This window comes from Picosynechococcus sp. NKBG042902, assembly GCF_963864045.1.
GTDB lineage: Bacteria > Cyanobacteriota > Cyanobacteriia > Cyanobacteriales > MRBY01 > MRBY01.
The window spans coordinates 115,343-171,781 of the sequence record NZ_CAWLTV010000076.1 but is presented as its reverse complement, the minus strand read 5'-3'; the positions used below and the strand labels follow the sequence as shown (position 1 = coordinate 171,781).

The following is a 56,439-nucleotide window of genomic DNA, read 5'->3' as shown; positions in this document are numbered from 1 at the left end:
AAGCTTAGAATGAGGGCCAATTCCCACCGTCGCAGCAGAAAAAAACCAAGGCCCACCACCACAGGCAGCCCCCAAAAGGTGATCTGATCGTGGGTACGTCCAGAAGGCATTACAGGGTTTGGGAAGAACGAATCAACCAGCGATCGCCTTGGCGCACCAAGCTATAGCGGACACGCAGGTCAGAATCATAGGACTGGCCGGGATCGCGTTCCCCATTCGCCCGATAATAATCTGCCTTTTCCTGCACCTGGGCCTCCACGGTCGCCACATTGGGTTGGTCTGGGTTGAAGCTCACCGTTTCAATGGTCAAACTGTGGTCATAGGTGCGGTAGGTACCAGCGCTGCGGACGGCCTGGGCACTACTGCGCCAGCGGGACAGGGACGGTTCTGCCAAAATATTTTCTAGGGCCGCCAAATCACGGTCTTGGCCAAAGGCTCTAGCTTTACTCTCAAACCAAGTTTGGATCACCTCAGCGGCGATCGCCGCATTGAGCGCAGGCGTTGTCGTCGTTGGATCGGTTGTCCCATTCTCCGGATTATTATTTGCCTCGGCGGTGTCTAAGCTGGGGATCGTTAGGGGTGGCTCACCGTTGAGGGTGACCTGTAAGGGTTCCTGGGTAGTTAGGCCAGACAAAATTCGCACCAGGCCCACGACCAGCAAAACACTCCCCACGATAGCGGCGATCGCCCCCGAAGGCCCGATAGACTTTTTTGACGAAACTGGTTTTGACGAAGCGGAAGACGCTTCCGGGTCTGGGTTTAATGCCGCAGTTACAGGTGCTACACCAGGAGAAGGCGGTGCCGGGGGAACTGTAGCGGGAGTTTGAGTGACGAGATCCTCAAAGGAATCAACCTTGGCGGGACGACTGGGATGCGGCGAAACACCAGTTTCTGACTGTAATGTTTCCGGTGGCTTTTCCGACGGGGCCGCTGTACTTTCTGTGTCTGAAGGAGGTGTGGGTGTGGGGACAGCCTCCGTGAGGAGATCGTCAAGATATTGCTGCACTTCAGGATCGGCGAAGTAAGCCGTCAACGAAACAGAGCCATCTTCACGCCGTTGCCGGAGATCGCGGAAATGGGAAAAAACCTCTGTCTTCAGCCACTGTTCCCCATAGAGACATAAGCCTGGGAGTAGATCCGGTGCCCCCTCAGACTGCTCTTGAATGTAGGCGATCGCCTCCTGTTCCTGACTTTGCTCTAACAGTTGATTGGCTTCCGTTGGCTGACCTAAAAGTAAGGCGCAGATTGATTGCTCTAAAAAAACATCCTGGCGTTTGCCGAGGCGTTTCAATAGGGTCTGGGCTTGCACGACCAGGTCTGGTTTCCGTTGCGAAAACCCAGCAGCCAAAAGAGCATACACCGCTAGATAGGCCGCTGCCGCCGAAGGCCGCTTTGATTCTGCCACAAAGAGATCCAACTGTTCTTGCACCGTTAGATAACTGCGTAACTGCTGGATAAAGCGCAAAAAATCATCAATACTTAGACCCGACTGATCGTCCCCCTGGCCATCAATTCCTGCACGGGCGCTCAACATTTCCTGGAGCAGTTGTAAGCCCCGTTGTCGCTCTTGGGTTTCTGATTCGGGTAGGGCTAGAAGTTCTAGAACTTGATAAGGTCTGAGGCGATTGAGATCCCCTTGAATTTCCCGTTGGAGGTCTGCAAATTGTGCCACATCTACCAGTAGCTCTTGACTCTTCTGACCGGAGAGAGCCGCCTGTTCATAATGTTGTTGGAGCCACTGTTCCCGGCTCAATTCCCAGTGGGCCAGGGCCAAACAAAGCCGTAGTTCTTGCTCGACAATTTCGACGGCCCCAAATTTTCCTTCCTTGACCAACTTACCTTTGCCCTTGAGATAGGGGGCAGCCCACTTCAACACTAATTCATACTCCCCCAGGTCGAGGAGTAATAGCAGTCCCCCCAGTAAATCTTTTTCCGCGATGTCAATGGTTGGTTGGTGGGCCGTCAGGACTTCTAACTCTGTGTCACTGGAGGGGCGATCGGGAAAAGGCAGTTTCGGACGGCTGGGGACGAGGGAACGAAACATATTGCCCGACAGCTCATGGTCATAGACGGCGCGGGTTTCTGTTTGGGATAACACCTCGAAGGCTTGCTCGATAATCCGGTTGCGGGCCTCAATGGCCAAGACATTATGTTCGCGACGGGGAAATTGGGAAAGGCGATCGCGATAGGCTTGGGTAATTTGGGCAGTGGTTGCCTTGGCAGGGACGCATAGGATGCGGTAATAGTCGAGCGGAATGCGCACAGTTTACTTTCCTATCAGCAAAAGTCAGGTCAATTAAGGTTATATTAACCAAAGAATTTTAAACACCATAGGTTGCACGCTGTAGCGTTACCGAGCCCCGCAATCCTTAGAACATAGACTTCAGACCCTCTGGTTTGTTGATTGCTAAGCGATTGAACCGACGATGCTTTGCTTCTATGGAAGTCAATTTGATTCTAAACTGTTACTGCAGATTTCACACAGCCCTCGCGCCGCGTGATCGACTCATAAGACTAACCGAAAAATCCTGAATGTTAATGATGCATAAAGAACGGACAGCCCCAGAATTTGATAGTTCTTCGGTAGAGATCACCAAAGAAGAAGCCCTCATGCTCTACGAAGATATGACCTTAGGACGCTTGTTCGAGGATAAGTGTGCTGAGATGTATTACCGTGGCAAAATGTTTGGCTTTGTTCACCTCTACAACGGTCAGGAAGCGGTTTCCACTGGGGTGATTCGCTCAATGCGGCAGGGGGAAGATTTTGTTTGTAGTACCTACCGTGACCACGTCCATGCCCTCAGCGCTGGGGTTCCTGCGCGGGAAGTAATGGCGGAACTTTTTGGGAAAGAGACAGGCTGCAGCAAGGGTCGGGGCGGCTCAATGCACATGTTTTCCAAGGAACATGGTCTCCTGGGGGGCTATGCGTTTATCGGGGAAGGCATTCCGGTGGCGGCGGGTGCGGCTCTCCAAAGTAAATACCGCCAGGAAGTGATGGGCAATAAAAATGCTGATAATGTGACGGCTTGTTTCTTCGGGGATGGGACGTCCAATAATGGTCAGTTTTTTGAAACTTTGAATATGGCGGCCCTCTGGAAATTGCCGATTTTATTTGTCGTAGAGAACAATAAGTGGGCAATTGGTATGGCCCATGAACGGGCAACGTCCCAGCCGGAGATTTATAAGAAAGCAAGTGTGTTTGGGATGCCTGGCTATGAAGTGGACGGGATGGATGTCCTCGCGATGCGGGATGTGGCCCAAAAAGCCGTGGCCAGAGCCAGAGCCGGAGAAGGGCCAACTTTGATCGAAGCACTAACTTACCGCTTCCGGGGTCACTCCCTCGCCGATCCCGACGAATTGCGGTCTGCGGAAGAAAAAGAATTCTGGGCCCAGCGGGATCCACTCAAACGCTTTGAAAAATTTGTCACCAATCGGGGCCTAGCCACCGCCGAGGAATTAAAAGCGATTGAGAAGAAAGTCCAAGCGGTTGTGAATGAGTCTGTGACCTTCGCTGAAAGTAGCCCTGAACCCAATCCGGCGGATCTGCGTAAGTACATTTTTGCCGAAAGCTAAAACAGATCTTTAATTTCTAAAGTTAGGGTTGGCGATCGCCTTTTGGGTGAAGTCGCCAACCTTTTTTCATGGGTCAATTTCCGGGGCTAAATTCGAGGGCAGAAAAGTTTGCTACCATTTTATTCACTCAAAACAAGCGCAAATCGATAAAAATCAATGGGCATTACACCGCAGGAATACCAACAGCGTCGCCAAGCATTCATGGCCGAAATTGGCCAGGGAACCGCCATCCTACGCAGTGCGCCCCACGCGGTGATGCATAACGATGTGGAATATAATTTCCGCCAAGATAGCGATTTTTATTATTTAACGGGTTTCAATGAGCCCAATGCGGTGGCTGTGTTCGCTCCCCACCACCCAGAACATCAATTTATTCTGTTTGTACAACCAAAGGATTTGGCCCAGGAAATTTGGGTCGGCTACCGGGCCGGAGTCGAAGGGGCCAAGGAAAAATTTGGCGCGGACATCACCTACTCAATTCAAGAATTAGACGAAAAACTGCCGGAATACCTCAAGGGCGGCGATCGCCTTTTTTATCATCTGGGCCGGGACGAAAAATTCAACCAAACCATCCTGCAACACTACCAACGCCTCCTGGCAACCCGCTCAAAGCGCGGTACAGGCCCCACGGCCCTTGAAGATCCGGGGCAAATTTTACATCAGATGCGCATGGTCAAAAGCCCAGCGGAACTAGACCTAATGCGTCGGGCCACAGCCATTTCTGCCAAAGCTCACCTCTGGGCACTGGAATATGCGAGACCTGGACTCTACGAATACCAAGTTCAAGCCGAAATCGAACACCTTTTCCGCCTCGAAGGGGCTGCCGGCTTTGCCTATCCTTCCATTGTTGCTGGGGGCGCCAATGCCTGTATTTTGCACTACGTTGAAAATAGCGCCCAACTCCAGGACAACGAATTACTTTTGATCGATGCGGGCGCTTGCTATGACTACTACAACGGCGACATTACTCGCACCTTCCCCATTGGTGGCCGATTTACCCCGGAACAAAAAACCCTCTACGAAATTGTCCTCGAAGCACAAAAACAAGCCATTGCAGCCGTCCAACCCGGACATTCCTACCAAAGCTCCCATGCCGCTGCCGTGCGGGTCATCACCCAGGGGTTATTGGATTTGGGATTACTCCGGGGCGATCTCGAAGAATTGATCGAAGGGGAGAAATATAAGCCTTTCTTTATGCATGGCACGGGCCACTGGTTGGGGTTAGATGTCCATGACGCAGGGATCTACAAAATTGGCCCGGAAAAGGATGCTTGGACGAATTTTGCGGCGGGCAATATTGTCACCGTTGAACCGGGTATTTACATTTCCCCCTACATTGAACCGGCCGAAGGTCAGCCAGAAATTCCCGACCACTGGAAGGGCATTGGCATTCGTATCGAGGACGATGTGCTGGTTACAGAAACGGGCCATGAGGTTTTGACAGCGGCTGTCCCCAAGGAAATTAAAGATCTAGAGCGCTAGGGAGGCATTTTTGAGATGCAGCGTGATTTACTCAGCTTTGGGCTATTTTTTCTGGGTCTAACGGTCTATCTATTTTGGTCGGCGAAAACGGAAATGGGCACTAAAATCGGTCAGAAAATAAAAGGCGATCGCCGCTAATGGGCCTTGAGGCGTTACGGCCATGGTTGCCACGACCCAGGAATCGTAACAAATTTCTGGTTAAGCCTTGATCTTGCCAAAATTCCAGAATAAAGTAGCCCAAGGGTTGTACAGACTTGACACATCCATGGCGATTTTCTGTCTGTGCCCTGCAACCTTCCAGCCTAGAGAAATTGACTATGGAACTCGAATATCCAGATGACCTCCGCTATTTAGATAGCCACGAATATATTCGCCTCGATGGGGAAATTGCCACCATTGGCTTGAGTGCCCATGCCATCGATGAATTGGGGGATATTGTGTTCCTAGAGTTACCAGAGGAAGGGGATGCAATTGTTGTGGGCGAAACCTTTGGCAGCATTGAATCAGTCAAAGCCGTCGAGGATCTTTACGCGCCGATTTCTGGCACTGTCATTGACCGTAATGAGACGTTAATCCAATCCCCAGAGATGGTTTCCGAAGACCCCTACGAAGAAGGGTGGTTTATCAAAGTGCGGGTCGATAACCTCGACGATGAAATGCTCGCCGAAACGATGACCGCCGAAGAATACCGGCTTCAGGTGGCAGGCGAAGAATAGGATTGGGTGGCAGCTTGGGTTTGGGGCTTTTGGGTCTGGGCCGATTTCGCCAGATAAATTCCCCCAAGCACCCCGCAAAAGGCGATCGCATTGGTCGGCGTTAACGTCTCACCCAAGAGGCCCCAGGCAAACACCGCCGTAATAATTGGCTCCAAAAGGAGAAAAATCGCCACAAAGCCAGACGAAAAGGTTTTGAGACTATAGACTACTAGCCCCTGGCCAAAACACTGACACAGAATTGCTAAACCAATGGCGGCTCCCCATACCGATAGCGATTGAGGAAACAGGTGGTCTTCGGTGAGCCACACAAAAGGCAACAGCAACAGACAACCGAAACCGCAGCGCCAGAGCAAAATTTGGCTTGCCCCCAGGCGATCGCGCAGGTTTTCTACCAAAAGCAAATTCACGCCATAACAAAGGGCTGACAGCAGAGCCAGCAGATCCCCGGTCAAATGCTGCCAGGCCAACTGGAAATCCGTCACCCCAATGGCGATCGCCCCCCCCATAGCGACCACCAGACCCCAGAGAAAGCGTCGGTCAAAACTTTGGCGTAACCATAACCAAGCCCCCAGGGTCGTGAACAGTGGCGTCAAATTGCGTAAAACCGTTGAATTCGCCACACTCGTCTCGGCGAGGGAGAGCGCCCACAGCACCACAGAACTCGAAGAAACCGCCCCCACCAAAAGCAACAAAGCATAATCTTTGCCGGTGATCCGTGGGGCGATCGCCGTAACATTGCGATCATCTGCCCTGGGTTTCAACAGCTCCCACAAGCCCAAAACCACTGTCGCCAACCACAACCGATTAAAAACCGTGGCCCCGGCCCCTAGCTCCGTACCACACCAACGGATAAAAATCGCCGCAAATGATACTGCCAGCAACGCCAAAATGAGCAAAAATAAAGTCCATTGCAAGGGCGACTGGGTTGATGAATCAGGGGAAACTGGGTCATGGGGAGTCGCCGCATCGGTGGTCAGAGAGTCTTGGGGAACAGGGGAAGGAGAGATCACAGCAAAATCACGTTGAAAATCTAAAAAATTGAATTAAATATTTAACCTTAACCAAATCTACAGTAGAAAACGATCAGTCCTCCCTTTGTCTGGGAAATGCAGCCAATCATCGGCAGACCCCTCACCCAGCGAAAAGCAGCGATTCGCCCTAAGAAAATCCCAGAAAGTTGCTATCAAAATGAGAATTAAGTTAAATTTAGTTAAGACATCGTCATAAAAATGCCAATTTATAGGCAAAGCCCCTAAGCAACGCTTTCTTTTTATATTGCTAACAAGCGCGGAAACCTTTGCTTCGTGGTGCGCCCCTAGGGATTGCAAAGATGAGTGGCCTAGCGCTACTTCTTGCCGCATCCATTTATTGAATCAAACATAACAAAGATTAACCCATGAAACCATCTTGGAAAACCGTTGTCCTCTGGGCACTTCCCCTACTCGTGATCGGCTTTTTTGTCTGGCAGGGAGCCTTTTCGGCAAATCCCTCCAACCTCGTTGGTAATAGCGCCAACATCCGCATGAGCTATGGCCGCTTCCTTGAGTATTTAGATGCTGGCCGGGTAACAAGTGTTGATCTCTACGAAGGGGGCCGCACAGCGATCATCGAAGCGGTTGACCCAGAACTCGATAACCGTGTGCAACAAATCCGGGTTGATTTACCGGGCAATTCTCCTGAGCTGATTAGTAAGCTCCGGGACGCCAAGGTAGATTTCGATTCTCACCCTGTCAGCAACAATGGCGCTGTATGGGGCATTCTCGGCAATCTGATCTTCCCAATCCTGTTGATCTCGGCGCTATTCTTCCTCTTCCGTCGCTCCAGTAATATGCCCGGTGGCCCTGGCCAAGCGATGAACTTCGGCAAGTCTAAAGCTAAGTTCATGATGGAAGCCCAAACAGGCATCATGTTCGATGACGTTGCTGGCATCGAAGAAGCAAAAGAAGAACTTCAAGAAGTTGTCACCTTCCTGAAACAGCCGGAAAAATTTACGGCAGTGGGGGCGCGAATTCCCAAAGGGGTACTGCTTGTGGGGCCTCCTGGAACGGGTAAAACTCTCCTCGCCAAGGCGATCGCCGGTGAAGCGGGCGTACCTTTCTTCAGTATTTCTGGTTCTGAGTTTGTGGAAATGTTCGTTGGGGTCGGTGCATCCCGTGTCCGTGACCTCTTCAAAAAAGCCAAAGAAAACGCGCCTTGCTTAATCTTTATCGATGAAATTGACGCTGTAGGTCGCCAACGGGGTGCAGGTATCGGTGGCGGTAACGACGAGCGGGAACAAACCCTGAACCAGCTTTTAACGGAAATGGATGGTTTCGAGGGTAATACTGGCATCATCATCATTGCCGCAACCAACCGTCCCGACGTGCTAGATTCCGCGTTAATGCGTCCGGGCCGCTTTGACCGTCAGGTGACTGTAGATACCCCCGACATCAAAGGTCGTCTGAGCATCCTCGAAGTCCATGCTCGCAACAAAAAACTCGCCGATGAAATCTCTCTCGATGTCATCGCCCGCCGGACGCCTGGTTTTAGTGGCGCTGATCTCGCTAACCTTTTGAACGAAGCGGCAATTCTCACAGCCCGTCGCCGCAAAGAAGCAATCACCATGGCGGAAATTGATGACGCTGTAGACCGAGTGATCGCTGGGATGGAAGGGACACCCCTCGTTGACAGCAAGAGTAAGCGTCTGATTGCCTACCATGAAGTGGGCCATGCGATTGTCGGCACCCTACTCAAGGATCACGATCCGGTGCAGAAAGTAACATTGATTCCCCGTGGTCAAGCCCAAGGTTTAACCTGGTTCACCCCTAACGAGGAACAGGGTTTAACGACGAAAGCACAACTGATGGCCCGCATTGCTGGTGCCCTTGGGGGCCGGGCCGCCGAAGAAGAAATCTTTGGCCATGATGAAGTGACTACCGGCGCTGGGGGTGATCTCCAACAGGTCAGCGGTATGGCGCGCCAAATGGTGACCCGCTTTGGGATGAGTGATCTTGGCCCGTTGTCTCTAGAAAGCCAACAGGGTGAAGTTTTCCTCGGTGGTGGCTTTATGAACCGCTCGGAATATTCTGAAGAAGTTGCTTCGCGCATTGATGAGCAAATTCGGATTATCGCCGAAGAAGCCCACCGCCTCGCCCGCAAACTGGTGCGTGATAACCGGGAAGTCATTGATCGTCTCGTAGATCTGCTGATCGAACGAGAAACTATCGATGGAGAAGAGTTCCGACAGATTGTGGCCGAATACACAACCGTTCCCGAAAAGGAGCAGTTTGTTCCACAACTCTAAACTCATAATTTGAGATTAATCTAAGGATCAGGGGGAGCCAGTCACTGACTTGTTCCTTCTTTTCTTGGGGCAACTTTTTGGGGCGATCGCCCTTTCCTTTATAATGAGTGGCAATGTTTTTATTAGGACTACATCAGATGGCTGCCATTATTCCTTTTGCGGGTTATATCGTCGTTTTCACTGGTATTGCCCTTGCTGGCTTCCTTGGTCTACGGGCCGCAAACATTATCTAGGGAATTGATTTTTAGCGCGATATTTCGTTAGAAACTCATTCTAAAAAACTGCCCCAGGAGAAATCATTGACATGAAAAATCCGAGGCAGTTTTTTGTTGCTTATTCAGTTAAAAACGAATGCTATGGTTAAGCAGAAAAAATTCAAAAATGAGTCCCTTTGATTACGATAAAACCTAGTTAAGATGGTGCTTTGCTTCGTCGGCCACTGCCACTTGTTCATCCTGGGCTAGGGTTTCTAAGAAGGGCTTAACTTCTTCACCCCCCAGCCGTCCTAGGGATTGGGCCAAACGGTAGCGCACTTGCCAATCGGGATCGGTAATAAAGGGAGTTAATAGCTCAATGGCACGGCGATCGCCTAGATCTCCGAGGGCACTGATCGCGCTGGTGCGTACTAACTCTGTTTCTGATTTGAGGGCTTCTTTGAGTAAATCGAAGGCATTAGGATTGCCCAATTCACCGAGGGCTGCCACGATGCTGAATTGCAACAACCACTCCGAGGTGGAATGGTACACCTGGGCCAAATCATCATAGGCTTCGGCAATTTTTAAGCCGGCGATCGCATCGGCTGCTGCTGCCTTGACATCCAATTCCGAATCGTTAAAAAGGGCATGGCGGAGTAGTGCTAAAGCCTCTGTTTCAAAGCCTTGGCCCACCGCATCCATTTGACTGACCGCCGCATAACGTACCCGTGCTTCGGGATCACTCAGGAGGGGCTGAATCAGGGGAAACGCATCCTGGGACGAAAAAGCCCGGAGCTGATTTAAGCCGGAAATGCGATCGCCAAAGCTATCGGAAGAAAGCAATTGTCGGACGGATTCGAGGGAAGCCATGAAGATGTTTTACCAAATGAAATAATGGAATTTAAGAGGCCTGGGCCATTGCTCGAATAATATCACCTTGGGTAATGATCCCAATGACTTTTTCGCTGTCTGGGGCAATGACGGGTAAACGACCCACGTGTTTCTCGTGCATTAAGTGGGCCGCTTCCCGGACAATTTTTTCGGGGTGGATCGTGTAAACTTTTTTGCTCATGACTTCCCCCACCGTTTGGCCGAGGGCCTTGTGAATCTCAGCGTCGTGCTTAGCGGGATTTTGCAAATAAATCACACTATCCAACAACATGATGTAGGGGGGCGTATCTACCCCTGTTTCTTGCCAGGTGAGGTCACTGTCCGAGATGATCCCCACCAATTTACCCTGACCATCAACAACGGGAAGGGCGCTAATTTTTTTCTCCACAAGGAGGGCGATCGCCGTTTGGAGCGAATCATCTGCTTTGACCACGGCGGGATCGGGGGTCATGACTTCAGCCACGGTTTTGGTAATCATGATGCCAGCTTAGGGGATTTTTAGGATTTTCTGTCTTTATTTTAGGAAAATCTCGCTTTATTGTGGGGTTCTCGTAGTAGATCGTTACTTCGAGGCCGATTCAAGCTGGATAGATTCAGCCATGGCCGCTTCTAAATCGGCAATCAACTGATCCAGGTCGGGGCCATGGGTTTGCCAACAGGTTTCAGGGCTGGGGTCAGCTTGGTAATACACCAGTTTCACCTGCCCGTCACCAATGCAGAGGATAATTACTTCCTGCTCAAAGTCTGCCCCGGCAATGATCCCCAGGATTTCCTGGAGACGCCCCCCCACCCGTCGATTCAAGGTCTGGAGGGTTTCTGGGGAGCAGGGCACAAAATGGGGCTGGGGTTTGAGGTCAATGCCGAGGATCGTGCCGTCGTGGTGCCATTCCTGCTGGAGCCTCCAGGCGAGGGCCGTCAGTTGGGAGCGGTAGTCTTGGACGAACCAATCCACGTGCGATCGCCATTTTTCCCTGGGTTGCGGGCCTTGATTGTCGAAGGAGGAAAACATGAACTCAAACCCAATATCAGTAACTATTAATCGTTGGCAAGGATGACCGTAGCTATTGTAGCCCGAGGACTTCCCCTTGACCTGCGACCACCGTACCCACTTGCCAAGCCGCGATCCCCTGGGCCTTAAACCAAGCAACATTTTCCGCCGCTTTGGGGGCCGGCACAATCACCACATAGCCCACCCCCATGTTGAAGGTGTCCCACATGGCCGCTTGGGGGACATCACCCATGGTTTGCAGCCACTGGAAAAGGGTGGGGATTTCCCAGGTGCTCGGATCAATGGCCATGGACTGATTGGCTTGGAGGCACCGGGGCAGATTTTCGGGGAGACCGCCCCCCGTGATGTGGGCCATACCGTGGATCTCCATGTTGACCTTGAGGGCAGCTTGGATCGCCTGGACATAGACTTGGGTGGGCGTGAGGAAGACTTCACCGAGGGTTTTACCCTGAAATTCTGCGGGCTTGTCGTCCCAGGACAATTGATTCATTTCAATGATTTTCCGCACTAGGGAAAAACCATTGCTGTGGACACCGCTACTGGGTAAGGCGATCGCCACATCGCCGACCTGCACTTGGGAGCCGTCTAAAATTTCGCTCTTTTCAACGATCCCCACACAGAAGCCCGCAAGATCATATTCCCCTGCTTGGTAAAACCCAGGCATCTCCGCTGTTTCGCCCCCCAGAAGCGCACAACCACTCTGCTTACACCCTTCAACAATTCCGGCGACCACCTGGGCCAGTTGTTCAGGTTCGAGCTTGCCCGTTGCTAAATAGTCGAGGAAAAAGAGCGGTTCGGCCCCAGAGGTGAGGATATCGTTGACACACATTGCCACCAAATCAATGCCGACGGTGTGGTGCTGATCGGTCTGGTGGGCGATTTTGAGCTTTGTTCCCACCCCATCCGTACCGGAAATTAGCACCGGTTGACGATAGCCAGCGGGAATTTCAAAGCAGCCACCAAACCCACCGAGGCCACCCAGTACCCCCGGTCGGTATGTGCTTTCGACGTTATCCTTGATGGTTTTGACGAAGGAACGCCCTGCTTCGATATCTACTCCTGCTTGTTGGTAGTCCATGCGATAAAAATTCTTTATGAATTGGTCAAGGGAAATTGTCGAGTCTGACAAAACTCGAAAAGCAGATTTTACCGTGCTTTAACTTTATTCGTTGCCATTTATTTTGACCTGAAACCCCATTTTCGACTCTGTGTATACGGATGTGAAGCCGAAAAAGCCTGTGTTACTGTATGTCGGCTTAAGAAATGTAACGTGATCACAACGTTCTGACTTAGGTGTGGGTAAGCGCATTTTTTGGATGCAACGGCCCCTTTGACCAAAGGAAACCCTCTACTGTCAATTGTTTTTGGTGAGGCATGGTTTTCGGCGGTAGTTGAATTCAATTTTTTTTCATGACCTTAAAACGTAAACATTTGCTCGCTTTGTCTGCTGTTTTTACGACCTTTGCTCCCTTGAGCTTGACCGCAGCACCAACCCTAGCAAATACGGATACGTCTCCTCGTGTTCTGGCCCGTACTCAAGTGACCGCTGCGGCAGAACGTTTAGAACCAATTGCGACGTTGTTTTCCTATCCCCACGAAGAACGGACTGCTACCACCCTCTACGTCAACCAACTCCCCGTTCTCACGTTTCTCAATTCTGGTGATGCCGCTGATGATGAGGCCCAGGCGATCGCCCAAAAAGTTTCCCAAGAATTAAATACCCTCGTTGCCCAAGCGGACTTTGATGCCACGAAATTTTCTGCAAGTTGGCAGGCCGCAGGCAAATATGACTTGCTCTATGACAATGCACCCTTGATCACCCTAGATGATTCGGTTTTCCTCGCGGATCGGACAGGCAATGAGACCCAGGATGCTCTGATTGCGGTGAATCGCTTCCGGCGGATCCTCGGTGGTGCTGAACCCATGGCGGCGATCGCCAATGCCCCTAAAGCGAAAAATGTGGCGGGTGCTGGCCTGAAGGTACAACGCACCATGCAAGGCCGGGCCTCTTGGTATGGGCCGGGATTCCATGGCCGACGCACGGCGAGCGGTGAACCGTTTAATCAATATGCGATGACTGCCGCCCACAAAAGCCTACCCTTTGGCACAAAGGTGCGGGTGACGAATGTCCGCAATGGTCGCTCTGTGGTGGTGCGCATCAATGACCGTGGCCCCTTCACCCCTGGTCGCATTATCGATTTGTCCAAGGGTTCGGCCCAGCAGATTGGGTTAGTCAGTGCTGGCGTGGCTACGGTAAAGTTAGAGGTTCTGAACTAACGTCTCCATCCCCTAGCCGATGAAAGTTGTACGCACCCTTGCTGGATTACAAACGGCGATCGCCCAGGTTGCCCCGAGGCAAAAAATTGGTTTTGTCCCCACGATGGGGGCGCTCCACCGAGGCCATGGCAGTTTAATCCAACGGGCAAGGGTAGAAACAGACTTTGTGGTGGTGAGTATCTTCGTTAATCCTCTGCAGTTTGGGGCCAACGAAGATCTTGACCACTATCCCCGGCAATGGGAAGGCGATCGCCAATTTTGTGACGACTTGGGGGTAGACCTCATCTTTGCCCCCACAGTAGCCGAAATGTATCCGGGGCCAGAGCCAGTGCAGATCTTGCCTCCCCAATCAATGACGACTGGGCTTTGTGGTCGCTTTCGTCCAGGCCATTTTACGGGGATGGCGACGGTGGTGGTGAAACTGTTGCAATTGGTACGGCCAGCGATCGCCTATTTCGGTGAAAAGGACGCCCAACAACTGGCGATTATTAAACGACTGGTGCAAGATTTGCATCTACCCGTCACTGTCCGGGGTTGTCCCATTGTCCGGGAGCCATCGGGGTTAGCGCTCAGTTCCCGCAATCAATATTTATCTACTGCCGAAAAAGCCGAAGCGATCGCCCTTTCCCAAGCCCTCCAAACTGCCCAATCGCTATTTCAAACGGGGGAACGGCATGCAGGTCGGCTCATTGCAGCAGCCAAAGAAACCCTGGCTAAATTTCCGGGGGTACAACTGCAATATTTAGAATTAGTCGATCCAGAAACCCTGATGCCCCTGCCCCAGGTGCAAAAATCTGGTTTACTGGCGATCGCCGCCTATGTCGGTCAAACCCGTTTGATTGATAACACCATGCTAAAAACCCGTCAGCCGATTATTGCCATTGATGGCCCCGCCGGAGCCGGTAAATCTACCGTTACCCGCCAAGTGGCCGAGCAGCTCAAGCTTCTCTTTCTAGATACCGGGGCAATGTACCGGGCGATCACCTATCTCGTTTTAGAAAATAATATTGATCCCCAGGATGAAGTTGCCGTTGCTGAACTCGTCAGTACCGCCACCATTGAACTGATTCCCCCCAAAGAGCCCCACGAGCCGATCACCGTCCTCGCCAACAATCTGGAGGTGACCGAGGCAATCCGCACGCCTGCCGTGACTAAACAGGTATCTGTCATTGCTGCCCAAGCCGCCGTCCGCCAAGCCCTAGTGAAGCAGCAGCAACGCCTCGGTGAAAATGGGGGCCTCGTGGCAGAGGGGCGCGATATTGGTACCCATGTGTTTCCCGATGCCGAACTCAAGATTTTCTTAACTGCTACCCCCGCCGAACGGGCCAGACGCCGCGCCAAGGATCTCGTTGCCCAGGGAGAAACCAACATTGACCTAGGACAACTAGAGGCAGAAATCACCGAGCGCGATCGCCTTGATAGTACCCGCGCCATTGCTCCTTTGACCAAGGCTCCCGACGCGGTGGAATTAATTACCGATAACCTCAGCATTGAGGCGGTGGTCGCTAAAATTATTCATTTATATAAAGGTATAAATCAGGCCTAAATATTATTCGGGTGAAGCGGCGTTGGCGATCGCCCATTCCACCTGTCGTAAAATCCCCCGTAACATCGCCACCTCGCGGCTACTGGGGCTGGCACGGTGGTACAAATCACGAAACGTTTCCATCCGTGAGGCACTGGTGTGGGGATACAAAAAACCCACCTGCAACAACACCCGCTCTAGGTGCTGGTAATAGCCCTCTAATTCACTGAGATCGGCTAAATCCGGGGCTGCTGTGGTTATTTTTCTTGGGACAAAAGTGGGTTTTTCGGTGGCTAAACTGCGCAATTCGTAGCCACAAACAGCGACCGCCTGGGCCAAATTCAAGGATGCATATGCATCCCCCGTGGGAATGCAGACCAGCCTTTGAGCTTGGTTTAATTCGCTATTACTCAAGCCATGGTCTTCCCGGCCAAAAATTAGCGCACTGGGTTGATCGTCTTCTAAAAACCAGGGCAAAGCTGCCTTGGGGGTTTCCACAGGCATCGGTAAACTGCGCTGGAGTCCAGTGGTGGCGATCGCCTTTTTGCAACCCGTTAATGCCGTTGTTAAATCAGGAACAACCACCGCCTGTTCTAAAAATTCCCGCCCATGGACGGCCATCAGGTAGGCATCCTGGCCCAAATGGTTACAATGGGGATTCACTAAGAACAATTGCCCTAGGCCCATATTTTTCATCACCCGGGCAATGGAGCCAAGATTTAGCGCTCCTGCGGGTTCTACAACCACAATCCGAATATGTGTCAAACTCGCCAAGGTATTTTCTCCATCGCCGTGCAACTTCCCATTGTGCCGTGGGTGCGACCCCAAAAAAACCCTGGCGATCGCCAAATCTCATTCTGATTCCATCGGCTCAATATTTGGGTCATGGTTACCTCACCCATTGGCGATCGCCCCCCAAGATCCTTTTAAGTTGACCGCAAGATAATTTACAATCTGTAATGTTGCCATCGTGCCCCGCAAGGATTTTAATATTCTTTGCTGTAGCAAAATATTCAGTTTTCCCAAGACTGGAGCGGCAGCTTATACGAACCAAGCGCGTGACACTTACAATACAAATTAGTCCCTTAACGACTCACCATAAACCACATCGGTTTTAGATTGGCTCAAACAAGACCGAGACGTTTTCAGTTGTACGTCTAATTGCACCGAGTGATCACCCTAGTAAAAATAGTAGTACTTAAATTTTATCGAGCGAACATAAACCTATGAAAGACCTGACCAAATATCGTAATATCGGTATCTTCGCTCACGTCGATGCGGGTAAAACCACCACCACCGAACGTATCCTGAAGTTAACCGGAAAAATCCACAAATTAGGTGAAGTGCACGACGGTGCAGCCACCACTGACTTCATGGAGCAGGAGCAGGAGCGCGGGATTACCATTCAATCCGCTGCCACAAGCTGTTTCTGGAAAGATCACCAGCTCAATATTATCGATACTCCCGGTCACGTCGATTTCACCATTGAAGTTTATCGCTCCCTAAAAGTACTTGACGGTGGTGTCGGTGTATTTTGTGGTTCCGGTGGTGTAGAACCCCAATCCGAAACTAACTGGCGTTATGCCAACGACTCCAAAGTTGCGCGGTTGATCTACGTCAACAAATTAGACCGGATCGGTGCTAACTTCTACAACGTTGTGAAGCAGGTAGAAAATATCCTGGCGGCAACCCCCCTGGTAATGACCCTGCCGATCGGTACAGAGAGTGAATTTAAGGGCGTTGTTGATCTGCTTACCGAAAAAGCTTGGATTTGGGACGAATCTGGCGATCCGATGAACTACGAGATCACCGATGTCCCCGAAGACATGAAAGATCAAGTAGCAGAATACCGCGAAGCCCTCGTCGAACTCGCTGTCGAACAAGACGACGAGATCATGGAAAAATACCTCGAAGGCGAAGAAGTCAGCATTGACGAAATCAAGGCTTGTATCCGGAAAGGAACCCGTGAACTGGCTTTCTTCCCCACCTACTGTGGTTCTTCCTTCAAGAACAAAGGGGTACAACTGGTTCTCGATGCGGTTGTGGACTATCTCCCCAACCCGATGGAAGTCAATCCCCAGCCGGAAACGGATATCGAGGGTAACGAAACAGGCAACTTTGCCATTGTTGACCCCGAAAAGCCCCTCCGTGCTTTGGCCTTCAAGATTATGGATGACCGTTTTGGGGCCTTGACCTTTACCCGGATTTACTCTGGGATGCTCAAAAAGGGTGACACTGTTCTCAACACGGCCACGGGCAAAACCGAGCGCATCGGGCGGATGGTAGAAATGCACGCCAACTCCCGTGAGGAAATCGATGAAGCCCAAGCGGGTGACATCATCGCCATCGTCGGGATGAAGAACGTCCAAACGGGTCACACCCTTTGCGATAAGGACAATCCGGCAACCCTCGAACCGATGGTCTTCCCCGACCCGGTAATCTCCATTGCGATCGCCCCCAAAACTAAAGGCGGGAACGAGAAAATGGGGGTTGCCCTCAGCAAGATGGTGCAAGAGGATCCCTCTTTCCAAGTGGAAACCGACCAAGAGAGCGGTGAAACCATTATTAAAGGGATGGGCGAACTTCACCTCGATATTAAAGTAGACATCCTCAAGCGTACCTACGGCGTGGAAGTAGAAGTGGGTAAACCCCAGGTTGCCTACCGTGAATCGATCACCAAGGTCATCAACGACAGCTATACCCACAAGAAACAGTCTGGTGGTTCTGGTCAGTTCGGAAAAATCGACTACACCATCGAACCCGGTGAATCCGGTAGCGGCTTCCAGTTCGAGTCCAAGGTCACTGGTGGTAATGTGCCCCGTGAATTTTGGCCCGCTGTTCAAAAAGGTTTCGAGCAATCCATCGAGAAGGGTGTACTGGCTGGCTTCCCCTGTGTTGACCTGAAGGTAACTTTGACGGATGGTGGTTTCCACCCGGTTGACTCTTCGGCGATCGCCTTTGAAATCGCCGCCAAGAGTGGCTACCGTCAAACCCTACCCAAGGCTGGCCCCCAAATCCTCGAACCGATCATGAAGGTGGATGTCTTTACCCCCGATGATTACGTTGGGGATGTGATCGGTGACCTCAACCGTCGTCGCGGCATGATCGAAGGTCAAGAGTCCGGTGCCACTGGGATCCGCATCAAAGCCAAAGTGCCCCTCAGTGAAATGTTCGGTTACATCGGCGATCTGCGTACCATGACCTCTGGCCGTGGTCAGTTCTCCATGGAGTTCTCTCACTATGATCCTTGTCCGAAGAATGTTGCGGATGAAGTGATCAAAGAAGCTAAAGAACGGGCGGAAGCAAATAGCTAACCCTTAAACGACGCTCTCCCACCGGGCGAGATTAGAACCAAAAAGCCGATTGGTGAAAATGCCAGTCGGTTTTTTCTTTGGTCGCCATCAACCCATTAAAAAACTCTCCACTGAAACCCGGAGAGTTCTTTGATCAAACCTGTCAGTATCGCTGCTTAAATGCTTTGGGCCAAGACCGCCACACCAGCGACCACCATCATCACCCCGGCAATGCGGAAAAATTGAATCTGTTGACGACGCAAGGCCAGAAAAGCCGTTCCCATGCCGATGAGGTGTAGGCTCGCAGTCCCCGCCAGGAAACCGAGGGCATATTGAAGACCTTGGGCATTGGCAGGCATTTCAGCGCCGTGGGCATAGCCATGAAAAACGGCCAGCGCCCCAATAATGAGACTACTCCACAGCAACGGCAGACGGGTGCCAAAGAAAACAAAACAACCTAACAGTAGATCGGAAAAGATAATGCCAACCTCGATCCCTGGTACGGTCATGCCGACCATGCCGAGCAAACCGCCCACCAACATCAGTCCCAGAAAACTCAGGGGGAGTAAAAAACGCCCTTGCTTTTCTTCGACTTGAACGGCCCAAATTCCCACCGCTAACATGGCAACGAGGTGATCGAGGCCCCCAAGGGGATGTTGAAAGCCATGCCAAAAGCCAGCGGTTTCGTGGCCGCCAACGTGGGCGATCGCCACCGATGGCAGAAAAACGCAAAGCATCGCCCCAAGAAATAACAAACCGTGCCGAATGTGACGCTGACCCATGGTGTCGCTCCTTTGAAACATTCCAATTTTAGTGAACAATCCCATGGGTAATATCGCTTTGGTGATGAGTCTTAAAGATTCGCTTTATTCGGTAAAACTGCAAAATATAAAATATTAAGCCTTTGGGCGATCGCCCCAGAAAAGGGCTACAACTACGAAAAGAGATGAGGCCCAAGCTGCTTGTGTTGCTGCGTGACTGGCTCCTGAAAATTTGGCGACGATCGCCCCTCCCCCTAAAAATGATCGCTGTCCTGGGGGCGATCGCCTTGGTGGTGCGTTTAACGCCCTTCCTGATGCCCTTGCAAGCAGCGGATATTGCCCAAACCGACCAAGCCTTTCGCTTTTATGACCGCAATGGTTTGTTCTTGGGGACAGTCCTCAGCGCCGACCAAGAAAATACCTCTGTTGTTAGCCTCGATGAAATTTCGCCCTATTTTCAGCAGGCGATTATTGCGGCGGAGGATGGTGATTTTTACCACCATGGCCCCCTGGATCTCCAGGCGATCGCCAGGGCCACTTACCAAGCCATCAAACATCAAAAAATTGTCAGCGGGGCCTCGACGATTACGATGCAGCTTGCCCGGATGTTAGGCGATCGTCCCCGGACTTTGAACGCGAAACTCCAGGAAATTTGGGTCGCCTGGCGTTTAGGGGCGGGCATGAATCGCCAAGAAATTCTCACCGCTTATATCAACCGTTTACCCATGGGGGGCAATATCTACGGCGTTGAAGCGGCAGCCCAGATTTATTTTGGCGTGGCGGCGGCAGATCTTAATTTGGCCCAGGCGACCCTCCTCGCAGCCATTCCCAACAGTCCCACCTATCTCAACCCCTACCACTATTGGGACAATCTCAAACAACGGCAACGGTACGTGTTGGAGCGCCTCGTCGCTGAGGGTGAACTTTCTCCAGAACAGGCGGATCGGATTTTTCAGGAAGCCGTTACCCTGCAACCGCGTCACCAGGGCATTCTCAGTGCGCCCCATTTTGTTTTTTGGTTAACAGACCAGTTGGACACCAGCCAAAACCCCGTGATTCGCACCACCTTAGATAAAAATCTCCAGGATTTTGTTGCGGCACAGGTGCGCCAGAGCGTTTTAAATTTAAACCAACATCATGTCCACCAAGGGGCGGCGATCGCCATTGAGAATCAAACCGGCGAAATCTTGGCCTATGTGGGTTCTACGGATTACTTTACGCCCCAAGGCGAAACCGATGGGGTACAAGCCCTCCGGCAACCAGGCTCCACCCTCAAGCCTTTCCTCTATCAATTGGCCCTAGAAAACCGCACCATTCGCCCCAATACGATTTTGGCGGATATTCCCACCTACTATGCCATTCCCGACGCCAAACTCTATGAACCCACGGACTACGATGAAAAATTTTTAGGCCCGGTGCGGGTGCGTCTCGCTTTGGGAAATTCCCTCAATATTCCGGCGGTGCGGGTTTTAGAAAAAGTGGGCGTTGAGGCATTTTTACAACGTTTGCACCAATTGGGTTTTCAGCATTTAACCGAAGACCCCGACTACTATGGCTTAGGTCTCACCCTGGGGAGCGGCGAAGTAACCCTGATGGAGTTGGCCAATGCCTACCGTACCCTGGCTAATGACGGCAAAAAAAGTGATTTGGTGAGTCATTTTGTTCATCCGGAATCAGCCACAACATTTCTCAGTGACTCCTCAACTTGGCAACTGATTACCCAGATGTTGAGCGATAAACAGGCCAGGGCGATCGCCTTTGGGGTCGATTCGGCGTTAAATTTACCATTTCCAGCAGCGGTCAAAACAGGGACATCCTCAAATTATCGTGATACCTGGGCGGTGGGGTTTAGCGAAAAATACACTGTTGCTACCTGGATTGGTAACTTCGATGGCACACCCATGCAGCAAGTTTCAGGGGTGGCAGGGGCTGCACCGCTCTGGCGCGAAATTATGTTGCACTTGCACCACCAGCGGGAACCATTGCCATTCCCGGAGCCAGCGGCCATGGTAAAACGTCCTATTTGTGCCCTGTCTGGCAAAAAATCCACGGGCCTTTGTCCAGTCATCGTCCAGGAATATTTTTTCCCAGAAGATCTAGCCGAGTACGAAATGGATTTAGATGATTTTTACCAGGAAATTAACGGCGAGATTCGTCTCGTGTTGCCCCCCGAATATGACCGCTGGCTGGCGACCCAAACGACCTTGGCGATGCCCCAAAGCGGCTTAAAAATTCTGTTTCCCCAAGATGGCGATCGCCTCCTGAGCGACCCCAACAATCCCGGCCAACTGGTAATCCAATTTCAAACCAAGAACCAAGAGCCTGTGCAATGGCGGCTCAATGGCAATCCCTGGCAACCGGACGATCCCCAGAACCCGAAGTTACGCCTGACCCCTGGCCCCCAGACCTTAGAAATTCGTCAAGGCGATCGCCAGGATCAAGTCAACTTTTCCGTAGAAGTAGCCCCGTCCCAAACCACGAAGCGGGGATTTTCAGTGAATTAAATGCTGATGTTCTGTCCCCAAAAAGATTCTAAATCTCTTGTAAGTTGGATGATTTGCTGCAAGTAAGCCCAAAACAAACTAATTTTACTGACTGTGTTGTTTTTTGAAATTGCTTTCAAAGAAAATTAAACAATGATGTCAGTACCTATTTTTTGATCTCTAGCATTTCCCATTGCTGAAAATCAGCGCATATCACCTGAGAAATGCAGCATATCGTTGCCCCAGAGATGGCGTTCAATCATTTTTAAATATAAAAAAGGCTCCAGAAAATAAATCTGTAAGCCTTTGCAGTACCCAAGTTTTGGTGATCTCAACAACCAGCTTGAGCATTTAATGATGTGTGGGAAGAAACATTAGCTTTATTGTAAACAAGCCAGGGGAGGTAAAGGCCATCGTTACAGAATATGCAACTGCTGTCGTCAATCTACAGGCGAGAAAATCAGGTTTTAAACAGAGATTGATTTTACGAAGTGCTTCACTTCTGTCTAAAAATCAGCTCACCAATAGAATATTGCCAGTGACTACAATGGCACTGTCGTTATTTGAATAATCTTAGGAATGGTTAATGTAAAAAAGTAGGTGATTTTTTTCAATCAGGAAACTTGGACAGAAGGGCCTACAAATTCTTGGCTTAATTGGCTTATCCATCTTGGCCGAAGCACAGATCCAAGTCGGATTGGCCCAAAGTCCTGATAATTTGCCAGACGATGAAGCGGCAGAAATTCTCCAGGTTGGCATTGGCGGCACCCCTCCTTTTTTAGTGGAGTCGGTCAACGGTGACTTTCAGGGAATTGTGCCGGATATCTGGGAAACCATTGCCTTTGTAAATGGCTGGGAATATGAGTTGATTTTGCAAACGGAAACACAAGCCGCCCTGGATGCCGTGGCCACCGGGGAATTAGACCTCCTCGTGGGGCCGTTTAGTATTACCGCCGAGCGTTTAGAAGCAGTTGATTTCACCCAGCCTTTTTTCATTTCTGGATTAGGGGTTTTGCTGCCCGAAGAGTCACCCCCCATTTGGGAACGGGTGCGGCCTTTTTTCACGCGCACGGCCCTCTCATCGGTGGGGGTTTTGCTAGTTTGTTTATTTCTAGTGGGTAATGGCATGTGGCTCGTGGAGAGACGCCATAATCCAGAGGAGTTTCCCAACCATTATCTGCGCGGCGTGGGCAATGGGATGTGGTTTGCCCTGGTGACTCTGACGACGGTCGGCTATGGCGATCGCTCGCCCAAAACCCCTTGGGGACGGTTTATCGCCGGAGTTTGGATGTTGATCTCTTTGATTGCGGTTTCTTCTCTAATTGGGGGATTGGCCTCGGCTTTTACCCTTGCCCTCGCTAAATTGCCAGAGGATGCAATCCGTGATCCTGGGGATTTACGCGGCACCCGCATGGCCGTTGTCCAAGGCACACAGGGGAAGCTTTGGCTGCCGAATATCGCGCCAAAGTTGTGCAACGCCCTAGCTTAGAAGCGGCGATCGCCTTAATGGAAGCCGATAAAGCAGACGGTGTAATTTTTGATCGGCCAACCCTAGAGTATTACCTCAGTCAGAATCCTGACGTACCCTTGCGGGTTGCTGACTTTAACCTAAATACCGAAAATCTGGGTTTTGTCCTACCTTACGACAGTCCCCTAGCCCTGCCCCTCGATGTGAGTATCGTGGCCCTCGAAGAAGACGGTACCCTCGTCCGCACTGCCCAAGACTGGCTCCAAGGGGAACTCAATTTAGAATAGACACTAGAGATAATTTGTTACCAACGGAGAAAAACAGCCCCTATGAAAATGCTTCACACCATGATTCGGGTTGGCAATTTAGAAGAATCCCTCAAATTTTATTGTGATGTTCTGGGGATGAAACTCCTGCGCCAAAAGGATTACCCCGGCGGCAAATTCACCCTAGCCTTTGTCGGTTATGGCGACGAGAAAGACAATACCGTGATCGAACTAACCCACAACTGGGACACCGATCGCTATGATCTCGGCAATGGTTTTGGTCACATTGCTCTGGGTGTGGATGATATCTATGGCACCTGCGAAAAAATTCGCGAGCTGGGCGGTAAAATTTCCCGGGAACCCGGCCCCATGAAGCACGGCACCACAGTAATTGCCTTTGTCGAAGATCCCAATGGCTACAAGATCGAATTGATCGAAATGAAAAAGGCCGCCGCTTAGAGCTGATTGATAAAGCCCCCCGGCCCCCAGTCCGGGGGAGATTTTAGGAGGCAGATCAAGAGACTTCTTCGCCTTCAAGAAAACCTTCGTTTATTGGATCTTGCCAATCTGGCGGCCCACAGCTTCGATTTCAGCGTAGTTTTCGTTGCTGGTCTGAATAAACTGGGTCGCCCCAAACAAATCAAGAATTTCTTTGTGGTCAGGATTGTTGGGATCGAGTTGGAGCAAAGCCTGTTGAACTTTATCCCGGAAGCCTTCCCCATAGCGCTCGTCCACGTCGGGGGAAATGACCCAGTGATAGTCGTAGTAGGCGGGCGATCGCCAAATCACGTTCACTCTATTGGTATCTACTTCCCCAGCTTCGACGCGACTGTTCCACACCTGTTCGTTAAGCATTCCCAGGTCATAGGTACCCGCTTCGACCAGTTGAATGGTGGCATCGTGGGAGGCCGAAAAACCCACTTCCCCTTGGAAATCTTCAAGAGAGACTCCGGCTTGTTCTAGGTAGTATTGGGGCATCAGGCGGCCAGAGGTGGAAGATTCACTGCCAAAGGTGAGGGTTTTGCCTTTTACTTGGGTTAAATCGGCGTCATTGGCTAATTCCCCTAGGCCGCTATTCACATTGGCAATCAGTACCGAATGAAATTCGGCGTCAATATCCCGTTGGGCGATCGCCTCGGCCCCAGGGACTTGCAATCTCGCTTGGACACCCGTTAATCCACCAAACCAGACTAAATCTAAATCACCCACCTTAAAGGCTGTGACCGCGGCGAGGTAATCGGTGACGGGTTTATATTCTACGGGGACTCCCAGTTCAGCACTCAGATAATCCGCCAGCAGGCCATAGAGTCGCTGCAATTTTTCAGGATCTTGGTCGGGAATCGCCCCAGTCACCAAGGGTTGCACTGCCGTTGTCGGCGTCTCATTTTCAACGGGACTAACATCCGTAGTCGATGGCGCAGTACAGCCAAAAACACTGAGGGAAAGCAGACAGAGGGCAGACAGGAGCCGTTTTTTCATGGGTAATTTCTCAAGGGAAAGAAAAAGATTTATTCCCAACTTAAGATAGCAATTAATGTTTTCTCCCCCCAATGGCTTTCGTAATGGCATCTGCTTTGTGGCCCCTAATTTGGTTTTACGCTGTTTCTTTTTCCTGCGGGGTTTTGATGCTCCGTATTTGGCGATCGCCGCGCCCCCGTCCTCTGGGATGGTTCTGGGTGGCGGGGTTTGTCCTCGTCCTCACCTGGGGAATGAACCTGATTTCGATGGCTTGGGCTGCTTGGTGGGGCGGTATCGCTTGGTTGCTGTTGATCCTCGTACCATCTTTGGGCTTGCGGCAGATCCAGAGTCTCTTGTCCCGCCAAGATTTTCAACGGGCTTACCAATGGGCTTTGTATTTGCGATATCTTCATCCCTTTGATGGTTGGTGGGAACAGCCGCAGATCATTCGCGCTTTAATCTTGAGTCAACGGGGCCAACTCACCCCAGGCTTAAATCTTTTAGAAAAATACCAGGATCACCCCAGTTTTTTAGCCCGTCAGGCGATCGCCATGGATTATGCGATGCGGTTTGATTGGCCTGGACTGCTGACTTGGCTCCGGGGAATGGCGCAAACCCCCCAAGAACCTTTGCTTTTGGTTTACTATTGCCGCGCCCTGGGGGAAACGGGTCAACTGCCTGAACTCTTACAACTGGTGCTGAAACCAGAAACCAAAGCGCAACTATTGCGGGGGAGCGATCGCCGTCAGTGGCATTTGGTATTGCTATTTACGGCGGCTTTTTGTGGCGAAATCAAGACGGTGCAACGGTTATTGACAGGCCCTCTCCGGGATTATGCCAAAGAGATCAAGGGTTTTTGGCTGGCGATCGCCCACTACGGGGCCGGAAGTGTCTCCCAAGGAAATGCCATTTTACAGACTCTCCAGGAGGACTCAAATAAACGTTTCCGCAATGCCGTCCAGATGCGCCACCAACATCCTCCCCGACCAGCCCAATCGCTCCTCCCCATAGACGCTTATCCTGATTTAGCCCACCTCAGCCGCCTGGTACAACAGGAAACCCAAGAGCAGCTTTATCAATCCCTCGTAGGCCAACCACCTGCGGGGCAAAAGCAACTTTCGGTGAATTCTGTTTTAGTTGCCGTCAACTGTCTGGTATTCCTGGGGGCGATCGCCGCTAGTAATCCCGAAAATCCGGAAGCGATGCTCCAGGGTGGTGGTTTCATTCCCAACCAAGTGTTGCGGGGGGAATGGTGGCGCTTGTTTACGGCGAATTTTATCCATGTGGGGCTGGCCCATCTCTTAATGAATATGGCAACCTTGGCGTTGCTAGGCCCCTTTGCCGAAAAACATCTGGGGCGATCGCGTTATCTCCTTGTTTATTTAGGCAGTGGTTTCGGGGCGACGGTAACGCTGTTTGGGTTGGTGCTGTTGGCCCAGGGCTTTGACTATGAGGCATTTCCGGCGTGGTTGGCCTATCTCACTACAGAAATTCGCTATGGCTACCAGGTGTGGGTCGGGGCTTCTGGATCGATTATGGGCATGATCGGGGCGATCGCTGTGGTGTTGTGGCAGGGATGGCGACGGTTTCACCTCGAAGCCGCGGGCAGACAATTTCGCTTGATTTGCTTAATTATTGTGATCCAGTTTGCGGTGGATCTGAGTTCCCCCAATGTCAGTTTTTACAGCCATTTACTAGGCCTCTGTTGGGGAGTTACCCTAACCCTTTTGTTGAGGCGAATTTAAGGGGAATTGCTTTTGGCAATCGAAACAGTATGCTTTTCCGTCAAAGCGAATTTTATTATTAAAACAAAACATTGCGACTTTTTTAGAAATAGGTTGCTTACAGCAATAGCAATAGTATTTTGTTTTCTTTGTCTGTTCTATTGAAACGGGGTGCTGATTGTCTCTTTCTCTAGAAATAGAAAATTTTTTATAGTAATCAAACTGGGAAGGTCGATGATAACTGACTAGGTTTTTCGCTATTTGCTGCAATGATTCGGATGAAATTATTTTTGTGATTGAACCAAGGGTTGTCAATATACTTTCATTATTGAGATTGTCTCGTGTTTGTTTATAAAATTCGTCTGACTTAATGACAGCATCTGTTTTAAAATCTTTTGCCTTGGGACGAATCACGCGAGATTTTGGCGAAACTAAAACATAGGCAAGAAAATGGGGTTGTAATGGTATTCCCAGTCTTTTAGGTAGTATTTCTTCGCCCTGGAGAAAGTTCTTTAAAACTTTGATGTGTCTTTTATTTTGTTCAATGGGAGACTCTATTGCCCTGTAGCTTTTCTGGAATGAAACTAAAAATTCGCCATGTTCTGTGATTTTGATACCACGGGCATAATGTTTTGTTTCTAAGATATAAAAATCAAGAAATCTATTGATTAAGATATGGTCAATTTGAGCAACTAATCCATTATTCTCAATTCTAAGATCGTGAATAATCGCCCAGTTTGGTGAATTTTTATAATAAAAATCAATAAAATAAGCAGAATCCTTTTCTCCCTGATTACCAGAGGTGAGTCTCTTTAGCTCTGTTTTTGCCTGCAAAACTTTTGCTTCGGATAAATTAGGTAAATTGATAATCGTTTTTAACTGCTCTATGTTTGCATCAATAGGATCTTTTTCTTTGATGATCATGCTGATTAATTTATAAGGTAGTCCGAATAAAAAATATTATGACAACTAAATTTGTGATAAGAGTTTGTCATATTCTGCGTGGGAACCAATCCAAAACCAAATTATTGTGTCGCCATCTTGTTGGCCAACTGCTCTGTAGTTTTTACTGATGCGAGCTGAGTAGATTGGCAACTTGGGGTGAACCTGTTTAAACCGCAAACTGGGATGGGCTGGATCCTCTTGAAATTGACGATATGCGTGACGTGCTTGTTTTTGAACAGCATTAGGTAAGTTTGCGAGCGCCTTACGAAATTTAGCTGTTGTTCTTGACTTCACAATTCTTCAAATTTTAGTGCTTGAGTTTGGCCTGCCTTATATTCAGCGATCGCCTCAGCTGCTAAATCTGCTAGAAGTTCTTGGGATTGAGCAAAAGCAGTATCCCATTTGGCTTCATCCTCAAGCTCTTCCATAATCAAAGTGGCGATCGCATCTTGCTTTTCTGTATCCAAAGATTGCAGATGTTTAATTGCTTGTTCTAGAAGTTCAGTCATAAAAAAGCCGTTATTTTCTAATCAGATTATAGCGGAATTATAAAATTCTTAGACGGTTAGTGGGTTTCAGAGCGATCGCTTAGAATTTCGTTAGAAAAATCATGTAAAGTTCTAAATCTTTTCAGACCTTAATTAATGTTACTTGAAGTTCACAACCTACAGCCTGAGCATAACGGCGTAGGGTTGCCAAAGAAGGTGAATGCTTGCCATTACTAAGAGATGATTCTAACCGTGTGACAGCAGGGGCTTTAGTTCCCATGCGAGCAGCAACCTCCGCTTGAGAAAGACCAGCTTCTTGCCTTGCTTTGAGCATTTGTCTCAACAATGAAAATTCAGCTTCCATGTCATCGTACAGAATGCGCGTTTCAGGATTAGCTAATGCCTTTTTTTTCAGTTCAGCATGATTCATTTATTCTTGACCTCCGACATACGGCGTTTGGCAATTTTGAGTTCCTTCGCTGGTGTTTTCTGAGATTTTTTCACAAAGCCATGCAGCATAACGATCCGTTTCCCTACTAGCGTGCAGTAAAACACTCGTGCAATCCCTTCTCTACCTTTAATGCGAAGTTCAAATAAGCCGTCTGACATAGGTCGAGTATGGGGCATACCGAGATGGGAACCAAACTCTAGCATTAGATCCGTGAGACGAAAATACTTAGCCGACAAACTCGGTGGGAGTTCAAGGATGAACTTCTCAACATCAGAGTAAGGGTATTCAATGCTCCAGGACATAGCCTCAACATAACATAAATGTTACATTTTTTTGAATTTCTAGGAGGTTGCAGGGCGATCGCCACCTCCGATAATCTTCTGACTCCTTTCTTCGGGAGTATTAAAGGGGAAGTTCGTGACTTTTATGAAAAATATGACTTAATTGCACCAACTGCTGCACAGCTTCCGGTTGCCAATTTCCCTCAATATTGCGTTGGGTTAGGACTAACAAACGCAGGCTATACCGGGTTGGAAATCCTTCAATCTCTAGCCAGACCAAATCACTTTCTGCTTCGATGGCAATCCGTTCCTCTGGCATCAATTCCGAGGCAATACTTTCGACCGTATCGGCTAACTGCACCAACAAGCGACAAAAATCTTCAAATTCTGCTGCGGTTAATTCCACAGCCCAATCGTCGGCTCCAACCAAGCCTTGGAAAGTCCGGGTGGGGTCAGGATCCCAGCCTAACCGCCAACCCGTTCCTTTTTTGAGCGATCGCCCCATTTATTCGCCTCGATACTCTGGTTCACGCCCGTAAAGATAGACGAGGTAGCGCAATTTGCCAATGAGGTCATCACTCAGCATTTCCGGCTGGTAGCGCCAAGTCCAGTTGCCCGCGGCTACCCCAGGGGTATTCATCTTTGCCTCAGACCCTAAACCGAGAAGATCCTGGAGGGGGAAAACGGCAAGATTTGCCACGGAACCCAAGGCCAGACGAATCAAGCCCCAGTGAATCCCCTCATCGCAGAGACAACCAAGGTAATCCGTGACCCGTGCCTTTTCTTCGTCACTGCGCTTGTCAAACCAGCCCACAGTGGTGTCATTGTCATGGGTGCCCGTGTAGACAATGCAATTGCGATTAGTGTAGTTGAACGGTAGAAACGGATTGGCGCGATCGCTATCGAAGGCAAAGTGCAAAATTTTCATCCCCGGTAAGCGATATTTATCCCGTAGAGCCTCTACATCCGGCGTGATTACCCCCAGATCCTCAGCGACGATGGGCAATTCACCGAGTTTATCTTTGAGTAACGCAAAAAATTCGTCACCCTTAGCCTTAATCCAGCGGCCATTCATCGCCGTTTTTTCCCCTTGGGGCACCGCCCAAAACGCTTCAAAACCCCGGAAGTGATCGATACGAACAATATCGACATACTCCAGCATGGTTTTAATGCGCTCGATCCACCAGGAATAGTGACGGCGCGAAAGGTTACGCCAGTTGTAGACTGGGTTGCCCCAGAGTTGGCCCGTTTCGCTGAAATAATCCGGTGGGACTCCCGCCATCCACTTGGCAGCCCCGGTTTCATAATCGAGACGGAAAATTTTCGGATGGCCCCACACATCGGCGCTGTCGTGGGCCACATAGATCGGCAAATCCCCAAAGATTTGGATGCCCTTTTCATTGGCATAGCTTTTTAGGGTTGACCACTGGCGGAAAAATTCCGATTGGACGTATTTGTGGAAAAAGATTTGATCGGCGAGGATCTCTGTCTGCTCGGCGATCGCCTTTGGATCACGCCAAGCGAGGGCCGCATCCCAGTCATACCAGCTTTTACCATCGTGGGCTTCCTTGAGGGCCATAAAGAGCGCATAATCATTGAGCCAATAGGCCTGCTCTTCGCAAAAGGTTTGAAATTCTTGTTTTCTCTCTGGGGTCGCCACCGCCTGGAAGCGTTTACAGGCTTTTCTCAGGAGGGGCATCTTAAAGGCGATCGCCTGATCATAGTCCACCTGGTCTCCAGGACAACTCGGACAGGCCGCCAAATCAGCTTCTTCTAATAAATCTTCTGAAGCCAGCCATTCCAAATTTAACAGCATCGGATTGCCAGCAAAGGCCGAGTAACACAGATAAGGAGAATTCCCAAACCCCGTTGGCCCCAGGGGTAGAACTTGCCAAACCTGCTGTCCACTATCGGCAAGAAAATCAATAAATCGATAGGCTTCTGGCCCTAGATCGCCGATTCCAAATCGACCCGGCAAAGACGTAGGATGCAACAGAACACCACTAGCACGACGTTGAAACATACGCAGATTACAAGCTCACAATTTTTCTCTACTGGCCATCCTAGCAACCGTTTCCCGTACAGCCGGAGATTGTGACGATTTTTGACAGCTTAAGGTCAAGGTTTGCCTATATCCCGCCCATTCTGCCCAAATACTTTCCTTTTTTCCTTGCTTTTCCATTAAGTAATCCTTTAGCAAGAGCGCATCCCCCAAACACAGTCGTTACCATTAGGGCAGACCCACAAAGGAAAAAGCCTATGCCAGATCACAATAACGACATTACCCAAAGTCCCAGTCTTGACCGCGACTGCACCACCCTCTCCCGCCATGTTTTGCAACAGCTCCAGAGCTTCGACACGGCGGCCCAGGACATCAGCGCCATCATGAATCGCATTGCCCTCGCCGGAAAGCTTGTTGCCCGTCGCCTCAGTCGCGCTGGCTTGATGGAAGGGGTTCTCGGCTTCACAGGGGAAGAAAATGTCCAAGGAGAATCTGTCAAACGGATGGATCTCTATGCCAACGATGTCTTTATTTCCGTTTTCAAACAAAGTGGCCTCGTCTGTCGCCTCGCCTCCGAGGAAATGGAAAAACCCTACTACATTCCTGAAAACTGCCCCATCGGTCGCTATACACTGCTCTACGATCCGATTGATGGCTCCTCCAATGTCGATATTAATCTCAACGTGGGGTCTATCTTCTCCATTCGCCAACAAGAAGGCATGGACCTCGACGGAGACGCCGCCGACCTCCTCCAAAATGGCCATAAACAGCTTGCTGCTGGTTATATTCTCTATGGCCCTTCGACCATGTTGGTTTACTCCATTGGCACAGGGGTTCACTCGTTTATTCTCGATCCCAGTTTGGGGGAATTTATCCTCGCTGAAGAAAACATCACAATGCCCAACCATGGCTCGATCTACAGCGTCAATGAGGGGAATTTCTGGCAGTGGGAAGATTCGATTCGGGATTATATCCGCTATATGCACCGCCACGAAGGTTACACGGCCCGCTACAGCGGTGCCCTTGTGGGAGATTTACACCGCATCCTGATGCAGGGGGGCGTATTTCTCTATCCTGGTACGAAGAAAAAACCAGAGGGCAAACTGCGCCTCCTCTATGAAACAGCGCCATTAGCCTGGCTCATTGAACAGGCCGGGGGAAAAGCCAGTACAGGTACCATGCCGCTCCTGGATTTTGTGCCGACCTATCTTCACCAGCGCACCCCGACGATCCTCGGCAGTGTAGAAAATGTGGAATTGGTTGAATCGTTCATCCAAGAGGCAGAGCGAGAAACCGTCGGTGTTTAAGCATTGAGAGGATGTGGCAAAAATTCGGATCGACAACTGTGAGGTGAAGCTGAATGCAAGAGTTAACGGGGCGCATTGCCCATCAATCCTTGGGTGTTGGCGTATGGGTTCTCGAAACAGCAGCGGGGGTCAACTATGAACTGCGGGATTTGCCCCAGGTCTATCAGCAGCCAGGGCTGAAAGTTACTGTAACGGGAGAAGTCCTCGCCGATGCGGTTTCTGTTGCCATGGTGGGGCCAATTTTCGCCGTGGGTACTGTTACAAAACTTTAGCGCTACACTGAAGGCACTTGTACGCTTACCTGACATCAGTTTTGATGATGGTCGGCGATCGCCTTCTAAAAATCAGCCTTTTTAAAACCCTTTCATCATAAAACTCTTAAATACCATGCGTGTCCTCCTCATTTATCCGGTTTTTCCGCCCACCTTTTGGTCCTACGAAAAAATCCTTGAACTGGTCAACCGCAAGGTGCTGCTGCCCCCCTTGGGCTTAATTACTGTGGCGGCGATTCTACCCCAAGAATGGGAATTTAAGCTGGTTGACCGCAATATCCGTGCTGTCACCGAGGCGGAATGGGAATGGGCCGATCTGGTCTTGATGTCGGCGATGATCGTCCAAAAGGATGACCTGCTCGATCAAATCAAAGAAGCCAAAAAACGAGATAAATTAGTGGCCGTTGGTGGCCCCTACCCGACGTCGGTACCTGAAGAAGTCCAGGATGTGGGGGCGGACTTTTTGATCCTCGATGAAGGGGAAATCACCCTGCCGATGTTTGTGGAGGCCGTTAATAATGGCGCAACCTCAGGCACCTTTCGGGCTGAGGAAAAACCCGATGTCACCACCACCCCTGTCCCCCGTTATGATCTGCTGGAATTGGATCAGTATGATTCGATGTCAGTGCAATTTTCCCGGGGCTGTCCCTTCCAATGTGAATTTTGTGACATCATCGTTCTCTATGGGCGCAAACCCCGCACCAAAACCCCAGAGCAGCTTCTTAAGGAGTTAGATTGCCTCTACGAATTGGGTTGGCGACGGAGTATTTTCATGGTGGATGATAATTTCATCGGCAATAAACGCAATGTCAAACTCCTCCTCAAGGCCCTCAGGGAATGGCAACGGGAACATCAATATCCTTTCCGCTTTAATACCGAAGCTTCGGTGGATCTCGCTGACGATCCAGAACTGATGGATTTGATGGTGGAATGTTTCTTTGATGCGGTTTTCCTGGGTATTGAAACCCCTGACGAAGAGAGTTTACAACTGACGAAAAAATTTCAAAATACCCGCAGTTCCCTCGCTGAATCCATTGACAAAATTATTCAAGCGGGATTGCGACCCATGGCAGGCTTTATCATCGGTTTCGATGGGGAGAAAAAAGGGGCAGGCGATCGCATTATCAAATTTGCAGAACTGACGGCGATCCCCACCACCACCTTTGCGATGCTCCAGGCGCTACCGAATACGGCTCTCTGGCACCGCCTCGAAGCAGAAGGGCGACTCCGGGCGAAAAAGGACGGCAACATCAACCAAACGACCCTGATGAATTTCATCCCCACCCGTCCCCTCGAAGACATTGCCAATGAGTATGTCCACGCCTTTTGGCAACTCTACGATCCCCACCTTTATTTAGACCGCATTTACCGTTGTTTCCTGAAATTGGGCGCGCCCAAATGTCATCCCCCGGCCAAGTTGCCCAGCCTGGTCGATCTCAAGGCATTGGCGATCGTCATTTGGCGACAGGGCATTAAACGGGATACCCGCTGGCGCTTCTGGCACCATTTATTTGGTATTTTGCGCCACAATCCGGCAGTTTTTGAGCATTACCTCACCCTCTGCGCCCACAACGAGCATTTCCTGGAATATCGCCAGATCGTCAAAGACAGCATCGAAACCCAGTTAACGGAATTTTTAGAACAGGAAGAAACCTCTACTCCCACCCCCGTTACGGTGTAATTCCCACTAGGCCAATCATGTAAAAACAAAACTCCCCGATTTTCAATAGTTGGGGAGCTTTTTATTGCTTTGGGCAGGATAAAGAAATTTAGAGGGCCATGACAGCGAGGGCCTGGTCTAAAAGGGCGATCGCCTCATTGATTTCTGCGGCGGAAACAATCAGAGGCGGCACAAATCGGAGTACCTTCGGGCCAGCGGGAGCCAACAGTAGACCCTTTTCCATCGCTGCTTTGACCACTTCAATGGAGGTGAGTTCGAGGTCTGCTTTAATTTCCATGCCATTGATCAAACCCCAGCCCCGGACATCGCTGAAGTAGGGATATTTTTCCGCCAGGGTCTTTAAACCCGCCCGGAGCTGCTCCCCACGGGCGTTGACATTTTCGAGTAGGTTTTCCTGTTCGAGGGTTTCAACCACCGCTAGGGCCGCCGCACAGGAGAATGGGTTACCGCCAAAGGTGCTGGCGTGTTCCCCAGGGTTAAAGACCGCACAGGAATCCTTGCACATCATCGCGCCAATGGGGATACCTCCCGCTAATCCCTTCGCACTGGTGAAAATATCCGGTTCAATGCCGAGGTTTTCGTAGCCCCAGTATTTGCCAGTTCTCCCGACCCCAACTTGCACTTCATCGAGGACAAGAAGAATTCCGTTTTCGTCACAAATGCGCCGCACTGCTTTGAAATATTCCACATCACCAGGCCGGACGCCCCCTTCTCCCTGGAGGGCTTCGAGCATAATGGCGGCGACGCGGCGGTTACCTTCATCGATGTCGGTGATCGCTTCTTCGAGGGCGCGAATGTCGTTGTAGGGCACGTAGGCAAACCCATCGGGGAGCGGGTCGAAATGTTTTTGGTATTTGGGTTGTCCGGTAGCGGTAATCGTCGCAAGGGTGCGCCCGTGGAAGCTCGATTTCGCCGAAAGGATCACGGGTTGTTCGAGGAAATCTGAGACGGTGTGAGCATATTTACGGACTAATTTAATCGCCGCTTCGTTGGCTTCGGCCCCGGAGTTGCAGAAAAAGACTTTATCGGCACAGGAATGTTCGACGATCCACTGGGCTAAAGCGCCTTGCTCTGGGATGTAGTAGAGGTTAGAAATATGGTGCAGTTTTTGAATCTGCGCACTGACCGCTTGGATCAGGGCTGGGTGGGCATGGCCCAGGGTGCAGGTGGCGATGCCTGCGACAAAATCGAGATAACTTTTCCCTTCGGTATCCCACAGACGACATCCTTCCCCCTTGGCGATCGCCACCGGAAAGCGCCCATAGGTATGCATCACATACTGATCGAACTGAGTTGGGTTAAAGCTTTGGGCTGGGGAATGGTTCAGTAGCGTTTGGGGACTCACGGGTTACTCCTCTTCGATGGCGAGACTCAAAGTTAAATTTCAGTTTAGCCAATGGGTAATCTTTTTTGCTAAATACAAGGGGGGAATGAGCTAAAGAAATTCTATGTTTTTTTAGCTTCCTACAGGTCGGCTGAAATTGTCTGCAACTTTCCCTACAAACATCAGACTTATCTTGAGGTTCATCGGTGTACAGCATTGAGCAAAAATATAGACGCCTCAGGGGGCAACTGCAATTGGGTCTGCTGATGCTTGTGGCGCTGTTTCTGCTGGGGACAAGTTGGTTTATTGTCGTGGAGCAGTGGTCATGGGTAGATGCGGCCTACATGACGATGATCACCTTAGCCACGGTGGGCTTTGGGGAAATTCATCCCCTAGGTGATCGCTCTCGGATATTCACCATTATTCTGATTTTTTTGGGCTTGATTGCGGTTGGTTATATCGTCAACCGTTTCATCGAAGCAATGATTAGCGGCTATTTTCAGGAGATAAAAAAATTGAAACAGTATCAGCAGCAAATTAGTCGTCTCAATAACCATTACATTGTTTGTGGCCTCGGTCGCACAGGGCAGCAGGTGGCCCGGGAATTTCTCGCCGAGAATATTCCCTTTGTCGTCATTGACCAAGATCCCGACATTATCGAAGCCGCTCAGGATCAAGGCTACATTTGCATCCAAGGAGATGCCACCCTCGATCAACATCTCCATGAAGCGAAAATCGACCGGGCAACTTGTTTGGTGGCGGCCCTCAGCTCCGATGCAGAAAATCTCTATACGGTACTCTCTGCCAAAACATTGAATCCAAAAATTCGGGCGATCGCCAGGGCCAGTACCGAAGAAGCCGTGGAAAAATTACGCCGCGCCGGAGCCGATGCCGTTGTTTCTCCCTACATTACCGGGGGACGTCGTCTGGCCGCCGCGGCCCTGAGACCCCAGGTTATGGATTTTGTTGATGGCATTCTGACTGGCGCAGAACGGTCTTACTACCTCGAAGAAATTCGTGTGGATAGCAATTGCGGCGGTTACATTGGCAAAAGCCTCAGTGAAGCCCGACTCAGGGTACAGTCCGGTGCCCTCGTCCTCGCCATTCGCCGTCAAGATGGCAGCCTTATTCCTGGGCCGACGGGTGATACCTTACTGTTATCTGGGGACTTTTTAATTTGTATGGGCACAGCCGAACAACTGCGTAAATTAAATAGTATTTTGATCCCTGTACAAACCGATGGGCCTCTACGTCCCCCCCAGCGCTAGGTCAGTGTTTCCTGAAACAATGCTCCACCCAGGCTAGGCCACAAAAAATATTGATACAAACTTTTGTTAATATTGATACCAACTTAGAATTCTTGAGATAATAAGAGGAATCCACCCACCATGACTGACAAGAAAATTGTAGTTTCCCCGTCCATTCTTTCAGCGGACTTTAGCCGCCTTGGTGAAGAAATTAAAGCAGTCGATGAGGCTGGCGCTGATTGGATCCACGTCGATGTCATGGATGGTCGTTTTGTCCCGAATATCACCATTGGGCCGTTAATCGTCGAAGCCATTCGTCCCTACACCAAAAAGCCTTTGGATGTGCATTTGATGATCGTTGAGCCAGAAAAATACGTGGCAAATTTTGCTAAAGCTGGCGCTGACATTATCTCCGTCCACGCCGAACACAATGCGTCTCCCCACCTCCACCGCACCCTCTGCCAGATTCGTGAACTGGGTAAAAAATCTGGGGTTGTGCTGAATCCTTCTACGCCCCTTGACATCATTGAGCACGTCCTTGATGTTTGTGACCTGATTTTGATCATGAGCGTAAACCCTGGGTTCGGCGGCCAAAGCTTCATTCCTTCGATGGTGAACAAAATCGAAAAACTCCGGGCCATGTGTGATGAGCGCGGCCTGGATCCTTGGATTGAAGTCGATGGTGGCATCAAACCTGCTAATGCGTGGCAAGTGATTGATGCGGGTGCAAATGCGATTGTTGCGGGTTCTGCTGTTTTCAAGGCCCCCAGTTATGCTGAGGCGATTGAAGGGATTCGTAACAGTAAGAAATCAGAAGCGGTTGCGGCCTAGGACATCCCCCTAAATCCCCCTTCAAAGGGGGACTTCAGACCGGCAGATGTTTTAACACAATGAATGAGTGGGGAAAAACAGTTTTGTTTTTCCCTATTTTTGTGGCCAAGGGAGTCTGGTGGCATAATCGAAATGCTCCCCTCTAGAATGGTTGTGCTGTGAAAGAGTCGGATTTGCGTCGATTGGCGGAACAGGGAAATCCCCAGGCGATCGCCCAGGTGTTAAGGCAAGCGTTTCAACCCCACCAGATCCGGGTGATGCTCAAACGGGTGGCTGATAAGCACCTCAAAATTCAACTCGAAGGTTTTAATACCCCCGACCAGGCGATCGCCAAACAAATCCTTACCCCTTGGCAGAAAATCTGGGAGCACACGATCACGGAAACCTTTACTGTTGAAGGCATTCGATTTGGGGAAGTTACCCCCGACTGGGAATGGACAATTGTAGCGGGCTTACTCTCCCCTGCCGAACGAGAACCCTCCCCGGAAGCACTCAGTGCCCAAGAATCACCTAAAAAGGCAGCCCTCAAAAATGATGATCTCACCCTGAAACTCCGGCAACTACTCGCTGCATACCTATGGAGTATCAAAGTTACCCCTTCCGCTGGGGCCTTGGTGATCAAGTTAACGGTAATTGACCAGCGCGATCGCCAAGATTATTGCCAGATTATCCAGCAGGCTTTGCAGCATTTCTCCCTGGATGATGTCGAAAAAGTTTATCTCAATGTCTACCATCGCCAGCAACGACAATACCTCCTCAAAACTTGTTTTTCCCTCCATGGCGCCCTGCCGTCCCAAATCCCCAACCAGCGCCCCCGGTCACGGCAACTGTCTCCGGATACCCCCCAGGCGCTCCTCATTGGTGGCGGCCTAGGTCTAATTCTCTTTTTGTTGCCCCCCAGTCGCTTTATTCTGAATACCTTTCTCACCCTCGTCCATGAAATTGGCCATGCGATCGCCTTTTGGCTGTTTGGCTATCCCGCTGTGCCGAGTTTTGACTTTATCTTTGGGGGGGGAATTACCCTCGCCCTCGGCCGTGCCAGCATTATTTTGTGGCTACTCTACGGGGCGATCGCCTATCTCGCTTGGCAATACCGTCGCAATCGCGGCACCCTAATCACCTTGGCAGGTCTGACTCTCCTGCAAATCCTTTTGATCCTGACGGGTTGGGATCAAATCGCCATTATCGCCATGGGTCATCTCTTAGAAATTGCCGCCGTCTTTATTTGTCTGTACTTTGCCCTCGGCAAATATTTTTGCCATGTCTCCGGCGAACAAACCCTTTATGCTCTGTTGGCCAGTTTTAGCTTTCTGGAAAATGGTGCCTTTTTCGGGCAGCTTATGACCAGCGAAACGTTCCGCATTGCCTACCGGGTCGGGAAAGGGGGCCTCCTCGACCATGACCTGGTGCGTCTGACCCAAGATTTTTTCGCGATGTCCCTGTCAACCCTGGCGGGTTGCTTTCTGCTGCTGACTCTCCTCGCGCCCGTGCTGGCCTTTGGGGCATTTTATTGGGAATCCCGCTGGGTACCTCAGTTTTATCGACTGTGCCAACCGAGCCCCAAACCTTAAAAATTGCCGTAAAAAAACCTATCCCTCAGGAATAGGTTAATTGCCATTGAAAATTTAGGTTTGACTTACAAACATCTTCCTAAACGCAGCAAGATTTCGTTTGTATTTTTAATAGTCACCGGTGTTTAGACGTTGGTCACCATCAATAAACACATCGGCAGGCGGTGTTACAGTGAAACGCTCCAAATTTTCCTCTAACCGTGCCAGTTGCTTCTCGCTGAGGTCGGGGATATTCAATACATCTTCAACGCTGTCATAGGGGGCATTTTCGATGATGCGTTTGGCCAATGTGGGATAAAATCCACGGAGCTCGCGGAAAAGACGGACGCTGGCGTTGTTTAGGTCAATTTTCTTGCCATATTCTGACTCAAGCACCTTGTCAGCGGGATTAACACGCTCACCGAGCACGGCTGCAGAAACAAAGCCATTGCTTAAATCGAGGGCTTGGGCTTGGGGCTGAACGCTAAAGAACGCGCAACCGAACATGAGGACGAGCCCCATTAATGCACTCACAACTCTACTCATTATGATTGATTCCTCCTAGGCTTTTCCCAGCTTTTTTTGATGATTCTTAGATTTATGTAAAATACTAAGCTTCAGGCGGCCTGAAACTACTAACGTAAAAAATTCTGGCTTATTATTTCATTTTTCCGGCTTGATTGTCACCCTCGGCTTTTTTGATTCTGAAGAATGGCAACAAAAGTTAATAAATATTGCGCTGTGTGACGGCAGCTTATCATTTTCCGGTGGCGATCGCCTCCCTTGGCATCTTCCCAGGGAGATGGGCCATAATGATCTTTTGGTAGTTTATTTAACATCAGGAGTTTAATTTATGTCTCTCCGGTTAGGCGATGTGGCCCCCAACTTTACCCAAGATTCCACCATTGGGGAAATTGATTTTTACGATTGGGCCGGCGACAGTTGGGTTGTTTTGTTTTCTCACCCCGCTGACTTTACCCCCGTGTGCACCACCGAATTGGGCGAAGTGGCTCGGTTAAAGGGAGAGTTTGAAAAGCGAAATGCTAAGGTAATTGCCCTCAGCGTTGATGACACGGCCTCCCACAATGGCTGGGTGGGTGACATTGACGAAACCCAGGGATGTGCTGTCAATTACCCGATTTTGTCCGACGCAGATCAGAAGGTCGCTACCCTCTACAATATGATCCACCCCAATGCCAACCCGAAGGTGACGGTGCGGACAGTCTTTGTCATTGATCCTGAGCGGAAGGTACGTTTAACCATTACCTATCCCCCCAGCACTGGTCGGAATTTCCAAGAAATTTTGCGGGTTTTGGATTCGTTGCAACTCACAGACAACTACAGCGTAGCGACCCCTGTCAACTGGCAGGATGGTGAAGATGTTGTGGTTTCTCCGGCAATCTCCACTGAGGATGCGAAGGTCAAGTTTCCAAAGGGCGTTAAGGAAATCAAGCCCTATCTCCGTATGACCCCCCAACCGAATAAGTAGAGCCTCAGATCCTAGGGGCTGGCAGTCTCCGAAAAAGGCGATCGCCAGCCCCAGCAATACAGGTCAAACTATCGGCGTTATCCTTCACCCAATAGCAGCTTGATTAGAATTTTAAAAAAGCGTTGCCTGTAAAGTTTTAGCAAGCTGGGTATGGAGTTTATGGCTTGCTTTATAGGCTAGGTAATGGGCCGTGGGGATCGTGCCTAGCAAACTCAAATCCCCGATTAAATCAAGGAGCTTATGGCGAGCCGGCTCATTCTCAAACCGGAGCGGCGGATTGAGCCATTTTTCCTGATCACAAACGAGGGCATTATCAAGACTGCCTCCCTGAATTAAACCAGCTTTTTTCAATTGCTCAATTTGATCGGCAAAGCCAAACGTCCGGGCCGGGGCGATCGCCTGGGCAAAGGGTTCTGCTGCGGGGTTCCAACTGTGCCACTGGTTGCCAATGGGCTTGTAGGTGAAATCGATGCCATAGGTAAACCGCAGTTCCGGTGAGGGTAAGGCTGCCACAAACGCGTCATCTTCCCGGAGCCAAACGGGTTCTGCGACCACAGGAACGGCGATCGCTTCATCCGTGAGGGTCTGGGTGCCTGCCTTGGCGATCGCCTCTACCCACTGCGCTGCCGAGCCATCCAACAGGGGTAACTCCGGCCCATCTATTTCGAGGCGCACAGCATCGATCCCAAGACCCACCAATGCCGCTAACAAATGCTCTGTGGTTCTGACCTTGGCCTCGCCCACTGCCAATTCCGTAGACAAAAGGGTTTGATCGACGGCCTCAATGCGGGCCGGGATCTGGGGTTGCCCTGGTAAATCTGTACGCACAAAATAACGACCCTGGTGGCGATCGCCAGGCACGAGCCTTAGGGTGACCCGTTGCCCCGAATGGAGACCCACCCCAGAACATTCAACGGTTGTTTTTAACGTTTTAACCATCACAAAAAAGGGGGTTGCCCCCCACGAAATCAGACCGATAACACCCTAGAAACGCTCACCAATACCAAAGTGAATACGACTGTCCCCTTGGTCGTTAAGCCCATAATCCACCCGGATTGGCCCCAGGGGAGAATTCACCCGCACACCGATACCATAGCCGAAACCATTACCGAGCTTACCACGGGTCCCCGCCGGATCTCCAGGCACATCATCCCCGGAACCGAGGTCTGTGGCATAGTCCGCAAATAACGCGCCACCCACCGCCGAGAAAATGGGGAAGCGATATTCTGCTGTCGCTTGGATGTAGTTACGGCCACTGCCGAGGTCCCCTTCTTCAAAGCCCCGAACCGAGTTACTCCCCCCAAGGGAGAAGGCTTCGTAGGGGGGTAAATCCCCGATAATTGCGCCCCCTTGGATATTGAAGGCCAAAGTATGGGGTTTCTCTTCACTGCCAAAACTGGGGAGTTTAATCGGTGAATCCATATAGATACTGTGGCTGGCCCGGAGTCGGTTAAAGAGAATACTGCCACTACCGATAGGAATGGTCTGGTCGGTACCGAAACGGGTAATGGAGCCGCGGGTTGCCCCATCGAAGCTTGTCCGTTTATCGCGCACCACATTCAGACTTAGAGCAAAGATATCGTCAATACCATTGTCAGAGAAACTGAGTTGGTTCCCAGCTTCGTCGATAAACTCTGTATCACCATCGGCATTAGTAATCCGGACGCGATTGTAGTCGAAGCCGAGGGAGGCGCGCCATTCAGAGGGGCCAAAAACATCCTTCGATAAAGGACGACTAAAGGTCACCCCACCGCCAATCCGGTTAATTCGGGGGCGATCGCCACTGGGGTCGAGATCAACATCATTTTCCCCACCATCAAAGATCAGTGAGATAGAACGACGGCGGAAAGCATTGACCGAATAGGACGTCCGGTAAGGATCGCCGGCAATCCAAGGATCTGTAAAGGATAGATCGAACAGAGCATCCCGTTGTCCTAATTGGAATTCGGCTGCCAGACGCTGGTTATTGCCGCCCAGGTTTTGTTGTTGGTAGCTCACACTCCCAAAGAAACCGCTGGCGGAGCTAATTCCCCCACCCGCAGCGATGGAGCCTGTATTTCCTTCAATGACATTTAGATTGAGGACAGCCTGGGTCGGATCTTCGGTGCCTGTGGTGAAATCTAACTGGACATCTTCAAATAACCCCAGACCAAACACCCGCTGAAGATCCCGTTGGGCGACATCCCGCCGGAAAACGTCTCCTGGCTTGAGTTCCATTTCCCGCGTGATGATAAAGTCTCGGGTCTTGCCATCAACGGATTCATTGTCGGCGTTGATGAAATTGACTTGGATATCTTCGATCACCCCTTCAACGACGACGAGGGTCACAACCCCATCGGCACTGGGTTCATCAATACCGATCACTTTCGCTAAATCGTAGCCATTGTCTTGGTACCACTGCTGGAGTTGTTGCAGCTTATTACTGCCCTCTTGGAAATCATTGAGGTTGATAATTTCGCCATAGCGATCGCTAAAAATATTATCGACAACTTCGGGAGGGGTAATATTTTGACTGCCTTCTAGGGGCAATGCCTGCACGACGATATCGGTCAAAACGGGGTTGGGCACCACGTCAAATGTCACCCGTACCCCAAGGGGTGTATCTTCCGGGGTGGCGACTACATTGGCAAACAAACCTGTCGCATAAACACGGTTCACGTCATTACGGATTTGTGAAACCGTCGTCGGCCGCCCGGCTTGGGTTTCAATGGCGCGGATAATTCTTTGTTCCAGTTCGACGTTGTCGCCCACACCATTAATCTGAATTTCTGCGACCAATACCCTAGGCTCGTTGGGGTTGGCTTGCTGGGCATTGGAATTTCCCTGCTGCTGGGCGTAGAGTTGCGGCAGATTACTATCTTGGGGAGCTTCTTGAGCCTGAGCAACGGGAGAAGTAACAGCTTGGGTTGATGATTGGGCCAGGTTTTCGGACTGGGGCGCTGGCGTCTGGGAAGCTGGTGCTGCTGTGGGGGCTACGTCCTCTACGGGCAGAGCTGGCACAACAACTTGGGTCGCCGTTGGCACCAGGGGATCGGAGTGACTCCCTTCTGATCGGGGTTCGGCATGGGCCGGAGACATCACACCCAAAGAGGCGATCGCCGCCCAAAGTGCGAGGGCCTGGGGGGAAAAATAGTCTAAATTTTGTTGTTTCTGCACGTCCAAACACCAGATCAAACGAAAGTTATCAGCACTATATTTATAAGTGCTTTTTCTGTAAATCGGCCAACATGAGTAATTTACTCTGCTGGATTGTACCAGAGTCGAAGACGGGGAAGCGTTGCTTATGTTTCCATGTCTAGACCCCGTAATTTAGCCTTGGGTCGGGAAAATTTAGGCGAGGGATTGCAATTGCTGCACCTGGGCCAAGACCCTAGCCTGGACAGTTTGATAAGCGTTTTCGATGTTACCGAGGTCTTGACGGAAGCGGTCTTTATCCATCACCCGCAGGTTGGGGTCTGTTTCGGTTTGATCCCACAGGCGGCAGGTGTCGGGACTAATTTCGTCGGCCAAAAGAATTGTCCCTGTTTTGTCGGTGCCAAACTCGATTTTAAAATCCACCAGGGTAATCTGACAGCGCGCAAAAAAGCCTTGCATCAGACCATTGATCCGCAGGGCATAGTCCTGGAGTCGGGCCAGTTGCTCGGCGGTGACGATCTGAAGCAGCATAAGGCGATCGCGGGTCAAGAGCGGATCACCGAGGTCATCATCCTTGAGATAAAACTCCACGAGGGGTTGGGGGAGAACTGTGCCCTGGGCCAAACCCGTTTGTTTACAAAGACTACCCGCCGCAATATTGCGCACAACCACTTCTACCGGCAGAATTTCAACTGCTTTAACGAGCATTTCATCGGCTTTGGTTTGTTCGATAAAGTGGGTCGGAATACCCTGGGTTTCCAGCCATTGGAGGAGGGCAGCGGCAATGGTGCAGTTCATTTCTCCTTTGCCCTGGATGGTGCCTTTTTTCTGGGCATTGAAGGCGGTGGCGTCATCTTTGAAGTAAGTGAGGAGAACATCAGGGTCGGCGGTGCTGTAGAGAATTTTTGCCTTACCTTCGTATTTTTTTCCGGGTGGTGCTCGCTCATAAGCTGGTTAAAATCGTGGATAAAATCATTCTCCATTGTAGGGGCTGATGTCCCTGGGTTTGCCTAGGGGCTTGGGGAAACAATATGTCACAATAAAGCCGATCTCTTCTGTGTGGCGCTGTATTTTGTGATTGCTATTTATCCTGGAAGCTTTGATCCGATCACCCTGGGTCATCTCGATATTATTGAACGGGGCGATCGCCTCTTTGAAAAAGTAATCGTGGCGGTGCTGTGCAATCCTAGTAAATCGCCGATTTTTAGCCTCGAAAAGCGCGTGGCCCAGATTCGCCGCTGTACCCAACATTTACCCAATGTAGAAGTGGCGAGTTTCACGGGTTTAACCACCGACTACGCGCGGCAACGTAATGCGGGTGTATTACTAAGGGGACTACGGGTGCTATCCGACTTCGAGAAGGAGCTACAGATGGCGCATACAAATAAGACGCTTTGGGATAATATCGAGACAGTATTCCTGGCGACCTCCAACGAATATAGTTTTCTCAGCAGCAGCGTCGTCAAAGAAATTGCTAAATTTGGTGGTTCCGTTGATCACCTCGTTCCTGACAATGTCGCTGAAGATCTTTATCAATGGTACAAAGTTCATCCTCCCCAGGTAAGCCCACCGACAATAATGCCAACTCCCCAACCCTTTATCGAGGGGTAGACTTGAATGTGCAGGAACAGCTCACCCATTTAGAAGAAGTAATTTTTGAAGGCTTTCAAATTCCCCTCACGGGACTAACCCTCGTTAAAGACAACGATGTTTTAGACCAGCTCGATGCGGTACGGGCCAGTGTTCCTGAAATTATTGAGCGGGCCGTCGAAGTGCTCCAATACAAGCAACACCTCGTTGAACAGGCCGAAGCCGATGCGGATCGGATTGTCACCAGTGCCAAGCAGCAGGCCGCCCAATACTTAGACGAGATGGCCCTCACCCGGCAAGCTGAGCAACAGGCGGCCCAATTGCGCTACACCACAGAGCAGGAATGCCAAGCCCTCCGCCAAAGCACCCTCGCCGATCTAGAGGCCTTTCGGCAGCAGGTGTCCCAGGAAGTGCAGCAAATGAAAAACCAGGCGATCGCCGAGGCCCAGGCCATCCAACAAGATGCGGATCAATATGCCCACAATCTCCTCGGACGCCTTGAGGTGAATCTCCGGGAGCAACTAGAAATTGTTCAAAACGGACGGCGACAACTCCAACCGCCACCATCCTCGAATAATGGGTTAGCCCCCCAGGCGACTGGCCAAAATCCCCAGGGACGGCGTACGTCTCCCCAACCGCGTCAGCCTAGATCGAGATAGGTATCGAGATCTGGCACCGTTAACCAACGGCCTTGGGTATGGGCCTGGTGGGTTAAATCCATTAGCAACTGAGAATAGACCCCTTCTCGGAGCGTCGGGGCGATCGCCACTGGATCTTCGGATACCTCTTGATTTTGTTGACAGCGGTCGATGGCTTTGACCCAATGATTAACGACCCGGATAAAGGGCGCAAGGCGGCCATCGGCAAAGGTTTGGGGAAATTCAAGGCGCTCTGGAATGGCCACAGGTTGCAGTGTTTCACCCGCCTGGCCCGCCTGGAGCGTAAAACCATGGACATAATCCTTGAGGTTGCTGCTCCCCAAAACCAGGGAACCGCGATCGCCATAGACTTCAACCCAGTGGCCCCGACCGTGGTGACTGACGGAAGTGATATTAATTTGGCAGGGTGTGCCGTCGGCCAGTTCTAGCATGATCAAGCAGGTGTCATCGGCATCGACGGGTTTAAGGCGATCGCCATCCTTGGGGTCGGGTCGCTCTTTAATGGCGCAACTGAGATGACCCGCCAAACGTTTCACAGGGCCAAACAACCAATGGACATAATCAAAGGCATGGGAACCCACCGCCCCCAAAGCACCGCCCCCTTGATCCTGGCGGGCATACCAATTCCAAGGTCGGTCTGGGTTGGCTCGACTGGTCACTAACCAGTTGATCGTAATCAGGCGTTTTTCACCAACAAAACCTTGTTGTAGATATTCCGCGAGACATTGCCAAGCAGGGACAAAGCGAAATTCAAAGTCCGGGGTCACAACCAGATTTTTTTTGGCTGCCAGATGGTAAAGCTCCCGCGCCTCAGCCCCATTCAGGGTCATGGGTTTTTCTAAGAGGACATGTTTCCCTGCTAGGAGGGCTTGTTTGGCCATTTCATAATGCAAAAAAGGGGGCGTCGAAATGGCAACGGCGGCAACGCCAGGATTTTCTAGGAGGGCATTAAAGTCGCTGGCACTTTCGGCAATTTGATGGGTGGCGGCGATCGCCTGGGCTTTGTCCGGATCGCGATGGTAAACCGAGACCACTTCGGTGCGGTGGTGGTGTTGGAGGCCGGGAATGTGAATTTTTTGGCCAAAACCGGTACCGGCGATCGCCACCCTTATGGTGTCGTGGGTCATGGGAACTCCTCAATCGATGATCTTCCTCCGCATTATCCAGAACAGCGGTGGGCAAAATCAAAATTTTTCTGGCCTAGCCCTGGCGCACTGCTTGCCAAACCTGTTGATACTGGGCCGTCGCGTCGGGGTCTAACATCTCAATGATTTCACTGGCCCGGAAGGTGTTTTGATCAAGGTAAATTAACGGATTATCAGTGATGGCAGGGTCTAAATTGGTCGCCGCATAAATCAGTGGAGAGGCCCCGTGACTACTACGGGAAATCTGCTGAATCGCCGCCGGTTCCCAACAAAAATCTAACCAAGTTTTTAGGGTCTCAAAAGAAGTTTGGCTGCGTTGGGGCTGCACCCACAGATCACACCAGAGGGCCGTGCCACTGGCGGGAATCACTGCCCCTAAATTGCGGTAGCGTTGCAGGAGCGGCAAAATATCCTGGGACCACCCCTGGGCAATCCAGGTGTCGCCCATGTTGAGGGGCTGGAGATAGTGGGTGGAACTATAGAATTTGACCTGGCGGTGGAGGGTTTGGAAATCGCTCTCTAAATTGGCGATCGCCTCTGGATCGGTTTCGTTGTAGGATTTCCCCTGTTTTTTCAGCAAAAGCCCCAACACTTCCCGCGATTGATTCAGCAGAGAAATTTTTCCCTGTAATTCTGGCCGCCATAGATCTGCCCAATCCGTCGGTGTCCACCCCAGGTTTTTCAACTTATCCTTGCGGTAGACCAGCATCGTCGTGCCCCAGCGGTAGGGCTGTCCCCACAGTTGCCCTTGGGGGTCGATCTCGCCCTGGACATTGCGGCGCAAAAACCGTTGCCAAGGTTCCCCCAACTCTTCCCACCGCGTTAGTTCCTCCAGAGATAACGGTTGAACAAATCCCAAGGCGATCGCCTGTTGATACCAACCATGGCCCAGGGTCAGCAAATCCGGCACCGCTGCCGAGCGATTGAGGAAATTTTCAGACGTCTCCGGCATCTTCATCGCCGCATCCTGCAACACTACAAATAATTCTTGGAGCTGTTCTAGGGGTTTGAGATCTAAGCTGACCGTTTGCCCTTGGTTTTGCCGAAACAATGTCAACAGTTGTGGCGAGATTGACCCCCGTAATGTATTGATTTGTAAAGTTGTCTCCGAGGTTCGTTGACACCCTCCCAAACACCCAGCGAGGGCATAGAGTGCGGAAATAGTCAAAAAATGGCGGCGATTGGGCATAAATCTAAATGTCGTTTCCCCTGGGAAATATCTTTTCAAAAAATAGCAAATTTAGCCTTTAATCAAGTGCAACCTTGGCCAGGACAATTGCAACTTTATCCTTGGAGAGGCAAGGTTTTCTTAAGGTTTTCTAAGAGAATCTTAAATATATCAGGATAAATATTCACAGCCTTGGGGTTGGTACTAGCATGGGACAAAGACCCGACTTTAGGCTGACAAAATATGAGTGTTCAAGGCTATATCAACGAGTTGAAACATCAGCTTGATCTGTTGTATCAAACCGTCGAACAAATGCAGCAGGGGCTAGGCCCAACGGGACAATCCTTGTCGGAAGCAGATTTGATGACAATGGTTCCCAAAATTGATCCAGCGGTCTTTGGCTTAGATTTTCGGGTCGGGGGAGAATCCTTTCACCACAAAGATGTTTTATTTGATGAAACCCTAGGCTTAGAAGGGCGTTCCATGGACGAGAAGCAAATGAGCCCGGAATGGCAGATCAAGCGACTAACGGCCCAGTTGACAGTGGCCTACAAACGTATTGCCCAATTAGAGGAGCAGTTGCTCTCGCAGCAAAATGAACACAATGGCAGTGAATATATCTATTCTTGATATTTTCTGAGAATCCATAACGGCGATCGCTCCACCCTCCAGATTATTAAAAGGTTACTTAGAGTTAGGGGGCGATTCTGTTTGGGCGAGGCGGTAGGAAAACCATAAATTGAGCAATAAACAGGCGATGCCAATGTTGATACAGACATCGGCAATGTTAAACACGGGGAAATTAATCAGGCGAAAGTCTAGAAAATCGACCACATAGCCAAATAAAAAGCGATCGACGCCATTGCCCATCGCCCCCGCAAGAATAAATCCGTAGCCGCCTTGTTCCCAGAGCGTTTGGCGATCGCCAAACCAAGCCAAAGCCATCAAACCCACACTGACCCCCAAGGACAACCACCGGAGCCAATGCACCCCATCGGTAAAGATACTGAAGGCAGCCCCAGTGTTTTGCACATAGGTGAAGTGGAAGACATTCGGCCAGAGGGCAAAGGTATCACCCACCTCCGGCAAGGTCTGGAGCACAATGGTTTTTGTTAGTTGATCGAGGACTAATCCGAGGAAGGCAACAAGCCAAAACCAGCGATTTTTCAGTAAATCTTGGCGCAGATCCATGGAGAGAGAGTTTCCGTTTCGCTAAAAAGAAAGAATATCAAGCCCAATACTTTGGCCTAATAGAACAAAATCCGTCGTACCCCATAGGCCAACACGGCCACACCACAGACTAGCATTAACTGACTCGGAAAGGGAGTCACACTATAGAGGGCGATCGCCTGGAGCAAACTCAGTTCCGTCGCCTGTAATTTTTCCAGGAGGGTCAGCCCCACCAGATAAAGAATGCCACAACTGTGGAGAGCGATCAGACCACAAAAAGCACTGAGGGCGAGGGCTTCTAAACTCAGCACATACCGAAAGGCAAGCCAACCGCAAATACCCGCCGCTGGGATAAAGCCAAGAATGTAACCAAAGGTGGGTTCTGTCAGATATCCCAGTTTTCCCCCTTGGGAGAACACCGGCAACCAAAACAAACCGATCAGAATATAGGCAATCTGGGCGATAATCCCCGCATTTTTGCCCCCCAAACAGCCCGTGAGGAGAACGGCAGCCACTTGACAGTAAATCCCCAAAGACTGAGTTTGTAGTCCCGCCGTTGACCAGTCCCAAGGGAGATTGAGCCGATGGGCCTCGATGAAGGTGCCCCCAATCGTCAGGGATACACCGATCAATGCCCACAGGAGTTGGTTAAACCAGTTCGGGCCAGTGGTGGCAGTTTGCTTTGGGGACAAGGATCTGGGGAGGGCTTTCGCTTTCAAGGGTTATTGGGCGGCGGAATATTGGCCAGGAATCGGTGCTTCACCCCCTTGTAAGCCGAGGGATTTGAGCATTGCTTGATCCTGTTCGGGGGGTTGGCCCATGGTGGTGAGGTAGTGGCCAATGAGCATCGCGTTAATGCCTGCCTTCAGGCCGAGATGTTGTAGTTCCCCCATCACTGCTTCGCGACCGCCAGCATAGCGGATAATTTGTTCGGGCAAGATAAACCGGAAGATTGCCATGCATTTGAGGGCTTCGTAGACATCGAGACGGTCATTGCTTCCGAGGGGAGTTCCCTGACGGGGATTGAGGAGATTCAAAGGCACAGATTCGACTTCGAGATCCCGCAGGGCGATCGCCAAATCAACCCGGTCTTCCCAGCTTTCACCGAGGCCCATGATGCCGCCACTGCACGCCTGAATGCCTGCTGCTTTGAGATTTTTGATGGTTTCGACCCGGTCTTGCCAACTGTGGGTGGTGACGATATCGGGGAAGAAATTTTCCGAAGCTTCGAGGTTGTGGTTGTAGCGGGTGACGCCGGCTTCCCGGAGCTGTTGGGCTTGTTCTGGGGTGACTTCGCCGAGGGCACAACAGGGTTTGATCGTTGTTTCTGCCTGGATGCGGCGCACGGTTTCTAAAATTTGCTCAAATTCAGTATCCCTGGGGCTGTTGTACTTAATGCCCCGGCCTTGGCTCACGAGACAAAAACGTTTCGCCCCAGCGGCTTCGGCTGCTTTGGCCTGTTCAATAATTTCTTCGGCGGTTTTGAGGCCATACACAGGGGAATCTTCGCCGGGGTGGTGGGCGGACTGGGAACAGAAACTACAGTTTTCGGAACAGCTCCCGGATTTCACGTTCACAATGCTGCAGAGGTCAACGGTATTGCCACAGCATTCGTGCCGGATCAAATCTGCAGCGGCACAGAGTTTGAGAATATTTTCTTCTCCAGTGATGGCGGTGAGACGGAGAGCTTCGGTACGGGTGAGGCGATCGCCATTGATAATCCGCTGCGCCCAGTCATTTAACCAAGCTTCGAGGGCCGGGCCATTGGGAATTGCAGTGGTGGGGGCGGGGGTTTGCGGGGTGGGCTTGATCGGTACTTGAACCACGTTGACCTTCTCTCTCTTTCACTAAAAAAGTATTCCAAATTTTATCATTCCCGTTTCCCTGGCTTAAAGGTTCTCTGTACATCTGTTACATCTTCAGGCAGTGGTGGTGGATCTCTCGGTTGGTACGCATCATCCGGGTCACGCTTGCTTTCTCCAGAAAGAATAAGTTAACTTCTATGGGTTTTAATTGCCGAACGGGAACCATGAGTCAACAAACCGCTTTAATCACAGGGGGGGCAAAACGCATCGGTGCGGCGATCGCCCGGACCCTCGCCCAGGAAGGAATCAATCTCATCCTCCATTACCGCTCTTCCCAAGCCGAGGTAGAACAACTGGCCGAAGAACTTTCTGCTTTACCAATTTCGGTGGATATTGTGGCGGCGGATCTGCTCCAGCGGGACAGTGTGGAGGCGATGATCGAGACGGTGAAAGCGAAAACGCCCCAACTAGACATCTTGATTAATAATGCCTCGATGTTTAATAAAGAAAGTTTGTTTGCCCTGAGTCCAGAAAATCTCTGGGACAATATTCAGGTTCACGCCCTGCACCCTTTTCTGTTGACGAAAGCGTTCTTTTCTAAAGAATCTAGCCACGGGAATGTGATTAATTTCCTCGATACCCGCATCTACGGCTATGACCATGAGCACGTGCCCTATCACCTGAGCAAAAAGATGCTCCATAGTTTCACGAAGATGTTAGCATTTGAGCTTGCCCCCAATGTTCGTGTCAATGCGATCGCCCCAGGCCCCATCTTGCCACCAGTTAATGCGGAGGGAGATGAGCGGGTGCAAGCCGTGATTGCAAAAACCCCCCTGGGACGGTTTGGTGATCCACGCAATATTACCCAGACGGTACTGTTTTATTTAAAAAATGACTTCATCACTGGCCAAGTCATTTGTGTTGATGGTGGGTTTCACCTAGGAGAAAATTTCTATGTCTAAAAGCCTCGATAAAATTTATATTCGTGACCTGCTGTTGCGCTGCATTATCGGCATTTTTCCGGAAGAACGCACCAAAAAACAGGATGTGGTGATCAATGTGGTGATGCACGCGGATCTCACCAAAGCGGGCCAAACCGACAGTATCGATGACACCGTTGATTACAAACGAATCACCAAGGCAATTTTGGCCGCCATTGAGCCTTCTAGCTACAATTTGATCGAAAAAATGGCCCAGGTCGTCGCTGATATTTGCTTTACCGATGCCCTTGTCGAAAAGGTAGAAGTCACCATTGATAAACCCGGCGCCCTCCGTTTTGCCAAGGCTTCGGCGGTTACCATCTACCGGGAGCGTTAAAAGCCATGGCCCAGAATCGTGTCTACCTCAGCGTCGCCTCGAATATTCAACCGGAAGCCAATATCTTGCAAGCGATGACGGAATTAAAGCAGTTCTGTCAGCTCAAAGCGATATCAAGGTGTTTTGTGACGGACGCGATTCCGGCCCCAGGCCAAGCCCCCACTAAGGATCTGCCCTATTACATTAACTGTGTTGCCTTCGTCGAAACAGCGTACGAGGCGACGGCCTTTAAGTTTGATGTTTTGCGATCACTCGAAACAAAGCTCGGCAGAGTCCGCACCGCCGATAAGTACGCTCCCCGCACCCTGGATCTCGATATTTTGCTCTTTAATGACGCGGTGATCCAGGCGGAAAATTTGGTCATTCCAGATCCGGATATTAAAAAGCGTTGGTTCCTCACCCAGGGCATCCTCGATATCAACCCAGACCTTTCCCTCCCCGATGATGCCCAGCCGCTCCGGGTTTATCTGCAGCCCCTCTTGGATGATTTGGCAGCCACCAACCAGACCTTCACCGAAGACCAAACGCTCCGGGGAAAAATTTTGGCGATCGCCTAACGGTCACTTCATCCAACCATTTGTGATCCATTGGCCATATTTCCTCTCGCCGAAAGTCGTGGGCGGTTTAACGAATCCTCTAAGATAGAGAACGCAAACTTTTTAAGAAAATTTTTAGAAATAACATGGGTGAGTTCATTCGTCCCTACCTAGAACCAATTGCCGCTTGGTTCAACACTTTACCGATCCCAGAAGTCGTTACCCACTGGGGGCATCCCTTAATGATGGGTATTGTCATCGTGGCCGTCGGTGGTTCTGCCGCCGTTAAGGGTTGGCAGATTCGCCGTAGTGAAGATGTCAGCGACAAAAACGAGAGCGCCTACTGGCACAAAAAAGCAGCGCTCTGGCTCACAACCTTTATCAGCTTGGGTTGGACAGGGGGCGTTCTCTCTCTAGTCATGCAGGGAGAGCCAATTTTTGAAAGTCCCCACTTCTGGACAGGCACGATCGCCATTGGGATGTTGATGGCCAACGGTGCGCTATCGATCACAAAATTCCTCGGCAGAGATTCCCTGCGCACGGTGCATGCCTATGTGGGGTCAGCGGCGATCGCCCTCCTTGTGGTCCATGCTGCCCTCGGTATTAATCTCGGTTTATCCTTCTAAATCAACAGCTTAAACTTTACGCCTAAAAAGAAAATTTCTGGGGGTCGTCATCCGGGCGACCTCTTTTTTATTGCATCCACCCAGATGTTTAATGGCAGCTTGCTAAAATTATATGGGAGCAAAATTAAGCAATAAAAGATTATGTTAAAGTCTCTTTTGCGCAATTCAGAAAGACTTCTAAAAAACGGTTCGGTTTAGGTTCGGGAAACCGAATAAATATTGCAAAAACAATACCTTTGAAATTTGAAACCCTTGATAAATAAGCGTTTCAGGAGCGATCTATGTCTATCGATAGATGTACCCAGTCGGAATATTTCATAATATTAAAGGTGTAGTCAAGCAAAAACAAATTCGATTTCAAAAGAACATTTTGAACTTTGGATCTGACCCGTGCTTGATTTTTTGAAGAACACATCAACAAGGAGGTTTAAGCCTTACTTTATGGCTAACCAACTAAACAAAACCCTAGAACAAAACGCAGAAAATCAAAAACGCTATAAAGAGAAAGTCAAAGCGCAGATTGATAAAATCGACGCCCGCATTGATGAGTTCCGCGCCAAAGTTGACCAAGCAGAGGCAGACGGCAAACTCAAATACCAAAATATGCTCGAAGAGCTAACCGCCAAGCGGGATGCTGCCCAACAGAAATTTGACGAACTTCAGAATGCCAGCGAATCAGCCTGGGATGACTTGCAGAAGGGCTTTGAAAGCGCTTGGCAAGAGTTAGACCAATCCTTCCAGAAAGCTGTCAACAACTTCTAATCCTCTGTCTCACCACGCAACACGAACAAGAGACAATAGGAGGATAATCCATGACTACGGCAACCCTTGATCAGAACCAAAACAACCAACAAACGGCTGATCTCCAGACCAAAGTACCCTGTACTGTTTCCGCGATCTTTGAGGATCGCCAACAGGCAAACAAAGTACTAAGGCAGTTGCTCGATATGGGGGTAAAACGAGAAGACATCTCCATCATCGGTAAGAATTTGCAGTCAGAAACCCAAATCACTGGTTTCTTCGGTCGGGCAGATTTTATTAAAGAAGGTCTGCAGTCCGGCGCAATCTACGGTGCCCTCTTCGGAACCCTATTTAGTGCTCTCAGTGGCTTTGGCGTCCTGTTTGTTCCCTTCATTGGTACGGTGGTCGCGGGTGGCCCCATCGGTGCGGCCCTCCTCGGCGCAACTAGCGGGGCGATCGCCGGTGGTGCAGGTGTCGGACTCATCTCTGCCCTTGTCAGCCTCGGTATGCCCAAAGAAAAGGCAGCCATCTACGAAACGAAGATTAAAGCAGGTGGCTTGATGCTGACCGCCGAAACAAGTCAAGGTACTGCCACAGAATTAGAAAGCCTCTTTCAGGCAGAAGGGGGAACAGACATTCTCTCCTGTAAGGACTTCTTGCTCTCTCGTTTTGATACTGGAAAAGTCAGCTCAACCGAGGATTTGCCGGAGTCTGTGCGCTTACGCCTTGCTGATGCGGCCCAAGAAACCTTTGTCGAGGTTTACAACCAGGTCTACGCAGAGAAGCAAAATCAACACGTTGCTGCCTACCGCGCTTGGATGCGGGTCGAGGATGAGTACGAGCAGAACAGCCAGGGCATCTGGGCAAAACCCAAAACCCTACAACAGGCCTAGGTTAAAACCTTGACTCACAGTGAGCACGCTGAAGCATTTAAGAACCATGAATTCTAAAAAACCTTAAAGCAGAGTTTGTCCTAGAACACAACTCTGTTTAGCCCAGGGGTCGGAGCGAATGACTTCACCCTGCTAACCGGGCTTCTCTAACCCATTTACCAAATCCCTTTAACAACATTAGGAGGAAAATATTTTATGGCTACGACTTTACAAGCCCCCACCACTGGTACAACGACCCAAAACCAAGAGGCATCCTTAACGATCGCCCAATCTCTGTCCCACATTCTGGCAGATACCTATTTGCTTTACCTAAAGACCCAGAATTTCCACTGGAATGTCCAAGGGAATCTGTTCTACGGTATTCACAACCTACTTGAAGAGCAGTATCAAGCCTTGGCGATCGCCGTAGATGACATTGCCGAACGTATCCGGGTCTTAGGCTTATCCGCCCCTGGTTCCTTCCATCAGTTCCTAGAATTGAGTTCTCTCAAGGAGGCCAGTGGTTTAGCCAGCGCCGAAGAAATGATCGCCGAGCTATCGAATGACCACATCACCCTGACCGAGAAGCTGAAGGGCGTCCTGCAACAGGCAGAACAAAACCATGATGTTTCTACAGTGGAACTCCTCAGTGGCCGGATCCGCGATCACGAGAAACAAGCTTGGATGCTCAGTAGCATCGTGCGATAAATCGAAACTTTCACTAAAAATTTGTTGATTTCGGTTAATTTTGCCCATGATGTTCATCTACTGTGGCTATAGCTTCAAGTTATTTTCCCAATGGCTAACTTATCGTTAGTTTCAGCCAGGAAAATTTCCCAACACCCCGAAAAAAAGCAAGTCCCTCCGTTCTGGGGGGATTTTTTTGTGAATTCAATGGCAGAAATGTTTTTCTTTTGCGCCATCGCCTTGAAATCAACCAGGCGTCATAGGTAGCCAAGGACAACTCACAGTTCGCCGCGGTTTAAAGCTATAGTGATTAGAATTTATTGCCCACCCACTGCCCAAAGGAATGACCAGCGTGACCAATTTGCCGACTCAATTTGATGTTGTTGTCATTGGGAGTGGCGCAGCGGGCTTGTATGCGGCCTTGTCCTTGCCGAGTCATTTACAGGTGGGTCTCATCACGAAGGCAAAGCTACGCACCGGATCAAGTAAGTGGGCCCAGGGCGGTATTGCGGCGGCGATCGCCCCGATGGATTCCCCAGAATTACATTTCCAAGACACCCTCAAGGCGGGGGCTGGCCTGTGTGATCCTGAGGCTGTTGAGTTTTTAGTTAACCACGCGAAGGAAGCCATTGATCATCTAGTGACCATGGGGGTCGCCTTTGACCGCAGGGATGGGGAACTGGCGATGACCCTGGAGGCTGCCCATTCCCGCCCCCG

General features: G+C 50.4%; 60 protein-coding genes (2 of these 60 only partly in view). 33 read left to right on the top strand and 27 right to left on the bottom strand.

All coding sequences use genetic code 11. From position 1 onward, the window contains the following. Both AACR41_RS14800 and AACR41_RS14795 read right to left on the bottom strand, forming a co-directional pair. Positions 1-110 carry the 5' end (the start) of a metal-binding protein gene (locus tag AACR41_RS14800; RefSeq protein ID WP_030006131.1) on the bottom strand. Its footprint begins 469 nt before the window's first position, so 110 of the gene's 579 nt are visible here — the first part of the coding sequence; its start codon is at positions 108-110; its stop codon lies off the left edge, out of view. Next, positions 110-2,263, bottom strand: coding sequence for an IMS domain-containing protein (locus AACR41_RS14795; RefSeq protein WP_030006130.1), 2,154 nt, complete (start codon positions 2,261-2,263; stop codon positions 110-112). Before AACR41_RS14795 ends, AACR41_RS14800 begins: the two co-directional genes overlap by 1 nt. A 278-nt stretch (positions 2,264-2,541) precedes the next feature. Between AACR41_RS14795 and pdhA the strand changes: the two genes are divergently transcribed. The 4 genes from pdhA to gcvH all read left to right on the top strand — a co-directional run bounded on the left by pdhA (position 2,542) and on the right by gcvH (position 5,771). Further along, positions 2,542-3,573 carry a pyruvate dehydrogenase (acetyl-transferring) E1 component subunit alpha gene (gene pdhA, locus AACR41_RS14790; RefSeq protein WP_030006129.1) on the top strand — a complete coding sequence of 344 codons (1,032 nt, stop codon included), beginning with the start codon at positions 2,542-2,544 and terminating at the stop codon, positions 3,571-3,573. A 156-nt stretch (positions 3,574-3,729) separates the two neighbouring features. Further along, the gene (locus tag AACR41_RS14785; RefSeq protein ID WP_030006128.1) at positions 3,730-5,055 is read left to right on the top strand and encodes an aminopeptidase P N-terminal domain-containing protein; all 1,326 of its coding nucleotides are present in this window, start codon (positions 3,730-3,732) and stop codon (positions 5,053-5,055) included. A 15-nt stretch (positions 5,056-5,070) separates the two neighbouring features. After that, positions 5,071-5,193, top strand: a complete 123-nt coding sequence (locus AACR41_RS14780) for a hypothetical protein (RefSeq protein ID WP_256376225.1) — start codon at positions 5,071-5,073, stop codon at positions 5,191-5,193. Between the two features lie 179 nt (positions 5,194-5,372). Next, complete coding sequence (gene gcvH, locus AACR41_RS14775) at positions 5,373-5,771, top strand: glycine cleavage system protein GcvH (RefSeq protein WP_030006127.1); 399 nt, start codon at positions 5,373-5,375, stop codon at positions 5,769-5,771. On the opposite strand, the gene AACR41_RS14770 is transcribed toward gcvH, so the two are convergent. Further along, positions 5,750-6,781, bottom strand: coding sequence for a DMT family transporter (locus AACR41_RS14770; RefSeq protein ID WP_030006126.1), 1,032 nt, complete (start codon positions 6,779-6,781; stop codon positions 5,750-5,752). The two genes, gcvH and AACR41_RS14770, sit on opposite strands and share 22 nt — an antisense overlap. Positions 6,782-7,167: 386 nt before the next feature. Here AACR41_RS14770 and ftsH2 point away from each other — a divergent pair, with 386 nt between their 5' ends. Both ftsH2 and petL read left to right on the top strand, forming a co-directional pair. Next, positions 7,168-9,054, top strand: coding sequence for an ATP-dependent zinc metalloprotease FtsH2 (ftsH2, locus tag AACR41_RS14765; protein WP_030006124.1), 1,887 nt, complete (start codon positions 7,168-7,170; stop codon positions 9,052-9,054). A 137-nt stretch (positions 9,055-9,191) separates the two neighbouring features. Then, positions 9,192-9,287, top strand: coding sequence for a cytochrome b6-f complex subunit PetL (gene petL / locus AACR41_RS14760; RefSeq protein WP_099240448.1), 96 nt, complete (start codon positions 9,192-9,194; stop codon positions 9,285-9,287). Positions 9,288-9,461: 174 nt separating this feature from the next. On the opposite strand, the gene nblB is transcribed toward petL, so the two are convergent. The 4 genes from nblB to purM form a co-directional block, all read right to left on the bottom strand. Then, a complete protein-coding gene (nblB, locus tag AACR41_RS14755; RefSeq protein WP_030006123.1) occupies positions 9,462-10,118 on the bottom strand; it encodes a phycobilisome degradation protein NblB in 657 nt (218 codons plus the stop codon). Positions 10,119-10,149: 31 nt separating this feature from the next. Next, complete coding sequence (locus AACR41_RS14750; protein WP_030006122.1) at positions 10,150-10,614, bottom strand: CBS domain-containing protein; 465 nt, start codon at positions 10,612-10,614, stop codon at positions 10,150-10,152. Between the two features lie 87 nt (positions 10,615-10,701). Continuing rightward, complete coding sequence (ccmS, locus tag AACR41_RS14745; protein WP_030006121.1) at positions 10,702-11,148, bottom strand: beta-carboxysome assembly chaperone CcmS; 447 nt, start codon at positions 11,146-11,148, stop codon at positions 10,702-10,704. Positions 11,149-11,200: 52 nt separating this feature from the next. Further along, positions 11,201-12,226, bottom strand: a complete 1,026-nt coding sequence (gene purM / locus AACR41_RS14740) for a phosphoribosylformylglycinamidine cyclo-ligase (RefSeq protein WP_030006120.1) — start codon at positions 12,224-12,226, stop codon at positions 11,201-11,203. Between the two features lie 332 nt (positions 12,227-12,558). On the opposite strand from purM, the gene AACR41_RS14735 reads away from it, so the two are divergent. Continuing rightward, positions 12,559-13,425 carry a septal ring lytic transglycosylase RlpA family protein gene (locus AACR41_RS14735; protein ID WP_030006119.1) on the top strand — a complete coding sequence of 289 codons (867 nt, stop codon included), beginning with the start codon at positions 12,559-12,561 and terminating at the stop codon, positions 13,423-13,425. Between the two features lie 19 nt (positions 13,426-13,444). Then, the gene (locus tag AACR41_RS14730) at positions 13,445-14,971 is read left to right on the top strand and encodes a bifunctional pantoate--beta-alanine ligase/(d)CMP kinase (protein ID WP_030006118.1); all 1,527 of its coding nucleotides are present in this window, start codon (positions 13,445-13,447) and stop codon (positions 14,969-14,971) included. A gap of 3 nt (positions 14,972-14,974) precedes the next feature. Here AACR41_RS14730 and AACR41_RS14725 read toward each other — a convergent pair whose 3' ends face one another. Further along, positions 14,975-15,724 carry an RNA methyltransferase gene (locus tag AACR41_RS14725; RefSeq protein ID WP_030006117.1) on the bottom strand — a complete coding sequence of 250 codons (750 nt, stop codon included), beginning with the start codon at positions 15,722-15,724 and terminating at the stop codon, positions 14,975-14,977. Between the two features lie 38 nt (positions 15,725-15,762). Between AACR41_RS14725 and AACR41_RS14720 the strand changes: the two genes are divergently transcribed. Both AACR41_RS14720 and fusA read left to right on the top strand, forming a co-directional pair. Continuing rightward, positions 15,763-15,885, top strand: coding sequence for a hypothetical protein (locus tag AACR41_RS14720; RefSeq protein WP_256378151.1), 123 nt, complete (start codon positions 15,763-15,765; stop codon positions 15,883-15,885). A 291-nt stretch (positions 15,886-16,176) separates the two neighbouring features. Continuing rightward, positions 16,177-18,264 (top strand): elongation factor G, encoded by a 2,088-nt coding sequence (gene fusA / locus AACR41_RS14715; protein WP_012305975.1) that lies wholly within the window; start codon positions 16,177-16,179, stop codon positions 18,262-18,264. Positions 18,265-18,419: 155 nt separating this feature from the next. Here fusA and AACR41_RS14710 read toward each other — a convergent pair whose 3' ends face one another. After that, positions 18,420-19,025, bottom strand: coding sequence for a HupE/UreJ family protein (locus AACR41_RS14710; RefSeq protein ID WP_030006116.1), 606 nt, complete (start codon positions 19,023-19,025; stop codon positions 18,420-18,422). A gap of 164 nt (positions 19,026-19,189) precedes the next feature. Here AACR41_RS14710 and pbpC point away from each other — a divergent pair, with 164 nt between their 5' ends. The 4 genes from pbpC (at position 19,190) to gloA (ending at position 23,680) form a co-directional block, all read left to right on the top strand. Further along, positions 19,190-21,508 (top strand): penicillin-binding protein 1C, encoded by a 2,319-nt coding sequence (gene pbpC, locus AACR41_RS14705; protein WP_084149983.1) that lies wholly within the window; start codon positions 19,190-19,192, stop codon positions 21,506-21,508. A gap of 649 nt (positions 21,509-22,157) precedes the next feature. Then, a complete protein-coding gene (locus AACR41_RS14700) occupies positions 22,158-22,976 on the top strand; it encodes a transporter substrate-binding domain-containing protein (RefSeq protein ID WP_229364847.1) in 819 nt (272 codons plus the stop codon). Continuing rightward, on the top strand, positions 22,931-23,242 hold the full coding sequence (locus AACR41_RS14695; RefSeq protein WP_339367643.1) for a transporter substrate-binding domain-containing protein: 312 nt from the start codon (positions 22,931-22,933) through the stop codon (positions 23,240-23,242). The genes AACR41_RS14700 and AACR41_RS14695 overlap by 46 nt, the downstream gene beginning before the upstream one ends. 42 nt (positions 23,243-23,284) lie before the next feature. Next, positions 23,285-23,680 carry a lactoylglutathione lyase gene (gloA, locus tag AACR41_RS14690; RefSeq protein WP_030006114.1) on the top strand — a complete coding sequence of 132 codons (396 nt, stop codon included), beginning with the start codon at positions 23,285-23,287 and terminating at the stop codon, positions 23,678-23,680. A gap of 90 nt (positions 23,681-23,770) precedes the next feature. Here the strand turns inward: gloA and AACR41_RS14685 are convergent, their stop codons facing one another. Then, complete coding sequence (locus tag AACR41_RS14685) at positions 23,771-24,700, bottom strand: putative selenate ABC transporter substrate-binding protein (RefSeq protein ID WP_030006113.1); 930 nt, start codon at positions 24,698-24,700, stop codon at positions 23,771-23,773. Between the two features lie 83 nt (positions 24,701-24,783). On the opposite strand from AACR41_RS14685, the gene AACR41_RS14680 reads away from it, so the two are divergent. Beyond that, positions 24,784-26,424, top strand: a complete 1,641-nt coding sequence (locus tag AACR41_RS14680; RefSeq protein ID WP_030006112.1) for a rhomboid family intramembrane serine protease — start codon at positions 24,784-24,786, stop codon at positions 26,422-26,424. Here AACR41_RS14680 and AACR41_RS14675 read toward each other — a convergent pair. The 7 genes from AACR41_RS14675 to malQ form a co-directional block, all read right to left on the bottom strand. After that, on the bottom strand, positions 26,398-27,327 hold the full coding sequence (locus AACR41_RS14675) for a nuclease-related domain-containing protein (RefSeq protein ID WP_030006111.1): 930 nt from the start codon (positions 27,325-27,327) through the stop codon (positions 26,398-26,400). The two genes, AACR41_RS14680 and AACR41_RS14675, sit on opposite strands and share 27 nt — an antisense overlap. A gap of 45 nt (positions 27,328-27,372) precedes the next feature. After that, the gene (locus AACR41_RS14670; RefSeq protein WP_030006110.1) at positions 27,373-27,642 is read right to left on the bottom strand and encodes a type II toxin-antitoxin system RelE family toxin; all 270 of its coding nucleotides are present in this window, start codon (positions 27,640-27,642) and stop codon (positions 27,373-27,375) included. Continuing rightward, on the bottom strand, positions 27,639-27,857 hold the full coding sequence (locus AACR41_RS14665) for a hypothetical protein (RefSeq protein WP_030006109.1): 219 nt from the start codon (positions 27,855-27,857) through the stop codon (positions 27,639-27,641). The genes AACR41_RS14670 and AACR41_RS14665 overlap by 4 nt, the downstream gene beginning before the upstream one ends. Before the next feature lie 121 nt (positions 27,858-27,978). After that, on the bottom strand, positions 27,979-28,266 hold the full coding sequence (locus tag AACR41_RS14660; protein ID WP_030006108.1) for a helix-turn-helix domain-containing protein: 288 nt from the start codon (positions 28,264-28,266) through the stop codon (positions 27,979-27,981). Continuing rightward, on the bottom strand, positions 28,263-28,589 hold the full coding sequence (locus AACR41_RS14655; RefSeq protein ID WP_030006107.1) for a type II toxin-antitoxin system RelE/ParE family toxin: 327 nt from the start codon (positions 28,587-28,589) through the stop codon (positions 28,263-28,265). The genes AACR41_RS14660 and AACR41_RS14655 overlap by 4 nt, the downstream gene beginning before the upstream one ends. Before the next feature lie 100 nt (positions 28,590-28,689). Then, on the bottom strand, positions 28,690-29,073 hold the full coding sequence (locus tag AACR41_RS14650) for a DUF1818 family protein (protein ID WP_030006106.1): 384 nt from the start codon (positions 29,071-29,073) through the stop codon (positions 28,690-28,692). Further along, positions 29,074-30,591, bottom strand: coding sequence for a 4-alpha-glucanotransferase (gene malQ / locus AACR41_RS14645; protein ID WP_030006105.1), 1,518 nt, complete (start codon positions 30,589-30,591; stop codon positions 29,074-29,076). It lies immediately after the preceding gene. Between the two features lie 236 nt (positions 30,592-30,827). On the opposite strand from malQ, the gene fbp reads away from it, so the two are divergent. From fbp to AACR41_RS14630, 3 genes are all read left to right on the top strand, one after another. Further along, on the top strand, positions 30,828-31,877 hold the full coding sequence (gene fbp / locus AACR41_RS14640; protein WP_030006104.1) for a class 1 fructose-bisphosphatase: 1,050 nt from the start codon (positions 30,828-30,830) through the stop codon (positions 31,875-31,877). A gap of 53 nt (positions 31,878-31,930) precedes the next feature. Continuing rightward, entirely contained in the window at positions 31,931-32,149 is a 219-nt protein-coding gene (locus AACR41_RS14635) for a DUF5818 domain-containing protein (RefSeq protein WP_030006103.1), read from the top strand. A 115-nt stretch (positions 32,150-32,264) separates the two neighbouring features. After that, the gene (locus AACR41_RS14630; RefSeq protein WP_030006102.1) at positions 32,265-33,830 is read left to right on the top strand and encodes a B12-binding domain-containing radical SAM protein; all 1,566 of its coding nucleotides are present in this window, start codon (positions 32,265-32,267) and stop codon (positions 33,828-33,830) included. A gap of 88 nt (positions 33,831-33,918) precedes the next feature. Here AACR41_RS14630 and AACR41_RS14625 read toward each other — a convergent pair whose 3' ends face one another. Then, the gene (locus AACR41_RS14625; RefSeq protein WP_030006101.1) at positions 33,919-35,175 is read right to left on the bottom strand and encodes an acetylornithine transaminase; all 1,257 of its coding nucleotides are present in this window, start codon (positions 35,173-35,175) and stop codon (positions 33,919-33,921) included. A gap of 245 nt (positions 35,176-35,420) precedes the next feature. Between AACR41_RS14625 and AACR41_RS14620 the strand changes: the two genes are divergently transcribed. From AACR41_RS14620 to AACR41_RS14610, 3 genes are all read left to right on the top strand, one after another. Continuing rightward, positions 35,421-36,422 (top strand): potassium channel family protein, encoded by a 1,002-nt coding sequence (locus AACR41_RS14620; RefSeq protein WP_045441446.1) that lies wholly within the window; start codon positions 35,421-35,423, stop codon positions 36,420-36,422. 120 nt (positions 36,423-36,542) lie between these two features. Next, positions 36,543-37,232 carry a ribulose-phosphate 3-epimerase gene (rpe, locus tag AACR41_RS14615; RefSeq protein WP_012305958.1) on the top strand — a complete coding sequence of 230 codons (690 nt, stop codon included), beginning with the start codon at positions 36,543-36,545 and terminating at the stop codon, positions 37,230-37,232. A 158-nt stretch (positions 37,233-37,390) separates the two neighbouring features. Further along, on the top strand, positions 37,391-38,803 hold the full coding sequence (locus AACR41_RS14610; RefSeq protein WP_030006100.1) for a hypothetical protein: 1,413 nt from the start codon (positions 37,391-37,393) through the stop codon (positions 38,801-38,803). Between the two features lie 108 nt (positions 38,804-38,911). On the opposite strand, the gene psbU is transcribed toward AACR41_RS14610, so the two are convergent. After that, positions 38,912-39,328, bottom strand: a complete 417-nt coding sequence (psbU, locus tag AACR41_RS14605; RefSeq protein ID WP_012305956.1) for a photosystem II complex extrinsic protein PsbU — start codon at positions 39,326-39,328, stop codon at positions 38,912-38,914. A 307-nt stretch (positions 39,329-39,635) separates the two neighbouring features. Here psbU and AACR41_RS14600 point away from each other — a divergent pair, with 307 nt between their 5' ends. Next, complete coding sequence (locus AACR41_RS14600) at positions 39,636-40,271, top strand: peroxiredoxin (protein WP_030006099.1); 636 nt, start codon at positions 39,636-39,638, stop codon at positions 40,269-40,271. Positions 40,272-40,382: 111 nt separating this feature from the next. Here AACR41_RS14600 and lpxC read toward each other — a convergent pair whose 3' ends face one another. From lpxC to purC, 3 genes are all read right to left on the bottom strand, one after another. Continuing rightward, a complete protein-coding gene (gene lpxC / locus AACR41_RS14595) occupies positions 40,383-41,210 on the bottom strand; it encodes a UDP-3-O-acyl-N-acetylglucosamine deacetylase (RefSeq protein ID WP_030006098.1) in 828 nt (275 codons plus the stop codon). A gap of 45 nt (positions 41,211-41,255) precedes the next feature. Further along, positions 41,256-43,427, bottom strand: coding sequence for a BamA/TamA family outer membrane protein (locus tag AACR41_RS14590; RefSeq protein ID WP_030006097.1), 2,172 nt, complete (start codon positions 43,425-43,427; stop codon positions 41,256-41,258). Between the two features lie 174 nt (positions 43,428-43,601). Beyond that, a complete protein-coding gene (gene purC / locus AACR41_RS14585) occupies positions 43,602-44,309 on the bottom strand; it encodes a phosphoribosylaminoimidazolesuccinocarboxamide synthase (RefSeq protein ID WP_045441445.1) in 708 nt (235 codons plus the stop codon). A gap of 171 nt (positions 44,310-44,480) precedes the next feature. Here purC and coaD point away from each other — a divergent pair, with 171 nt between their 5' ends. Next, positions 44,481-45,017, top strand: a complete 537-nt coding sequence (gene coaD, locus AACR41_RS14580; protein ID WP_012305950.1) for a pantetheine-phosphate adenylyltransferase — start codon at positions 44,481-44,483, stop codon at positions 45,015-45,017. Next, positions 44,942-45,655 (top strand): hypothetical protein, encoded by a 714-nt coding sequence (locus AACR41_RS14575; RefSeq protein WP_030006094.1) that lies wholly within the window; start codon positions 44,942-44,944, stop codon positions 45,653-45,655. Before coaD ends, AACR41_RS14575 begins: the two co-directional genes overlap by 76 nt. On the opposite strand, the gene AACR41_RS14570 is transcribed toward AACR41_RS14575, so the two are convergent. Next, entirely contained in the window at positions 45,637-46,782 is a 1,146-nt protein-coding gene (locus AACR41_RS14570) for a Gfo/Idh/MocA family protein (protein WP_030006093.1), read from the bottom strand. The two genes, AACR41_RS14575 and AACR41_RS14570, sit on opposite strands and share 19 nt — an antisense overlap. 73 nt (positions 46,783-46,855) lie before the next feature. Further along, positions 46,856-47,989 carry an extracellular solute-binding protein gene (locus AACR41_RS14565; RefSeq protein WP_030006092.1) on the bottom strand — a complete coding sequence of 378 codons (1,134 nt, stop codon included), beginning with the start codon at positions 47,987-47,989 and terminating at the stop codon, positions 46,856-46,858. A gap of 222 nt (positions 47,990-48,211) precedes the next feature. Between AACR41_RS14565 and AACR41_RS14560 the strand changes: the two genes are divergently transcribed. Continuing rightward, positions 48,212-48,598, top strand: coding sequence for a hypothetical protein (locus AACR41_RS14560; RefSeq protein ID WP_030006091.1), 387 nt, complete (start codon positions 48,212-48,214; stop codon positions 48,596-48,598). Between the two features lie 54 nt (positions 48,599-48,652). Here AACR41_RS14560 and lspA read toward each other — a convergent pair whose 3' ends face one another. Genes lspA through bioB form a run of 3 tightly spaced genes read right to left on the bottom strand, consistent with a single transcriptional unit; the run spans position 48,653 to position 50,964 of the window. Beyond that, a complete protein-coding gene (gene lspA / locus AACR41_RS14555) occupies positions 48,653-49,159 on the bottom strand; it encodes a signal peptidase II (RefSeq protein ID WP_012305945.1) in 507 nt (168 codons plus the stop codon). Positions 49,160-49,215: 56 nt separating this feature from the next. Continuing rightward, entirely contained in the window at positions 49,216-49,857 is a 642-nt protein-coding gene (locus tag AACR41_RS14550; RefSeq protein ID WP_030006089.1) for a biotin transporter BioY, read from the bottom strand. Positions 49,858-49,860: 3 nt separating this feature from the next. After that, positions 49,861-50,964: a biotin synthase BioB gene (gene bioB / locus AACR41_RS14545; RefSeq protein WP_030006088.1), complete on the bottom strand. Its 1,104-nt coding sequence runs from the start codon at positions 50,962-50,964 to the stop codon at positions 49,861-49,863. Between the two features lie 203 nt (positions 50,965-51,167). Between bioB and AACR41_RS14540 the strand changes: the two genes are divergently transcribed. The 8 genes from AACR41_RS14540 to nadB all read left to right on the top strand — a co-directional run. Then, entirely contained in the window at positions 51,168-51,905 is a 738-nt protein-coding gene (locus AACR41_RS14540) for an SDR family oxidoreductase (protein ID WP_012305942.1), read from the top strand. Further along, on the top strand, positions 51,898-52,260 hold the full coding sequence (folB, locus tag AACR41_RS14535) for a dihydroneopterin aldolase (protein WP_012305941.1): 363 nt from the start codon (positions 51,898-51,900) through the stop codon (positions 52,258-52,260). The genes AACR41_RS14540 and folB overlap by 8 nt, the downstream gene beginning before the upstream one ends. A gap of 5 nt (positions 52,261-52,265) precedes the next feature. After that, positions 52,266-52,817 carry a 2-amino-4-hydroxy-6-hydroxymethyldihydropteridine diphosphokinase gene (folK, locus tag AACR41_RS14530; RefSeq protein WP_030006087.1) on the top strand — a complete coding sequence of 184 codons (552 nt, stop codon included), beginning with the start codon at positions 52,266-52,268 and terminating at the stop codon, positions 52,815-52,817. A 125-nt stretch (positions 52,818-52,942) separates the two neighbouring features. Further along, positions 52,943-53,422: a DUF4079 domain-containing protein gene (locus tag AACR41_RS14525; RefSeq protein ID WP_030006086.1), complete on the top strand. Its 480-nt coding sequence runs from the start codon at positions 52,943-52,945 to the stop codon at positions 53,420-53,422. A gap of 441 nt (positions 53,423-53,863) precedes the next feature. Further along, positions 53,864-54,184 carry a hypothetical protein gene (locus AACR41_RS14520; protein WP_012305938.1) on the top strand — a complete coding sequence of 107 codons (321 nt, stop codon included), beginning with the start codon at positions 53,864-53,866 and terminating at the stop codon, positions 54,182-54,184. 50 nt (positions 54,185-54,234) lie between these two features. Beyond that, positions 54,235-55,056, top strand: a complete 822-nt coding sequence (locus AACR41_RS14515) for a ChaB family protein (RefSeq protein ID WP_030006085.1) — start codon at positions 54,235-54,237, stop codon at positions 55,054-55,056. 195 nt (positions 55,057-55,251) lie between these two features. Further along, complete coding sequence (locus AACR41_RS14510) at positions 55,252-55,743, top strand: Dps family protein (RefSeq protein WP_012305936.1); 492 nt, start codon at positions 55,252-55,254, stop codon at positions 55,741-55,743. Positions 55,744-56,065: 322 nt separating this feature from the next. Next, a protein-coding gene (gene nadB / locus AACR41_RS14505) for an L-aspartate oxidase (protein WP_030006084.1) crosses the window boundary here: on the top strand, positions 56,066-56,439 show its beginning. The gene runs 1,300 nt beyond the window's last position; only the first 374 of its 1,674 coding nucleotides appear in the window; its start codon is at positions 56,066-56,068; its stop codon lies off the right edge, out of view.

Excerpts from the sequence above, each read along its gene's own strand:
- pdhA (WP_030006129.1), top strand. The coding sequence starts at position 2,542 with ATGCATAAAGAACGGACAGCCCCAGAATTTGATAGTTCTTCGGTAGAG.
- AACR41_RS14785 (WP_030006128.1), top strand. The coding sequence starts at position 3,730 with ATGGGCATTACACCGCAGGAATACCAACAGCGTCGCCAAGCATTCATG.
- AACR41_RS14780 (WP_256376225.1), top strand. The coding sequence starts at position 5,071 with ATGCAGCGTGATTTACTCAGCTTTGGGCTATTTTTTCTGGGTCTAACG.
- gcvH (WP_030006127.1), top strand. The coding sequence starts at position 5,373 with ATGGAACTCGAATATCCAGATGACCTCCGCTATTTAGATAGCCACGAA.
- ftsH2 (WP_030006124.1), top strand. The coding sequence starts at position 7,168 with ATGAAACCATCTTGGAAAACCGTTGTCCTCTGGGCACTTCCCCTACTC.
- petL (WP_099240448.1), top strand. The coding sequence starts at position 9,192 with ATGGCTGCCATTATTCCTTTTGCGGGTTATATCGTCGTTTTCACTGGT.
- nblB (WP_030006123.1), bottom strand. The coding sequence starts at position 10,118 with ATGGCTTCCCTCGAATCCGTCCGACAATTGCTTTCTTCCGATAGCTTT.
- ccmS (WP_030006121.1), bottom strand. The coding sequence starts at position 11,148 with ATGTTTTCCTCCTTCGACAATCAAGGCCCGCAACCCAGGGAAAAATGG.
- purM (WP_030006120.1), bottom strand. The coding sequence starts at position 12,226 with ATGGACTACCAACAAGCAGGAGTAGATATCGAAGCAGGGCGTTCCTTC.
- AACR41_RS14735 (WP_030006119.1), top strand. The coding sequence starts at position 12,559 with ATGACCTTAAAACGTAAACATTTGCTCGCTTTGTCTGCTGTTTTTACG.
- AACR41_RS14730 (WP_030006118.1), top strand. The coding sequence starts at position 13,445 with ATGAAAGTTGTACGCACCCTTGCTGGATTACAAACGGCGATCGCCCAG.
- fusA (WP_012305975.1), top strand. The coding sequence starts at position 16,177 with ATGAAAGACCTGACCAAATATCGTAATATCGGTATCTTCGCTCACGTC.
- AACR41_RS14710 (WP_030006116.1), bottom strand. The coding sequence starts at position 19,025 with ATGGGTCAGCGTCACATTCGGCACGGTTTGTTATTTCTTGGGGCGATG.
- pbpC (WP_084149983.1), top strand. The coding sequence starts at position 19,190 with ATGAGGCCCAAGCTGCTTGTGTTGCTGCGTGACTGGCTCCTGAAAATT.
- gloA (WP_030006114.1), top strand. The coding sequence starts at position 23,285 with ATGAAAATGCTTCACACCATGATTCGGGTTGGCAATTTAGAAGAATCC.
- AACR41_RS14685 (WP_030006113.1), bottom strand. The coding sequence starts at position 24,700 with ATGAAAAAACGGCTCCTGTCTGCCCTCTGTCTGCTTTCCCTCAGTGTT.
- AACR41_RS14680 (WP_030006112.1), top strand. The coding sequence starts at position 24,784 with ATGGCATCTGCTTTGTGGCCCCTAATTTGGTTTTACGCTGTTTCTTTT.
- AACR41_RS14675 (WP_030006111.1), bottom strand. The coding sequence starts at position 27,327 with ATGATCATCAAAGAAAAAGATCCTATTGATGCAAACATAGAGCAGTTA.
- AACR41_RS14665 (WP_030006109.1), bottom strand. The coding sequence starts at position 27,857 with ATGACTGAACTTCTAGAACAAGCAATTAAACATCTGCAATCTTTGGAT.
- AACR41_RS14660 (WP_030006108.1), bottom strand. The coding sequence starts at position 28,266 with ATGAATCATGCTGAACTGAAAAAAAAGGCATTAGCTAATCCTGAAACG.
- AACR41_RS14655 (WP_030006107.1), bottom strand. The coding sequence starts at position 28,589 with ATGTCCTGGAGCATTGAATACCCTTACTCTGATGTTGAGAAGTTCATC.
- AACR41_RS14650 (WP_030006106.1), bottom strand. The coding sequence starts at position 29,073 with ATGGGGCGATCGCTCAAAAAAGGAACGGGTTGGCGGTTAGGCTGGGAT.
- malQ (WP_030006105.1), bottom strand. The coding sequence starts at position 30,591 with ATGTTTCAACGTCGTGCTAGTGGTGTTCTGTTGCATCCTACGTCTTTG.
- fbp (WP_030006104.1), top strand. The coding sequence starts at position 30,828 with ATGCCAGATCACAATAACGACATTACCCAAAGTCCCAGTCTTGACCGC.
- AACR41_RS14635 (WP_030006103.1), top strand. The coding sequence starts at position 31,931 with ATGCAAGAGTTAACGGGGCGCATTGCCCATCAATCCTTGGGTGTTGGC.
- AACR41_RS14630 (WP_030006102.1), top strand. The coding sequence starts at position 32,265 with ATGCGTGTCCTCCTCATTTATCCGGTTTTTCCGCCCACCTTTTGGTCC.
- AACR41_RS14620 (WP_045441446.1), top strand. The coding sequence starts at position 35,421 with ATGCTTGTGGCGCTGTTTCTGCTGGGGACAAGTTGGTTTATTGTCGTG.
- rpe (WP_012305958.1), top strand. The coding sequence starts at position 36,543 with ATGACTGACAAGAAAATTGTAGTTTCCCCGTCCATTCTTTCAGCGGAC.
- psbU (WP_012305956.1), bottom strand. The coding sequence starts at position 39,328 with ATGAGTAGAGTTGTGAGTGCATTAATGGGGCTCGTCCTCATGTTCGGT.
- AACR41_RS14600 (WP_030006099.1), top strand. The coding sequence starts at position 39,636 with ATGTCTCTCCGGTTAGGCGATGTGGCCCCCAACTTTACCCAAGATTCC.
- lpxC (WP_030006098.1), bottom strand. The coding sequence starts at position 41,210 with ATGGTTAAAACGTTAAAAACAACCGTTGAATGTTCTGGGGTGGGTCTC.
- AACR41_RS14575 (WP_030006094.1), top strand. The coding sequence starts at position 44,942 with ATGGTACAAAGTTCATCCTCCCCAGGTAAGCCCACCGACAATAATGCC.
- AACR41_RS14570 (WP_030006093.1), bottom strand. The coding sequence starts at position 46,782 with ATGACCCACGACACCATAAGGGTGGCGATCGCCGGTACCGGTTTTGGC.
- AACR41_RS14565 (WP_030006092.1), bottom strand. The coding sequence starts at position 47,989 with ATGCCCAATCGCCGCCATTTTTTGACTATTTCCGCACTCTATGCCCTC.
- AACR41_RS14560 (WP_030006091.1), top strand. The coding sequence starts at position 48,212 with ATGAGTGTTCAAGGCTATATCAACGAGTTGAAACATCAGCTTGATCTG.
- lspA (WP_012305945.1), bottom strand. The coding sequence starts at position 49,159 with ATGGATCTGCGCCAAGATTTACTGAAAAATCGCTGGTTTTGGCTTGTT.
- AACR41_RS14540 (WP_012305942.1), top strand. The coding sequence starts at position 51,168 with ATGAGTCAACAAACCGCTTTAATCACAGGGGGGGCAAAACGCATCGGT.
- folB (WP_012305941.1), top strand. The coding sequence starts at position 51,898 with ATGTCTAAAAGCCTCGATAAAATTTATATTCGTGACCTGCTGTTGCGC.
- folK (WP_030006087.1), top strand. The coding sequence starts at position 52,266 with ATGGCCCAGAATCGTGTCTACCTCAGCGTCGCCTCGAATATTCAACCG.
- AACR41_RS14525 (WP_030006086.1), top strand. The coding sequence starts at position 52,943 with ATGGGTGAGTTCATTCGTCCCTACCTAGAACCAATTGCCGCTTGGTTC.
- AACR41_RS14520 (WP_012305938.1), top strand. The coding sequence starts at position 53,864 with ATGGCTAACCAACTAAACAAAACCCTAGAACAAAACGCAGAAAATCAA.
- AACR41_RS14515 (WP_030006085.1), top strand. The coding sequence starts at position 54,235 with ATGACTACGGCAACCCTTGATCAGAACCAAAACAACCAACAAACGGCT.
- AACR41_RS14510 (WP_012305936.1), top strand. The coding sequence starts at position 55,252 with ATGGCTACGACTTTACAAGCCCCCACCACTGGTACAACGACCCAAAAC.